49 protein-coding genes and 1 pseudogene (2 of these 50 cut by a window edge) are annotated in these 57,671 nt (G+C 56.6%); 31 read left to right on the top strand and 19 right to left on the bottom strand.

The features are described 5' to 3' along the window. Positions 1-1,741, top strand: the 3' portion of a protein-coding gene (locus tag H9I52_RS07580) for a hypothetical protein (RefSeq protein ID WP_187453371.1). It extends 428 nt beyond the left edge of the window; 1,741 of the gene's 2,169 nt are visible here — the last part of the coding sequence; its start codon lies beyond the left edge, outside the window; its stop codon occupies positions 1,739-1,741. Positions 1,742-1,804: 63 nt separating this feature from the next. Here H9I52_RS07580 and H9I52_RS07575 read toward each other — a convergent pair whose 3' ends face one another. Continuing rightward, a complete protein-coding gene (locus H9I52_RS07575; RefSeq protein WP_187453370.1) occupies positions 1,805-4,555 on the bottom strand; it encodes a PAS domain S-box protein in 2,751 nt (916 codons plus the stop codon). Positions 4,556-4,650: 95 nt separating this feature from the next. Beyond that, positions 4,651-7,713: a CheR family methyltransferase gene (locus H9I52_RS07570; protein WP_187453369.1), complete on the bottom strand. Its 3,063-nt coding sequence runs from the start codon at positions 7,711-7,713 to the stop codon at positions 4,651-4,653. 399 nt (positions 7,714-8,112) lie between these two features. On the opposite strand from H9I52_RS07570, the gene H9I52_RS07565 reads away from it, so the two are divergent. The 17 genes and pseudogenes from H9I52_RS07565 (at position 8,113) to H9I52_RS07485 (ending at position 27,680) form a co-directional block, all read left to right on the top strand. After that, positions 8,113-9,147: a chemotaxis protein CheB gene (locus H9I52_RS07565; protein ID WP_139516729.1), complete on the top strand. Its 1,035-nt coding sequence runs from the start codon at positions 8,113-8,115 to the stop codon at positions 9,145-9,147. A gap of 335 nt (positions 9,148-9,482) precedes the next feature. After that, positions 9,483-9,815 carry a hypothetical protein gene (locus H9I52_RS07560; RefSeq protein ID WP_187453368.1) on the top strand — a complete coding sequence of 111 codons (333 nt, stop codon included), beginning with the start codon at positions 9,483-9,485 and terminating at the stop codon, positions 9,813-9,815. A gap of 567 nt (positions 9,816-10,382) precedes the next feature. Continuing rightward, positions 10,383-10,601, top strand: a complete 219-nt coding sequence (locus H9I52_RS07555) for a hypothetical protein (protein WP_139516726.1) — start codon at positions 10,383-10,385, stop codon at positions 10,599-10,601. Positions 10,602-10,810: 209 nt separating this feature from the next. Continuing rightward, positions 10,811-12,457 (top strand): MFS transporter, encoded by a 1,647-nt coding sequence (locus H9I52_RS07550; protein WP_187453367.1) that lies wholly within the window; start codon positions 10,811-10,813, stop codon positions 12,455-12,457. Between the two features lie 164 nt (positions 12,458-12,621). Next, positions 12,622-15,951: an efflux RND transporter permease subunit gene (locus tag H9I52_RS07545; RefSeq protein ID WP_187453366.1), complete on the top strand. Its 3,330-nt coding sequence runs from the start codon at positions 12,622-12,624 to the stop codon at positions 15,949-15,951. 92 nt (positions 15,952-16,043) lie between these two features. Beyond that, positions 16,044-17,258 (top strand): efflux RND transporter periplasmic adaptor subunit, encoded by a 1,215-nt coding sequence (locus H9I52_RS07540; protein ID WP_187453365.1) that lies wholly within the window; start codon positions 16,044-16,046, stop codon positions 17,256-17,258. 84 nt (positions 17,259-17,342) lie between these two features. Then, on the top strand, positions 17,343-18,809 hold the full coding sequence (locus tag H9I52_RS07535; RefSeq protein ID WP_187453364.1) for an efflux transporter outer membrane subunit: 1,467 nt from the start codon (positions 17,343-17,345) through the stop codon (positions 18,807-18,809). A gap of 250 nt (positions 18,810-19,059) precedes the next feature. Further along, positions 19,060-20,853 carry an ABC transporter ATP-binding protein gene (locus tag H9I52_RS07530; protein ID WP_187453363.1) on the top strand — a complete coding sequence of 598 codons (1,794 nt, stop codon included), beginning with the start codon at positions 19,060-19,062 and terminating at the stop codon, positions 20,851-20,853. Between the two features lie 87 nt (positions 20,854-20,940). Then, positions 20,941-21,237, top strand: a complete 297-nt coding sequence (locus tag H9I52_RS07525; RefSeq protein WP_139516720.1) for a hypothetical protein — start codon at positions 20,941-20,943, stop codon at positions 21,235-21,237. 355 nt (positions 21,238-21,592) lie between these two features. Next, complete coding sequence (locus H9I52_RS07520) at positions 21,593-21,892, top strand: antibiotic biosynthesis monooxygenase family protein (protein WP_262385987.1); 300 nt, start codon at positions 21,593-21,595, stop codon at positions 21,890-21,892. A gap of 57 nt (positions 21,893-21,949) precedes the next feature. Further along, complete coding sequence (locus tag H9I52_RS07515) at positions 21,950-22,324, top strand: two-component system response regulator (protein ID WP_187453362.1); 375 nt, start codon at positions 21,950-21,952, stop codon at positions 22,322-22,324. A gap of 337 nt (positions 22,325-22,661) precedes the next feature. Next, a pseudogene (locus H9I52_RS23300) lies at positions 22,662-22,838 on the top strand (M13-type metalloendopeptidase); the annotation flags it as partial. 280 nt (positions 22,839-23,118) lie between these two features. Further along, the gene (locus tag H9I52_RS07505) at positions 23,119-23,991 is read left to right on the top strand and encodes a membrane-binding protein (protein WP_187453361.1); all 873 of its coding nucleotides are present in this window, start codon (positions 23,119-23,121) and stop codon (positions 23,989-23,991) included. Positions 23,992-24,134: 143 nt separating this feature from the next. Continuing rightward, entirely contained in the window at positions 24,135-25,037 is a 903-nt protein-coding gene (locus tag H9I52_RS07500; protein WP_187453360.1) for a PhzF family phenazine biosynthesis protein, read from the top strand. Positions 25,038-25,145: 108 nt separating this feature from the next. Then, positions 25,146-25,976: a DNA-formamidopyrimidine glycosylase gene (gene mutM / locus H9I52_RS07495; RefSeq protein WP_187453967.1), complete on the top strand. Its 831-nt coding sequence runs from the start codon at positions 25,146-25,148 to the stop codon at positions 25,974-25,976. A gap of 296 nt (positions 25,977-26,272) precedes the next feature. After that, positions 26,273-26,761: a hypothetical protein gene (locus H9I52_RS07490; RefSeq protein ID WP_187453359.1), complete on the top strand. Its 489-nt coding sequence runs from the start codon at positions 26,273-26,275 to the stop codon at positions 26,759-26,761. A gap of 415 nt (positions 26,762-27,176) precedes the next feature. After that, positions 27,177-27,680 carry a DUF5004 domain-containing protein gene (locus tag H9I52_RS07485; RefSeq protein WP_187453358.1) on the top strand — a complete coding sequence of 168 codons (504 nt, stop codon included), beginning with the start codon at positions 27,177-27,179 and terminating at the stop codon, positions 27,678-27,680. Between the two features lie 84 nt (positions 27,681-27,764). Here H9I52_RS07485 and H9I52_RS07480 read toward each other — a convergent pair whose 3' ends face one another. Next, positions 27,765-28,799 (bottom strand): SDR family NAD(P)-dependent oxidoreductase, encoded by a 1,035-nt coding sequence (locus H9I52_RS07480; RefSeq protein WP_187453357.1) that lies wholly within the window; start codon positions 28,797-28,799, stop codon positions 27,765-27,767. A gap of 219 nt (positions 28,800-29,018) precedes the next feature. On the opposite strand from H9I52_RS07480, the gene H9I52_RS07475 reads away from it, so the two are divergent. After that, positions 29,019-29,504 (top strand): hypothetical protein, encoded by a 486-nt coding sequence (locus H9I52_RS07475; protein ID WP_187453356.1) that lies wholly within the window; start codon positions 29,019-29,021, stop codon positions 29,502-29,504. A 66-nt stretch (positions 29,505-29,570) separates the two neighbouring features. Here the strand turns inward: H9I52_RS07475 and H9I52_RS07470 are convergent, their stop codons facing one another. After that, positions 29,571-30,338 carry a sulfite exporter TauE/SafE family protein gene (locus tag H9I52_RS07470; RefSeq protein WP_187453355.1) on the bottom strand — a complete coding sequence of 256 codons (768 nt, stop codon included), beginning with the start codon at positions 30,336-30,338 and terminating at the stop codon, positions 29,571-29,573. 142 nt (positions 30,339-30,480) lie between these two features. Here H9I52_RS07470 and H9I52_RS07465 point away from each other — a divergent pair, with 142 nt between their 5' ends. Beyond that, positions 30,481-32,094: an MDR family MFS transporter gene (locus tag H9I52_RS07465; RefSeq protein WP_262385986.1), complete on the top strand. Its 1,614-nt coding sequence runs from the start codon at positions 30,481-30,483 to the stop codon at positions 32,092-32,094. Between the two features lie 2 nt (positions 32,095-32,096). On the opposite strand, the gene H9I52_RS07460 is transcribed toward H9I52_RS07465, so the two are convergent. Beyond that, entirely contained in the window at positions 32,097-32,741 is a 645-nt protein-coding gene (locus H9I52_RS07460; protein ID WP_187453354.1) for a POTRA domain-containing protein, read from the bottom strand. Positions 32,742-32,984: 243 nt separating this feature from the next. On the opposite strand from H9I52_RS07460, the gene H9I52_RS07455 reads away from it, so the two are divergent. From H9I52_RS07455 to H9I52_RS07430, 6 genes are all read left to right on the top strand, one after another. Further along, positions 32,985-34,034, top strand: coding sequence for an LLM class flavin-dependent oxidoreductase (locus H9I52_RS07455; RefSeq protein WP_187453353.1), 1,050 nt, complete (start codon positions 32,985-32,987; stop codon positions 34,032-34,034). Between the two features lie 200 nt (positions 34,035-34,234). Continuing rightward, the gene (locus H9I52_RS07450) at positions 34,235-36,769 is read left to right on the top strand and encodes a TonB-dependent siderophore receptor (protein ID WP_222940430.1); all 2,535 of its coding nucleotides are present in this window, start codon (positions 34,235-34,237) and stop codon (positions 36,767-36,769) included. 76 nt (positions 36,770-36,845) lie between these two features. After that, the gene (locus H9I52_RS07445; protein WP_187453352.1) at positions 36,846-38,057 is read left to right on the top strand and encodes a PepSY-associated TM helix domain-containing protein; all 1,212 of its coding nucleotides are present in this window, start codon (positions 36,846-36,848) and stop codon (positions 38,055-38,057) included. A gap of 108 nt (positions 38,058-38,165) precedes the next feature. Further along, on the top strand, positions 38,166-38,618 hold the full coding sequence (locus H9I52_RS07440) for an ankyrin repeat domain-containing protein (RefSeq protein WP_187453351.1): 453 nt from the start codon (positions 38,166-38,168) through the stop codon (positions 38,616-38,618). A gap of 206 nt (positions 38,619-38,824) precedes the next feature. After that, positions 38,825-41,122, top strand: coding sequence for a molybdopterin oxidoreductase family protein (locus H9I52_RS07435; RefSeq protein WP_187453350.1), 2,298 nt, complete (start codon positions 38,825-38,827; stop codon positions 41,120-41,122). Between the two features lie 15 nt (positions 41,123-41,137). Then, a complete protein-coding gene (locus tag H9I52_RS07430; protein WP_187453349.1) occupies positions 41,138-41,596 on the top strand; it encodes a molybdopterin oxidoreductase in 459 nt (152 codons plus the stop codon). Between the two features lie 23 nt (positions 41,597-41,619). Here the strand turns inward: H9I52_RS07430 and H9I52_RS07425 are convergent, their stop codons facing one another. The 4 genes from H9I52_RS07425 to H9I52_RS07410 form a co-directional block, all read right to left on the bottom strand. Next, entirely contained in the window at positions 41,620-42,651 is a 1,032-nt protein-coding gene (locus tag H9I52_RS07425; protein WP_187453348.1) for a tellurite resistance/C4-dicarboxylate transporter family protein, read from the bottom strand. Positions 42,652-42,792: 141 nt separating this feature from the next. Then, positions 42,793-43,362 (bottom strand): hypothetical protein, encoded by a 570-nt coding sequence (locus H9I52_RS07420; RefSeq protein WP_187453347.1) that lies wholly within the window; start codon positions 43,360-43,362, stop codon positions 42,793-42,795. Positions 43,363-43,566: 204 nt separating this feature from the next. Then, positions 43,567-44,274 (bottom strand): dienelactone hydrolase family protein, encoded by a 708-nt coding sequence (locus tag H9I52_RS07415; RefSeq protein WP_187453346.1) that lies wholly within the window; start codon positions 44,272-44,274, stop codon positions 43,567-43,569. A 111-nt stretch (positions 44,275-44,385) separates the two neighbouring features. After that, the gene (locus H9I52_RS07410) at positions 44,386-45,246 is read right to left on the bottom strand and encodes an SDR family oxidoreductase (RefSeq protein ID WP_187453345.1); all 861 of its coding nucleotides are present in this window, start codon (positions 45,244-45,246) and stop codon (positions 44,386-44,388) included. A 99-nt stretch (positions 45,247-45,345) separates the two neighbouring features. On the opposite strand from H9I52_RS07410, the gene H9I52_RS07405 reads away from it, so the two are divergent. Next, positions 45,346-45,774 carry a winged helix-turn-helix transcriptional regulator gene (locus H9I52_RS07405; RefSeq protein WP_187453344.1) on the top strand — a complete coding sequence of 143 codons (429 nt, stop codon included), beginning with the start codon at positions 45,346-45,348 and terminating at the stop codon, positions 45,772-45,774. 73 nt (positions 45,775-45,847) lie between these two features. Here the strand turns inward: H9I52_RS07405 and H9I52_RS07400 are convergent, their stop codons facing one another. The 3 genes from H9I52_RS07400 to ygiD form a co-directional block, all read right to left on the bottom strand. Next, positions 45,848-46,591, bottom strand: coding sequence for a S1/P1 nuclease (locus tag H9I52_RS07400; RefSeq protein WP_187453343.1), 744 nt, complete (start codon positions 46,589-46,591; stop codon positions 45,848-45,850). Between the two features lie 118 nt (positions 46,592-46,709). Next, the gene (locus H9I52_RS07395) at positions 46,710-47,771 is read right to left on the bottom strand and encodes an acetamidase/formamidase family protein (protein ID WP_187453342.1); all 1,062 of its coding nucleotides are present in this window, start codon (positions 47,769-47,771) and stop codon (positions 46,710-46,712) included. Positions 47,772-47,909: 138 nt separating this feature from the next. Beyond that, positions 47,910-48,740, bottom strand: coding sequence for a 4,5-DOPA dioxygenase extradiol (gene ygiD / locus H9I52_RS07390; protein WP_187453341.1), 831 nt, complete (start codon positions 48,738-48,740; stop codon positions 47,910-47,912). A gap of 265 nt (positions 48,741-49,005) precedes the next feature. Between ygiD and H9I52_RS07385 the strand changes: the two genes are divergently transcribed. Further along, complete coding sequence (locus H9I52_RS07385; protein WP_187453340.1) at positions 49,006-49,266, top strand: hypothetical protein; 261 nt, start codon at positions 49,006-49,008, stop codon at positions 49,264-49,266. 39 nt (positions 49,267-49,305) lie between these two features. Here H9I52_RS07385 and H9I52_RS07380 read toward each other — a convergent pair whose 3' ends face one another. The 4 genes from H9I52_RS07380 to dnaB form a co-directional block, all read right to left on the bottom strand. Further along, complete coding sequence (locus tag H9I52_RS07380; protein ID WP_187453339.1) at positions 49,306-49,887, bottom strand: Crp/Fnr family transcriptional regulator; 582 nt, start codon at positions 49,885-49,887, stop codon at positions 49,306-49,308. Positions 49,888-49,934: 47 nt separating this feature from the next. Next, positions 49,935-50,294 carry a winged helix-turn-helix domain-containing protein gene (locus H9I52_RS07375; RefSeq protein ID WP_187453338.1) on the bottom strand — a complete coding sequence of 120 codons (360 nt, stop codon included), beginning with the start codon at positions 50,292-50,294 and terminating at the stop codon, positions 49,935-49,937. Positions 50,295-50,330: 36 nt separating this feature from the next. Then, the gene (locus H9I52_RS07370; protein WP_187453337.1) at positions 50,331-50,675 is read right to left on the bottom strand and encodes an NTF2 fold immunity protein; all 345 of its coding nucleotides are present in this window, start codon (positions 50,673-50,675) and stop codon (positions 50,331-50,333) included. A 114-nt stretch (positions 50,676-50,789) separates the two neighbouring features. After that, the gene (gene dnaB, locus H9I52_RS07365; protein WP_230471153.1) at positions 50,790-52,400 is read right to left on the bottom strand and encodes a replicative DNA helicase; all 1,611 of its coding nucleotides are present in this window, start codon (positions 52,398-52,400) and stop codon (positions 50,790-50,792) included. Between the two features lie 202 nt (positions 52,401-52,602). Between dnaB and murC the strand changes: the two genes are divergently transcribed. After that, positions 52,603-53,988: a UDP-N-acetylmuramate--L-alanine ligase gene (gene murC / locus H9I52_RS07360; RefSeq protein WP_187453336.1), complete on the top strand. Its 1,386-nt coding sequence runs from the start codon at positions 52,603-52,605 to the stop codon at positions 53,986-53,988. A gap of 52 nt (positions 53,989-54,040) precedes the next feature. Here murC and H9I52_RS23000 read toward each other — a convergent pair whose 3' ends face one another. From H9I52_RS23000 to H9I52_RS07350, 3 genes are read right to left on the bottom strand one after another with little or no spacing between them, the layout of a single operon-like run. Beyond that, positions 54,041-54,172: a hypothetical protein gene (locus H9I52_RS23000; RefSeq protein ID WP_262385985.1), complete on the bottom strand. Its 132-nt coding sequence runs from the start codon at positions 54,170-54,172 to the stop codon at positions 54,041-54,043. Beyond that, on the bottom strand, positions 54,169-54,738 hold the full coding sequence (locus H9I52_RS07355) for a hypothetical protein (RefSeq protein ID WP_187453335.1): 570 nt from the start codon (positions 54,736-54,738) through the stop codon (positions 54,169-54,171). Before H9I52_RS07355 ends, H9I52_RS23000 begins: the two co-directional genes overlap by 4 nt. A gap of 24 nt (positions 54,739-54,762) precedes the next feature. After that, positions 54,763-55,557, bottom strand: a complete 795-nt coding sequence (locus H9I52_RS07350) for a M48 family metallopeptidase (protein ID WP_187453334.1) — start codon at positions 55,555-55,557, stop codon at positions 54,763-54,765. 323 nt (positions 55,558-55,880) lie between these two features. Here H9I52_RS07350 and H9I52_RS07345 point away from each other — a divergent pair, with 323 nt between their 5' ends. Together H9I52_RS07345 and H9I52_RS07340 are read left to right on the top strand one after the other, a co-directional pair. Then, positions 55,881-56,495, top strand: coding sequence for a fumarylacetoacetate hydrolase family protein (locus tag H9I52_RS07345; RefSeq protein ID WP_187453333.1), 615 nt, complete (start codon positions 55,881-55,883; stop codon positions 56,493-56,495). A gap of 61 nt (positions 56,496-56,556) precedes the next feature. Further along, positions 56,557-57,671: the 5' portion of a M23 family metallopeptidase gene (locus H9I52_RS07340; RefSeq protein WP_187453332.1), read on the top strand. It continues 847 nt past the right edge of the window; the window shows 1,115 of its 1,962 coding nt (coding positions 1-1,115); the start codon lies at positions 56,557-56,559; the stop codon falls past the right edge of the window.

Genomic DNA, 57,671 nt, shown 5'->3' with positions numbered 1-57,671 from the left:
GCGTACGCAAGCCGTTAATTTGCTGCCGGTTACGCGCACTACCATCACCTTTAAGCCCACCGATACGGAGCTGTATGTGGGCGAAGAAAAGGTATTCGAAATCAGCAGCAACAACCCCAAAAACGTGCGCGTGTCCAGCGACTGGACCAAGGGCCAGGACATCGACTACCGCCTCACGCAGGAAAACGGCGTGCTGCATCTGCATGTGCTGCCCAACGCCCTCGGCAACCGCGTGCTCACGCTGCGCCCCCAAACCGAGCGCCCCTTCCTGATTGAAAACGGCCGCCGGGTGAGCTACGCGCTGGCGCCGGTGCGGCAGGAGTTTACGGTGAAAGCTAGCCGGTTGCGCTTTTTGAGCGTCGACAAAAAAGAGGTGACCCTCGACGATGCCGCCCGGCGCCGTGGCGTGGAAATCATCCTGGACAACGGCCGCACCTTCGACCTGAAGCACACGTACCGCGTTGAAGATCAAGAAGAAGCGGGTGGCGCCCTGATGGCCGAGCTGTTTACGCGCCAGTACCTCACCAACGACCGCGTGCTGTGCTGGCTGCGCGTATACAACACTCACCGCCAAACCGAGGGCTACCTTTACATCAAGGAAAACGACCTGCCCAAATACATCACCAATTTCAATATTTCGCCCAAAACAACGGTTTCGGCCGTGAGCGTGCGGCACCGCGGCGGCGACTGGAGCACCAACCTGGCCGTGAACCCCGGCGAAACCGTGGACGTGCGCCTCGAAGGCGAATCGTTGCAGCGGGCCCGCTTTCATTTCGAAGATCTGGCGGTGGTGCCCTCCGACTCGTCGGTGCGCTCGGATGCGGCGGTGGTGTACCGCGTCCAGATTCCGGTGACCATCGACAAGAAGCGCATTACCATTTTCAACGCGGGCCAGCCGACGGGTTACAACCTGAGCGTGAAGGAGTTCCAGCGCCCCCACCCGCTCGATTTTGTGGCCGTCAACTTTGGCGAAGGTGCCCGCACCATCAACCGCCTCAACGGGCCAGTGCTCTACAACCGGGTTATTAGCGACGTCGTGTTCAGCTTCAACAGCAACGGTATTGACACCGAAAACCAGCTCTACGGCAAGCAATACCTGACCTTCGACATCCGCACCCAAAACAGCAAGGGCGAGCTGATTGAGATGCGCACCGTCGACAACATTGTGGTGTGCCCCGGCGACAATTCGGTGCGTGCGGCTTTCTACCAAGACAAGCAGTGCCAAGTCGGCAACATCAGTCTCAATAACTTACTCAACTCGCGCAAAACCTACGATCTGGACGACTGGAGCACGATTATCATCACCGTGAAGCATAACCAGGGCCAGTACCAGGAGCCTGGCTTCACCCAAAAGCTGGAGCTGGTACTGCGGCGGCGCGTCAAGTTCGACATCGACGTCAGCTTTCCCGGCGGCTTGCTCACCAAGTATAAGGGCGAGCCGAGCTACACCTCGTTCGGGGGTATTTCGCTGGCCATGCTGGGGCAGCTCAGCTTTTATCACCCCGAAAAAATCAACCGCCTGCGGCCCTACAAAGTCGGAGCAGGCTTCGTGGCTCTCAACGCCTTCGACCTGAGCAAAACCGGCGGCAACCGCGACCTGGGCATTGTGGTGCTGGGCTCCATCTACCCTACCCGCCGCGACGCTAAGCTTACTTTTCCGCTTTACCTGGGCGGCGGGTATTTGCTCTCCACGGGCCGGCCTTTCTTCCTCTTGGGGCCAGGCATTGGGGTAAGATTGTAATTATCTAATAATCAAGTAGTTACGCAAAACAGCCAGATCAGTAGGTCTGGCTGTTTTGCGTAACTACTTCGCTTTTTTCCCGTCTTCCTTGTCCTTCTTCAGCGTAATTTCGATGCTGACGATGGTGCCACGGCCGGGGCGCGAATCGATGGTGAGCGTGCCGCCGAGCAGGTCGACGCGGTTGCGGATGCCGGCCAGCCCGATGCCACGCATGGGCACGTCTTCTCGCACCTCAAAACCCACGCCGTCGTCTTCGACGGAAATGAGCACTTGGTGGTCTTCGTGTACCACGTGCACAAACACTTCCTTGGCCTGGGCGTGCTTCATGATGTTATTGAGCAGCTCCTGCACCATGCGGTAAATGGCCGTTTCGATCAGTTTGGGGCGCTTTTTACTCAGGCCCACCAAGTGCAGGTGCACGTCGAGGCTGGTTTTCGGGATGCGCTTTACCAACTCCTGGAGCCCGCTTTTCAGACCGAAATCTTCCAGCACGCCCGGCGTCAGCTCGAAGGAAATGTTGCGCGTGGCCGTGATGGCTTCTTCCAGAAGCGCCAGGGCCGCTGTGTGCTTCTGGATGTTGGAGGAATGGTTTTCAATGTGGAGCTTGGTGGCGTACAACAATTGCCCCACGCCGTTGTGCAACGCCTCTGAAATACGCTTACGCTCAGCCTCTTGCGTGCTCATGATAGCCGACAGCACTTCCTGCTGCTGGCGCAGCTTGAGGCGCGTGTTCTCCTCTTCCATGCGGTTGCGCTCGGTCACGTCGCGGATGGTGATGAGCGTACCGGTTACCGCGTCGTCCTGTCCTTTCAAAGGCGTCAGGTAGGCATCGAAGAAGCCCGGCCGGGATAGGAAGCGATACCCCAACAACTGCACTTCTTCGCCGGCCATTACGCGCTGCATAATCGCGCGACCTTCGTCGGTGTTGAACTGCGGGTAGATGTCGTACACGCTTTGCCCCAACGCCTGCGCCTCCGGGATATTGGCAAAGGAGGTGGCCACGCGGTTCCAGGCGGTGATGCAGGCGTTGCAGTCAAGCGCCACCAGGGCGTCGATGCTGTTGTCGAGCAGGCTGCGCGAAAACTCTTTTTCTTCGCGCAAGTGATGGCGGGAGATTTCCGAATCGGTGATGTCGATGGAAAACAGCACGCCCCACCCCTTTTGCTCGTCGAAGAAGCCGAAGTTCTGGTAGAAAGCATTGTACCCGTTGAGGTCGTAGTGGCCGATGAAGGTGACCGGCTCGCCGCCCAGCAAGGCTCGGATGGGCTCGGTAAGCATCGGGAAGGCCTCGTAAATGTTGGCTCCCCGGGCTTCGTTGTCGTGGCTGCCCATGCGCTGCAACCCGGCGCCCGACATTTCCAGTATCTCGCCCTCCGGCGACAGGCGCAGCAGCACCACCGGCAGGTTTTGCAGAATGCGCCCCAGCAAGCGGTGTTGGTAGCGCAGGTCTTCCTCGGCCTCACGCTGACTGGTTTCGTCGCGCATCAGGCCCGTAAACCGGACGGGCTTGTGGGCTTCGTCGTAAAAAACCTTCCCCCGCGCCGACACGAAGTGTACCGATCCGTCGGGCCACAGCACGCGGTGGTCTAGCTCGAAAGGCGTGCGCTGCTTGATGGAGCGTTGAAAGGCGTGGGTAACGGTTGGTAAATCGTCGGGGTGAATGGCCTGTTGCAACACGTTGAACGGCACTGGCCCCGGCCCCAACGCTAACCCAAAGCTTGCCTGGGCGCGCTCGTCCCACCGCAACTCGTCGGAGCTGAACTCCCACGACCATACCCCGGCATTGGAAGCCTCCAAGGCGAGGCGCAGGTCTTCTTCGCTTGCCTCGCGCAGCTGGCGCTCGCGTTTTTGCGCCGTTACGTTGCGCCACACCATGTGAATGAGGATTTCTTCGTCGGCGTCCTGAATCAGCGTAATCACCGACTCCACCCAGATTTCCTCCCCCAAACTGCGGTGCATCAGGACTTCGCAGCGCTCCGAACCGACTTCTTTAGCCCGCTGGATGCTTTCCTGAAATAACACCTTGGTTTTCATGCCGTTAGGTTGCACTACCGGACAATGCGCCCAGGCCGGCTGCCCGATGATGTGGCTTTTGTCGGAGGCGCCTAGCAGATGCAGGGCTGCGTCGTTGCAGTCGATGTAGCGCTCGTTGCGCAGCAGCAGCACCGCGTCGTTACTCTGCTCGAAAAGGCGGCGAAACCGCGCTTCGCTGGCCCGCAGGTCTTCGGTAGCTTTGCGACGGGCCGTGATGTCAATAACTGCCACCCGGCAGTGCTGCGAAGGCTGATCGGGGTCGAGGCTGGGGGTGGCCAGGGCTTCGAGCTGGGCGAAAAAGCTCTTGCCGTCTTCGCGCAGCATTTCCACTTCGCAGGTCTGGCGGTGGTCGGCCGTGAGCGCTTTGGCCAGGAACAGATTGAACAGCAACCGATGAGCGGGCGCCACAAACAACGCAAACCGGCGCCCTTGCAGGCGTTGGCGCACGGTGCCCAACTGTTGGCTGGCGCAGATGTTGAGCTGCTGAATCAGGCCGTGGGCGTCGAGGGTGAAATAACCTACGGGCGCAAAGTCGTAGAGATCAACGTATTGCATGCGCAGGGCTTCGGTTTCGGCCTGGGCCCGCAGCAACTCTTCGTACTGCATTTCCAGCTCAATCTGGTGCACCTGCAACTCCTGCACGAGGCGCTGCACGTCCATCGACGAGTGCTCGACGTCCACAACCTGCGTCACGAGGTGCCGGCGCCGGTCGGCACGGGCGCGGAGCTGCTCCAGCGCGTCGTGCAACGAGGTAGACGATTCAAAATGGGACTCGCTCATGCCACTGGGCTCTAGAATCAAAAGGGAAGGCAGGCCAAGCCTGCCCGCATAGTCAGCACAACGACCACGCCCGCAGCAATGCGCTGCGCGCGCGATTACTCCGGCCTCGACGCGGCCGGCTTTGGAGCCTGCTCTTCTACGCCGATCAGCAGGCGGTTGGTTTTCTGGCCGTCGCTGGTGATGCGGCGCCCGTGAATGCGCAGCGAACGCGTGCTTTGGCCGTTCGGAGTCAGTTCAAGCAAAGCATCGTCAAACGATTGGTTTTCGGCCTGTAGCAGCTGCACCAGCTTACGGTGCAGCGCCGGCTGGTTCCAGATGCCGTCGCTGAGCTCCGAGAGCGGCTGGCCTTTTATTTTGTCCAGCTCCACGGCAAAGGTTTCGGTGAACGCATGGCTGGCGGTGAGGATGCGCAGCTGGGCATCGAGCACCAGCATGGGCTCGCGCACCGACTCAACGATGCTTTCGGCCATGGCGGTGCTGACGGTAAGTTGCTCTTCCAGGTTCTTTAGCTCCGTGATTTCGGTGAACGTGATCACGGCCCCGCTGATGTAGTTGTCGAGGGTGCGGTACGGCAGAATGCGCATCACAAACCACTCGCCGCGCGTGGTCTGGATGTTGGCCTCCACGGGCACCAAGCGGTCGATCACCAGGCGCACGTCCTCCATCAGCTGTTCGTGGCGCAGAGTGCTGGCGAAGTGCGTAATCGGGCGCCCCACGTCGGTAGGCAGCAGATTGATGATGCGACTCATCGAGGGAGTGAACCGCTTGATAATCAGATCATTATCCAGAAATACCGTCGCAATCTCGGTGGCATCCAGCAGGTTTTTCATGTCGTTGGCGGCCTGCGAAAGCTCTTCGGTTTTGCTTAGGTACTGCATGTTCAGGGTCATGAGCTCCTCGTTGAGGCTCTGCATTTCCTCCTTGTTGGTCATGGCCTCCTCGTTGGTGCTTTGCAGCTCCTCGTTGGCGCTTTGCAGCTCTTCGTTGGTACTTTTGAGCTCTTCCAGGCTCGACTCCATCTCTTCGACGGTCGTCTGGAGGCGGTGCTTGGTGTATTGCAGCTCTTTTTCGAGGGCCGCAATAACGGCGTCGCGGCTGAGCTCCGACGACAGCCCGGCTTTGCCTAGGCGCACTTTAGTAGGCGTGGGCATGTCTTCGAAAGCCACCAGCAGCATGCCGGCCAGTTGCTCAGGCTCGTCGAGGTACTTGGCCGTGAGGCGCAGCAGCTGAACGCCGCCTTCGGTCTTGACTTTCACGTTTTCAACCACCGCGTCGCTCCGGTCAGTGAGGGCGTTGTGCACCACGGCGCTCAGCTGGTAAGTAAGGTCTTCGCGGGCCATGTCGAAGAGGTTCATGCTGCCCATGCCGGGCGCCGGATCGAGGTATTTGCCGGTCCGGCCGTTGATGTACAGCACGTCGCCTTTGGCGTTGATGACCACTGCTGGCGGCGTAAACTCACGCAGCAGCACGCGCTGCACCAGCGAAGCAAATGGGCCTTCTTTACGGGCAGCAGGGTTCATATTGTGGGCAGAGTGAACGGGTACTTCCTGAAGGCGACCCAGGGCAAACGGAAAATTGATAAGGCGAGCCATGGACGAGCTGCCTTCGATGCGGCGCGAGAGCTTCCACTTAACGTCCAGGGGCTGAAACAAATCCTGGTAGCCGGTCAGGTTTTCCGAAGGCCCCAGAAACAGCACGGCTCCCGGGTTGAGGGCGTAATGAAAAATCGGAATCAGGTTGCGCTGCAACTCCGCCGACAGGTAGATCAGCAGGTTGCGGCACACCAGCAGGTCGAGCTTAGTGAACGGGGCGTCTTTGTTGAGGTTGTGCACGGCAAAAATGACCACGTCGCGCACTTCCTTCCGGATTTGGTAGCCCGCATCGACCTTCACAAAAAACCGCTGCAAGCGCTCCTGATTGACGTCGGCCACGATGTTTTCGCCGTACACGCCGGCCCGCGCAAACTCGATGCCTTCGGGGTTGATGTCGGTAGCGAAGATCTGGATTTTCAGGTACTTCAGCGGATCGACGCTGTCGAGGCATTCCATCAGCGTCATGGCCACGGAATAAGCTTCCTCGCCCGTCGAGCAGCCGGGCGTCCAGACGCGGATGGTGCTGTCGATGGGCTTTTCCTGGATTACCGGCCACAGCCGCTTCTTGAGTGCCTCGTACGCTTCTTGGTCGCGGAAAAACTTCGTGACGCCAATCAGCAGCTCCTTAAACAGCAGATCCACCTCTTCGGGGTTTTCCTGTAGGTAGCGCACGTAATGCGTAAACTCCTTGATTTGGTGAGAGTTCATGCGCCGCTCGATGCGCCGGAACACGGTATTGCGCTTGTAAAACGAGAAGTCGTGCCCGGTGCGGCTCCGAATCAGGATAAAGATTTTCTGGAGGGCGTGGGCGGGCTTGGAGGCCGACTCGGCCACTTCACGGCGCGGCCGGTTCATCACCGGTATTTTGAGGTATTCGATCAGCTTGGCGGGCAGCTGCTCGGCGGGCAGCACATAATCGACAAACTCGGTGGCAATGGCCGAGCGCGGCATCGAGTCGTACTCGGCCGTTTCGGGGGCTTGCACCATCACCATCCCGAAGTTTTCCATCACCATTTTCAGCCCGATGGTGCCGTCGGTGCCCAGGCCCGAGAAGATGATGCACACGGCCCGCTCGCGGGCATCTTTGGCCAGGTTTTGCAGGAAAAAATCGATGGGCAGGCGGCGGCCCCGCGGCTGCGTGGGCGTAAACAGCAACAGCGTGCCGTGCAGCATGCTCATGTCGCGGTCGGGCGGAATCACGTACACATGGTTGGGCTGCACTTTGAGGCCGTCTTCGGCCTGCAACACAGGCATGGGCGTGAAGTACTGAATGACCTGCGTGAGCTCGCCCTGCTGGTCGGGGCTCTGGTGCGTGACCACCACGAAGGCCATGTCGGGATCGGCAGGCATGTTGCGAAAAAACCGCTCTAACCCTTCGATCGAGCCCGCCGAGCCACCCAGACACACCACCGGAAACTTATCCGACGGGTCTTCCTGCCGCTGGGCTTCGCGCAGCTGTATCGGCGACACCATCGCATCAACGGGCATCGCGTCTCCGTCCGTCAGAAGAATGGGCTCCTCCGGCTCAGGAAGCTGATCGGGAGACATATGATCGAGTGGGCTCATGGGGTGGGGTAAAAGGCCTTATGCATGCCGCTGCGCAGGACTATCGAAAAGCAAAACAAGAGGCCGCAAGTATTAATTCGGCACCTATTAAAGCAAACGTCTCATTATCAAGAATATACAGTTATATTCAGACCAGATCGACAGGCGGCCGCATTTCCATAGCAGTACGGCCGGCACTGGTAAAGCTCCTAAGGATTTTTGAGCGAATGGGCATTCGCGCGTTTCACCTCGGTTTTTCTATTAAAAATACCTTTAAATAACGGGCTTTGGGCAACAAATATGCGATTAATACGGAGCCCCATTCGTAGCCCCGACGGTGCTGCTTGCCGTAGATATTCTCAGGCACGAACGCTGGTCGGCTTGCTTGCGGGCCAGGGTTCGCATTCTTCCTCTCTGATCGTGGACAACCGCCAACACCTTATCGTCATCGGTGCGTCGGCGGGCGGCATGCCTGCTTTGTGTTGCCTCGTCGAGCAGCTGCCCGCCGACTTGCCCGCCGCGGTGCTGGTCGTGCAGCATTTTGCGCCCGACTCATCGGGCGAGCACTTGGTGCAACGCCTGGCACGGCATACCAAGCTGCGCTGCATTCTGCCCCACGACGGCGAGCCCATCGAAGCGGGTTGCTTGTATCTGGCCCCACCCGACCGGCACCTGCTCGTGAAAGAACAGCATCTGCTTGTTACGAAAGGGCCGCGCGAAAATCATTTCCGCCCCTCGGCCGACGCGCTATTTCGTTCAGCATCAGTATATTATAACACGTCCGTTATTGGCATCGTTCTGACTGGCATGTTGCACGACGGCACAGCCGGGCTGGAGTTTATCAAGCGTTCCGGCGGGCGGGCCGTGGTGCAGGACCCTATGGAGGCCGAGTTTCCGAGCATGCCGGAAAGTGCGCTGCACAACGTGCCCATCGATTATGTGGTGCCGTTGTCGGAGATGGGACATTTGCTGCAGCGCTTGGTTCAGATGCCAATACTCAACGGCAGGACCATTCCGGAAGACATTAAACTAGAGGCCGCCATTGCGGAAAGAGTTGTGGGCACTACACAGGACGTAAGTAAAATCGGCAAACTGATGCCCATGACCTGCCCCGACTGTGGAGGCACTTTGTGGGAGATTAAGCAAGGCAAAGTGCTGCGCTACCGCTGTCACACTGGCCACGCTTTCACCGCCGACTCGCTCTACAAGCTCACGCAGGAAAGCCTGGAAGAGAGCTTGTGGGTGGCGCTGCGCATGATGGAAGAGCGCAAAAACCTGCTCATCAGCATGGCCAGCCGCGGCGAAGGCCCGTACGCCGTGCAGCAGGAAGAGCGCATCGAGGAAATCAAAGTGCACATCAACCGCCTGCGCGAGTTTTTGCTCAGTAGCACGCCTCCACCCCGCACCAGCCACGAGCACGGCAGCCAAGTGGCAGCTGCCCCGGACAATCAGTAGCTACGGTTTCGGAGGACGTAACCCGCGCGAGTAGTGGCCCAAACGCCGATTCGGCGAATGCCCACGGCCTCAACCAGCTCAGCCCGGCGGAGTCTGTGTGGCAAGAAATATCATATACACTTTGATTCTGTTCAGCGGCGGAAGTACGGAGGCAAAAGCATATTAGCCCATCCTTTTACACAGCTAACTCCTTGACTAACTTTGGGTTTCTGTGTAACTTAAGCATCCGACCCTCCTGATTATTTTGGCTGATTGTGCGGCATCAGAGCGGGCGGTATTACCGGTGTTTCGGTACGTGCTTACGGCTTTTACGCTGCTCAACTTTCATCGGCTGTATGAACACTTCCGCCTTCGATTCGACGCAGCAACCCTCCTCCGAACTGCGCTTTACGCTATTCAACCCGGACGGCGCGGACATCCCGCAGATGGCGCGCGAGCTGACCCGGCGCCCCGAATTGGCGCGGCCGCATTTGCTCGTTGACTGCTCCCGGCTGCAGTGCGTGCGCCAATACGGGGTGAGCCATTTTGTGTCGCAACTGTTGCTGCTGCATCAGGCCGGGGCTTATATCGTGCTCCGCAACGTCGATCCAGTACTGATGCGCTGCTTGGAGCTGCTCAAGGTCAGCCACTTGTTTCATGCCTCGCTTGGTGCGCCCACTGAAGCGTAAAAGGATTATTTTCTTACAAGTATTTGACAGTCAATTATTTATATAAAATCAATTATTTTATACCTCTCTGTACCGGTGTCAAATGCGGAGGCCTTTTACGTATTCTTCAAAGTAAAATTCCGTAGTATTCACGGTGCACTAGCTTTTCTTAATGGCGATCTTTGTAGTGAGACGGCTTCTCAAGTAGCAGAAACGCAGCAGGAGCATTTCTGTCTGCACCCTGGGGAAGCTGACTACGCTATAATTGCAATAGCCTATTCTCCTGCATTTACTTATCGGAGCCGGGCCTGTAGGGTTGCGGCGTGATTGGTTGCCCCGGCCCCGCGTGTCTCGCGCGGGGCCGGGGTTTTTTATGCTGGTACGGTCGCTGGTCGCTGCCTCTGCCAAGGCTCTTTTGGCGTACCCCGATCTTCTCCTGCATGAGCAGGTCAGAATCCGGCAGCGGGCATCCGTAAAAATGCGTAAATATCTGTATTACAGAACATTTACTTAATTTTTACACCACTATTTAGGCGGCATTTTCGTTAAAGGCACAGGTTTAATTTTCCACCCTCAACCCTTACAACAATGCCAAACAGAAGCGCACGTGGCGGCACTTCGGAGCAGCATTCCGAAGCCGGCAAAAAGGGAGCAGAAGCTCGCAACAGCACCAGCAAAACTGGGGGCATGCCCAACTCTGGCAACATGGCCAACACTGGCAAAATGCCCAACACCGGTAAACAAAGCGGTGGTGCCTCTTCTCCTGATCAGCACACCGTAGCTGGCAAAAAAGGCAGCAAAAAATAGTCGGAGGGCGGCCTGCCCAGTGGCAGGCTACCCTCGGAACAGCTTGCCTTTCGACCTTTCTTTTATCCGCAGCGCAACATCCCCGGGCCGGCTGGCGCGGGGATGTTTTTGTTTGGGCAGCGCGGTACGGCAGCATTTTTTGCCGGAGCTACGTAAGCTAGTCCCGAACGCGCCACCCTATGCAAGACGCGTCCGTACGTTGTTCGAGTATGCCTGCTTCTACTACCGTTTCGCCAGCGCCTCTTGTTTCGCCCTGGGCACCTCTGAAGGAGGGATTTTTCCGGATGCTCTGGATTGCTTCCTTCGTCTCCAACATCGGCACCTGGATGCAGAACGTGGGCGCCGTGTGGCTGATGACCCACCTGACCAACTCTACGGTGCTGGTAGCCCTGATGCAAACGGCTTCGGCCCTGCCCATTTTTCTGCTCAGCCTGCCCGCCGGCGCCCTCGCCGACCTCGTAGACCGGCGCAAGTTTCTGCTCATCACCCAAACCTGGATGGGCGTAGTCGCGCTTGTGCTGGCCGCCGTAACGCTGCTGGGTCATATTTCGCCCTGGGGCCTGCTCTTCCTGACTTTCACCCTGGACATCGGCGGAGCGCTCAACAACCCCGTATGGCGCTCGGTAACGCCGGAGCTGGTGCCGCGCTCGCAATTGCCGGCTGCCATCACGCTCAACAGCATCAGCTTCAACTTGGCGCGGGCCGTGGGACCGGCGTTGGGTGGGTTGGTGGTGGCCTATTTTTCGGCGGGCTTTGCGTTTCTGCTCAACGGGTTGTCGTTTCTGGCCACTATCTACATGGTATATAGCTGGAAACGCGAGGCCCAGCCACCGACTACGGCACTGGCCGGCGAACGCATTTTGGCGGCCATGCGCGGGGGCGTGCGCTACGCCCGCTTCTCGCCGCCGGTGCAGAACATTCTGGTGCGGGCGTTCTTCTTCACGTTTGGGGCCAGCATCGTGTTTGCGCTGCTTTCGCCAGTGGTTGCTAAGCTGCTGCACCAAACCGGCGCGGTGTATTCTATTCTGCTCTCGTGCATGGGCGGCGGGGCCGTGCTTACGGCGTTGCTGCTGCCGCGCCTCAACCGTGCGTTCAGCATTGATAAGCGGGTGTCGCTGGCAGCCGTGCTGTTTGCGGTGGTGGTGCTGGGCATGGGCTTTTCCAGTAACCTGCCCTTGCTCTACGTACTACTCACCGCGTGCGGAGGCGCTTGGATGATGAGCCAAAACAGCTTCAACGTGGCCATTCAGACGGTGGTCCCCAACTGGATACAGGCGCGGGCCTTGGGCATTTACATCCTGGTGTTTCAGGGCGGCATGGCGCTGGGCAGCTTCACCTGGGGCGCGCTCGCCGACGAGTTTGGCCTGCCCGTTGCCCTGGCCGGGGCCGCCGCCTGGATGCTGCTGAGCATTCTGCTGGTCTTTCGGTTTTCGCTGCGCAACGGCGAAAACCTCGACTTCACCATTGCCAGCCATTGGGCCGAGCCTACCATTGTGATGGAGCCCACGCCCAACGACGGCCCCGTGCTGATCACCATCGCGTATCGCATTGCGCAAGCCGACGTCCCGACTTTCGCCGCGACCATGGAACAGCTTGGCCGCATTCGCCGGCGTGAAGGGGCCATCCGGGTGGGCCTCTACGCCGATCTGGCTGACCCCGAACGCATTATGGAATACTTCGTGGTGGAGTCGTGGGCCGAGCATGAGCGGCAGCATACGCAAGGCGTCGGCCCCGACGAAGCGGCCCTTGCTATGGCGGCCCGCCGGCTGCACCGTGGCCCGGAACCACCGGCGGTATCGCATTTTATCAATTTAAAACGTGCAGATCTGCCGCCCGCGGCCGTTATTAGCGGCTGAGTTTCATCCTGAGTTCATTTGACAGTTCTTACCTTGCGAGGTCTGCCCGACACAAGTTCGGAGCGCGCTTCCCCGAAGTAGGTTCTACCCTTTGCTGCTTCCCGGCAGTTGGCCCGCGTTGGCGGCTTATCGTTTTGTAAGCCGCCTTACTTATCCTTCCCGCTATGTGGATCGTACGTTTGGCGCTGGCGCGCCCTTATACTTTCGTGGTCATGTCGCTGCTGATTCTGGTGGGCGGCATCATGACCATTCGCCGCATGGCGGTCGATATTTTTCCGGAGATCAACATTCCCGTGGTAGGCGTGGTCTGGACGTACGCCGGCATGAGCCCCGAGGAAATGAACCAGCGCGTGGTAACCGTAAACGAGCGCTCCTACTCGACCACCGTCGCCAACATCGAACACATCGAATCACAGTCACTTAAGGGCTTAGGCCTGATAAAAGTTTTCTTTCAGCCGGGCTCCAATGTGGAAGCCGGCGTAGCCCAGATCACTGCCCAGACCCAGACCCTGCTGCGGGTGCTGCCGCCCGGCATTACCCCGCCGCTCATCATCCGGTATTCGGCCTCCAACGTGCCCATTGCCCAAACCAGCCTCAGTTCCGACAACCTGGGCGAATCGGATTTGTACGACGCGGGCAATGCTTTCATCCGGCCGGGGCTGGCAGTAGTGCAGGGGGCCTCGGTGCTGCTGCCCAACGGCGGCAAGCCCAAGCAAATCATGGTCGACCTGAACCCCGCCGCGCTGGCGGGCAAAGGCCTGTCGGGCAACGATGTGGTAGCCGCCCTCACCGCCCAGAACGTCATCATTCCAGCGGGCTCGGCTAAGCTCGGCGAGCGCGAATACGACGTCAAGCTTAACAGCAGCCCCGAAGCCATTGCCACGCTCAACGACTTGCCCATCAAGCAGGTAGGCGGCTCCATGGTGTATGTGCGCGACGTGGCCTACGTGCACGAAGGCTTTGCAGTGCAGCAAAATATTGTGCGCCAAAACGGACGCCGCACGGCCATCATTCCCCTCCTGAAAAGCGGCGCGGCCAGCACCCTCGACGTAATCGAAGGCATCAAGAAGACGTTGCCCAAGATCCAAGCTATCGTGCCTAATGGCTTGAATATCAAATTGTTATTCGACCAGTCGTTTTTCGTGCGCGCTTCCATCAAAGGCGTAGTGCTCGAAGCCTGCATCGCGGCCATGCTCACCGGCCTGATGATTTTGCTGTTCTTGGGGTCGTGGCGCTCGACGCTCATCATTGCCACTTCCATTCCGCTCTCGATTCTGGTCAGCATCATTGTGCTGCACCTCTTGAGCCAAACGCTCAACATCATGACCCTGAGCGGCTTATCGCTGGCTGTGGGTATTCTGGTGGACGACGCCACGGTGGAGATCGAGAATATTCACCGCAACATGGGCATGAAGAAGGGCCTGAAGCGCTCGATTCTGGACGGCGCCCAGCAGATTGCCACGCCGGCCTTGGTGGCCACGCTCTCGATTTGCATTGTGTTTGTACCGGTCTTTTTCCTGGCGGGTGCGGCGTCATCCATCTTCGCGCCGCTGGCCATGTCGGTGATTTTTGCCATGCTGGCCTCCTACCTGCTCTCCCGGACGCTGGTACCAACGCTGGTTATGTATTTGCTGCGCAAGGAGTTACCAATCTACCACAAAGAAGGCACGCTGCACCTGCCCACCGAGGAAGTGCGCGACGGCCACCCTGTAAGCCCCGAAGAGGCGCGCCTGGAGCAGCTACTGCGCGAAAATTACGAGAAGCGCCACCCCAGCGCCGACCCCAACGAAGTCGCCGAAGACCCCATCACTGACGCCGAACGCAAGGCCGCCGAAGGCATCGAAAATAGCTGGGTGTGGCGCCTGCACAAAGGCTTTGACCACGGCTTTGAGCGCCTCCGCAACACCTACCGCAGCGCCTTGGATTGGTCGCTGAACCACCGTAAAATGGTGGTGGCATCTTTTGCGGTGCTGTTTCTGGGGTCGGGCTGCCTATATCCGTTCATTGGGCAAAACTTCTTCCCGAAAGTGGACGCCGGCTTGCTGCGGCTGCACGTGCGGGTGCCCACCGGCACGCGCATCGAGGAAACCGAGCGCCGCTTTGCGCAGGTAGAAAAAGTGATTCGGGAGGTGATTCCAGCCGATGAGCTGGACTTGGTGATGGACAACATCGGCCTGCCCGTTATTTCCATCAACCTGCTGCTCAGCGACAATCCCACCGTGGGCTCCGGCGACGGCGAGATTCTGGTGTCGATGCACGAAGACCACGGCCCAACCGCTGCCTACATCACCGAAATTCGGCGGCGCCTCAAGCAGCAGCAACCCGACCTGATCGTGTTTTTTCAGGCGGCAGATATTGTGAATCAAACGCTCAACTTTGGCCTGCCCGCCCCGATTGACGTGCAAGTGGTCGGCAAGAACAGAATCGCCAACCAGAAGATTGCGGCAAAGCTAAAGGAGCGGATTGCCAATATTCCGGGCGTAGTGGATGCCTTTGTATATCAAGCATTTGACCAGCCCCAGCTGCGCATCGACATCGACCGGGTACGGGCCCAGCAGGCCGGCCTTTCGCAACGCGACATTGCCAATAACGTGCTGGTCAACCTCAGTTCCAGCACCCAAACGTCGCCCAACCAGTGGCTAAACCAGCAAACGGGCGTGAGCTACGCAGTGGCCGTGCAGACGCCTCAACGCGACCTCTCGACGATGGACGAGCTGCAAAACATCGGCGTGACCAGCGCCACCCAAAATGCTACCCAACTGCTGAGCAACTTCGCCGTAGTCCGCCGCACCCAGACCTCGGCCGTAGCCAGCAACTACAACATTCAGCGGGTGCTGGACGTGTACGCCAGCGTTGAAAACCGCGACTTGGGCAGCGTCAGCACCGACATTCAGAAGATCATTTCGGAGGTTGAAAAAGACTTACCCAAAGGCACCACAATCACTGTACGCGGCCAGATCGAGAGCATGCACACCTCCTTTGTGGGCCTCGGGTTTGGCTTGTTGGGCGCCATTGTGCTGGTGTACTTGCTGATGGTCGTCAACTTCCAGTCGTGGCTCGATCCGTTCATCATCATCATGGCATTGCCGGGCGCTATGTCGGGCATTCTGTGGATGCTGTTTGTGTCGCAGACGACCTTCAGCGTACCCTCTTTGATGGGCGCCATCATGTGCATTGGAGTGGCCACGGCCAACAGTATTCTGCTCGTGACGTTTGCCAACGAGCGCCGCGAAGAAGAACCCGATCTCAACCCGCGTGATGCGGCGCTGGACGCGGGCTATACGCGTCTGCGCCCCGTACTCATGACAGCGTTGGCAATGATTATCGGCCTGACTCCCATGGCGTTAGGTTTGGGCGAAGGCGGCGAGCAGAATGCTCCGCTGGGCCGGGCCGTAATTGGCGGCTTGCTGCTGGCCACCGTCACGACGCTGTTCTTTGTGCCCATCATGTTTTCGTATTTGAAGAAGAAAGAACCCGCTGCCGTTGCGGCGTAGAAAATTCAATCATATATAAGTATTTGATTATCAATCACTTATATAATTACTACACGGTGCGATTTCCCCGGAAATCCTAACCTGAAACTCTGATGACTGACGACTCAACGGCTCCGCGGAGCAACCGCCGTTTTTGGATAACCATCCTGGTAATAGCCGTCGTGTTTGGCGGACTGTTCTTGCTGGGTTTGCTACCGCGTCTGCGCCGTGAAAAAGCGCTGAACGCGGAAAGCAAAACGGCCGCCACGGCCGCGCCCGTCCTGACGGTGCAACCCGCCCGCCCGGCCCCCGATTCTACCCGGATTGAGCTGCCCGCCGACACCAAATCGAACCGGGAAACCTTCGTGTTTGCCCGTACCGATGGCTTCGTAAAGGCATGGTACGCCGACATCGGAACCCGGGTGCGCCGCGGCCAGCTTTTGGCCCTCATCGCCACCCCCGAGCTGGACCAGCAGATCTCCGAATCGCGGGCCAACCTGGGCTTGGCGCGCACCAGCTACAACCGCCTGCGGAGCGTGGAGCTGCCGGGCGCCATTTCCAAACAGGAGCTTGACGAAGGCCAGGCGCAATTTGCCGCCCGCCAAGCCGCCGTCAATCGGCTGACGGCGTTGCAGGAGTTTCGCCGCGTGGTAGCGCCGTTTAGCGGCATCGTGACCCAGCGCAACGTAGAAGTAGGCTCGCTGGTATCGACCACCAACGCCGAAGGCGCCCAGCTCTTCAAAATTGAGCAGACGGATACGCTGCGGGCTTTTGTGAATGTGCCCCAAAACTACGTTCCCAGCATCCGGCCCGGCCTGACTACGGATGTGCTGGTGCCCGAATTTCCCGACCGCAAGTTTGCTGGCCGTGTTTCGCGGAGCGCCGGCGCCCTGAATACCTCGACGCGCACGCTGCTCACGGAAGTGAAAGTGGCCAACCGCGATCAGAAGCTCTTGCCCGGCATGTTTGCGCAGGTGCGTTTCAACCTTGTGCGCACCACGCCCAGTGTCATTATTTCGGCCAATGCGCTGGTGCCGGGCGGCACCACACCGCAGGTAGTAGTTGTGCAAAACAACAAAGTACACTACCAGCCTATCACCCCGGGCCGCGACTTTGGTGCCCAACTCGAAGTTATCCAGGGCCTTAAGGGCGGCGAACTATTGGTAATTAACCCTGCCGAAACTTTGCAGGAAGGCCAGGAAGTAAAAACCAGGCTGGCCGAGGTCAAGAAGCCCGAAAGCCCGGCTACCCCAGCAGCCGCGCCGCGCTTCAACGACCCGGACCGCCCGCGCGTTTCGTCGCCCCTTGATGGAAGAGCCAACCCGTAGAAGTTGGCACAAATTATTTTATAAACTATTGATAATTAATCATTTATATAAATCATCTTTTTGCTTTAGCTCTTCCTACTTCGCATGAAGTTGTATACACTTGTCCTTGGTTTGCGGCACGGTTTGCTGTATTTTTTTACTGCGTTGCTACTGGCGGGTTGCGCAACGACTTCGCACTACCAAGCGCCGGATGTACCCACCCCGACGCAGTGGCGCAACGCTCCTTCTACGCAGGCAGCTAGCCATACTCCGCCCTCCGCAACCGCATCTGTATTGCCCCAAGCCCCGGCCGTGCCCGCCTGGTGGACGCTTTACAACGACCCCGACCTCACGGCCCTCGAACAACAGGCTTTGGGAGCCAATTTCAGCGTACAGGCCGCCGTATCGCGGGTGGAAGAAGCGCGCGCCAACGTATTGGTAGTCAATTCCTACCGTTCACCGGAGGTAACGCTTAACCCCTCGGTATTTCGCAGCCGCCTATCGGCGTTGCGCCCCTTAGCCATTCCGAATGTGGCAGCGGTGGGCGTGAAGCAACAGCAGTTTTACGTTCCCCTGAATGTGAGCTACGAAGTCGATGTGTGGGGTCGTTTACGGCGCAACGTGCAGGCCGCCGAAGCCGACCAGCAGGCCAGCGAAGCCGAGCTGCGTACCGTGCAGCTCACCCTTACTACCGACGCGGCCAACTACTATTTCAGCATCCGCAGCCTCGACGCCGATTTAGGCGTGCTCGACAGCACGCGTCAGGCCCGAATTCAGAATTTGCAGCTCGTGCAGGCCCGTTTCAAAGCTGGCGTCGACAACGAAATCGGCGTGCGCCGCGCCGAAACCGAGCTAGCCAACGTCGAAGCCGGCATCATTGAGTTGAAGCGGCAGCGTGCGGGGCTCGAAGCCGCGCTGGCTACTGTGTGCGGTCAGCCGGCCAGTACCTTTACGGTGGCGCCGCGCCCTACCCTGCTGGCGGCGCCAGTTGTTCCGGCTTCGCTGCCGGCCAATCTGCTCACGCGCCGTCCCGATTTGCAACAGGCCGAGCGCCAGCTGTCCGCCGCCAATACCCGCATCGACGTGGCCCGCCTAAATCGCCTGCCCGCTGTGGAGCTCACCGGCTACGTTGGCCCGCAGAGCTCGCAACTCACTGAAATCATGCGCCTTAACCAAAGCTACACGTATTACGTGGGCGGCGGCATTGCCATCCCAATCTTCAACGGCGGCCGCAATCGTGCCAATCAGCAAGTGGCTGAAGCGCGCTACAACACGGCGGCGGCCCAGTACAAGCAATCGGCGCTGGTGGCTTTTCAGGAAGTCGAAACGGCCCTAGCCGATGTGCAGCAAAGCGCCGCCCAGCTCCAGGCCCAGCAGCGGGCGTTGCGTTCGGCCCGCCTCGCCGGCCTGCTCACCCGGGAGCGCTACAACCGCGGCCTTACCAACTACTTCGAAGTAGTTGACGCCGACCGCATTACCCTTGATGCGGCTCGCTTGGTCGTCCAGACGCAAGGCGATCAGCTACGCTACAGCGTGCAGCTCATCAAGGCGTTGGGCGGAAGTTGGGAGTAAGAAAACCATTCTGGCAGCCCCAGTACATTCTACCATAACGCCGTTTGGTGTCCGGAGCGCAGTATTGGATGCTAGACGGCGTTATGTCATTCAGGCCGTGAAAGCAACAAACACTGGTTTCGCAATTATCAGTTAATCAGTTACTTATACTTGCCGCGAATTCTGTATCTTCTCGAGTCGCATAAAGAAACAGCGCTGCCAAAACTTATCGCCGTCCGTGGCGCTTTGCTAGTAGATTCTTTTGCTCCCTATGAAACTCCTCTACGCTTACTTACGCAACTATTGGGGCCTACTGGTGCTGGCTCTGGTACTGGCGGCCATCAACCAGATCTTTTCCTTGCTCGACCCCTGGGTCTTCCGCAAAATCATTGACCAGTACGTCGTTAAGCCGACGGGCGGGCTGCACTACCAAGGCTTTGGGCCGTTTATTCGGGGGGCGGGGCCGCTGATTTTGCTGGCTATGGGCGTGGCCATGGTGTCACGGATTGCCAAAAACTTTCAGGATTACTACGTCAACGTCATCACCCAGCGCCTAGGCGCTCAGCTCTATTCCGATGGGTTGCGGCACTCGCTAGAGTTGCCTTACCAAGTGTTTGAGGATCAGCGTTCGGGCGAAACGTTGGGCAAGTTGCAGAAGGTCCGGGCCGACGTCGAGAAGCTGATCCAATCCTTTGTGAATGTGTTGTTTACGTCCATCGTAGGCATCGTATTCGTGATGTGGTACGCGGCCTCGGTGTACTGGCCCATTGCACCAGCCTACTTCCTCACCATTCCGCTGCTGGGCTTCATCAGCTCGGTGCTGAGCAAGCGCATCAAGACTATTCAGAAAACCATCGTGGCCGAAACGACCGCGCTGGCCGGCGCCACCACCGAAAGCCTGCGCAACATTGAGCTGGTAAAAAGCCTGGGCCTGGCCCAACAGGAAACCGAGCGGCTCAACGCCACTACCGGCAAAATCCTGAAGCTGGAACTGAAAAAGGTCCGCTACATCCGGTCGTTGTCGTTTGTGCAGGGCACGTTTGTCAACCTGTTGCGCAACGCCATCATGCTGATGATGCTGTTTCTGGTGGTGCAGGGCCGCATTACGGTAGGCGAATTCTTCTCGCTGTTCATCTACTCATTTGCCATCTTCGGGCCGTTGCAGGAACTGGGCAACATCATCAACGTGTACCGCGAAACGGAAGCTTCGCTGGCCAACTTCCAGCAGATTCTGGACACGCCGAAGGAAGTAAAACCCGCGCATCCCAAAAAGATTAACCAGATTCAAACGCTTGCTTTTGAGGACGTTCGCTTCAAGCACCTCACGGCCAGTAGTGCCGCCTTGGATGGCATTTCGTTTGAAACGCAACTGGGCGAAACCATCGCCTTTGTGGGGCCATCGGGATCGGGCAAAACGACGCTGGTGAAGCTGCTGGTAGGCTTGTATCCGCCGGCGGCGGGCCGCATTCTCTACAACGGCATCCCCGGCTACGAGCTGGACCTAGACGAGCTGCGCGAAGAGATTGGTTTTGTCACGCAGGATACGCAGCTTTTTGCCGGCACCATTCGCGAGAACCTGCGCTTTGTGGCGCCCAACGCCACCGACGAAGAGTGCCTCCGTGCACTCCACGAAGCGGCAGCCGATTCGCTGCTGGCCCGCGCCCCGCAAGGCCTCGATTCGGTGATTGGCGAAGGCGGCGTGAAAGTATCGGGTGGTGAAAAACAGCGCCTTAGCATCGCACGCGCCCTGTTGCGCCGCCCTACTTTGCTCGTGTTCGACGAAGCCACGTCCGCCCTCGACTCGCTTACGGAAGAAGAGATTAGCAAGACGGTGCGGGAGCTGTCGGGCTCGCGGCAGCACATCACCATCCTAATTGCGCACCGCCTCAGCACCATCCTGCACGCCGATCGCATCTATGTGCTTGAGCGTGGGCATGTTGCCGAATACGGCCGCCACGAAGAGTTGCTGGCCCAGAAAGGTCTGTACTATGCCATGTGGCGGCAGCAAATCGGCGAGCGCCCTACGCCCGCCGTTGCGTCGGCGAAGCAGTTGGCGAAAGCGTAATCTGCTCGCGCAATTTTGAAGCGGTAGCAACTATCAGTTTAGCAAGCATTTGCGTGCGTTCTGTACGCAAGTGTGCTACATTAGAGCATGGAACAGCCTCAGAATATGGCCGATGTGCTCGCCGAAAACGCAGACCTGCGGGCCCAGCTAACCAAGCGCAACGCCCAACTCTACGACGCCCTGTGCGCTTTGGCCAGCATGTGGAACCAGTATTGTCCGCCTCCGCGCACACACCAGTCGATGTCGGCTGGTGAGGAAGCGGAAGAAGTATTGACGGAATGGCGCTTGCTGCTGCCCGATAAGTCAGCGCTTTACCTCGACGAACTATCCAGCGGTCCCGAAGAATTACCCGAGCAGGTAAGGTCTTTATTATCAGATATTTGACCAAACTGATGCCTTTTGCTAAACCTGTGCTATCTCGCGAGTTTCAGCCTTCGCTGCCTGCCACTTACAATAGCGTAGAGTGTTCGTTCAGAAGAGCATACGCGGCACTGTAGGCCGCATCTGATTACAACTGAGCACCCGGTTTGCCTGGAAAAGCGCCGCCTCGGTGGGGCATAGTCAGGCACTCGGAAAGCTCAAGATACCTGTATGATTTTTTGATTATAATTCCCTACTTACGAGGTGCATCTTCCTGCTTCAAGCAGGCGTCGGCAACACACGCTGGCTTGGCATCCGTCGGGGAGAATGTAGGTGTGCGTTCTGCCCTCTTTGCCCGTTCTTCTACCTCGTAACGACCATGTTGTACGCTCGTATTTTTCAGGTTGACCTCCAGCCCGGCACCACCCCGCAGGCAGTCGAACTCTTTCGCAACGCCATCGCGCCGGTCCTGAAGGTGCAACCAGGCTACGTTACCAGCCGTTTCCTGACCAATACTGCCGCCAATCGGTGCCTGGCCGTGATGTACTGGGACAACGAAGAGCACCGAAAGGAGGCCGAAACCAACGGAGAGGTGCAGGAAGTTTTTGATCATTTGGCGCCCTATTTTGCAGGCCAGCCCAGCATTGACTATTATGAGGTAGCCGTGCAGACCTTTTAAGCAATGGCATGGGCGGCACAAGCGGAGATGATGTACCCTAGTTAACGTGTTTCATTCATGACGATCCTGGTGGTAGACGACGAAATGGACATCAAGCTGCTGTTTGAGCAGCGGTTTCGCCGCGAACTTCGCAGTGGGGAACTGAATTTGGCCTTTTGCTATTCGGGCGAGCAGGCCTTGACTTATCTGGCCGAGCATCCCTCCCAGACCCAGCTGGTGCTCTCGGACATCAACATGCCGGGCATGAGTGGCTTGGAGCTGTTGCGGCACATCCGGGAGCAATACCAGACGCCGCCACCCGCCGTGATGATGCTCACGGCTTACAGCGACGAGCAGACCCGCCAGCAAGCCCTGACGCTGGGGGCCGATGATCTGCTGTCCAAACCCGTCGATTTTCCAGCGCTGAAGGCCAAGCTAAAAAACGTCGCATAGCCTAACACAAATAGTTGATAATTAAGTATTTGTGTTAATAATATTTTCTCTTTTGCAGGCGTACTGGCTTCCGGGTAGTGGCAGAACCTGTCGGACGCGCTGGGAACTGCTGGTGCTCCCTCAATTTCAGGCACTTATCTTCTGCTACAACCCAAATGTGGCATCCACTGCTTTCCTGCATACTGCTGATCCTCAATCGGTAAGCCACGATACAGCACTGCGTATTTCTGGTATCGCTGCAACATCGGCGACTTGTGCGGCGTGACGGTAGCCTATCCAGCGTTCAAAAAACGGCACAGGGCAAGGGCAACCAACTGGTTGACGCCTCACGCCCGACCAGCGTTTCTTCCTATCCTACGCTTTCATTTGGCGCACCAAAGCCCGGAATGAAAGCGTAAGGACGCAGGTACTCACCGACCCCCATTCCCCCAGCCGGTTCCGGGTCGACGGGCCGCTGTCAAACCTGGATGCGTTCTACACCGCTTTCAACATCGAAGAAGGCGATGCCATGTAGCGGCCCGCAAAGGAGCGGTTGGTCATTTGGCAGGCTACAGTACAACACCCCTGACGCTAGAGCCCCAACCCGTAAGCTTACGGATTGGGGCTCTTTTATTCCTAGTTCTCCTCCAAAAAACGGCTTACCTCCTCGGGCAGCTTACGCCGAACTTTTTTCACGATTTCAAACGAAAATAGCTTCGGTTAACGTTATGCTTACAGACCAGTGATCAGTTGTATTCCGCCGTTAGATTGGCAGCAAAGTTGCCTGGTAATGCTATAGCCAAAAGGATTTTCCCATGACCCAAAATCGCATCTTCCGCCGCTTTGCAGGTTTGTTGCTTGCCGGGTGGCTTCTGCTTACGGGCAATGCTTTTGCCCAATCTTCCGCTACTGGCACTCGCGACGTGCTGCGCGAAATCACGGACGTAGTGGGGCTCAAGCCGCGCTTCGAGTTGCGAGCAACTACCGAAGTCCAAAATGCCGCAGCCGTGGTGTACGGTGGAAAACGTTATTTACTATATAACCCCGAGTTCGTATCGGCCGTCAATAAGGCTGGCCGCACCGACTGGGCCGGCATCAGCATTTTGGCGCACGAAATGGGACACCACCTCAACGGGCACACGTTGCGCGCCGGGGGTTCGCAACCCGCCGACGAGTTGGAAGCCGACGAGTTTTCGGGCTTTGTACTGCGCAAAATGGGCGCCAGCCTCGCCGAAGCCCAAACGGCCATGGCCGTAATCTCCGACGACGAAGGCTCGGAAACGCACCCCGGCCGGGCACCCCGCCTGAAATCTATCAGCGATGGTTGGAAACGTGCTAACGATCAGATAGTTGCCAGCACGCATTCGACGGCCCCCTCGGCCGCACCCGTTGCGTTGGCAAGCCGTCCGGCCCAACCGGTAGCGGGTTCGCCGGTGAAAGTGCTTGGCAAAATCACCTTCCGCAGCAACCCCGACGCGCAGTACTACCTGATTAATGGCTTGAAAGTGGTGCGCCTCGACGAAGATTCGAGCACGGTTGAAGTAGTCGGACGCCTCACCCGCTCGACAAGCGCATCGTTTCCTTACATCTTGGTCGACGAACAGGATAACCGCCTGTACGTCAGTGCGCGCGGTGGCGTATTCAACAACCGCGGCCAACAGGTAGCCCTTCTTTCCGACCCGTCATAACTAATTAATAATCAACCATTTATAAAAGACAGTCTCTACTTGAGGCTGTCTTTTTTGTTTGTTGCCTTTAACGGCGCTTTTTGCTCCCACTGGTATCCAGAAGCGCTATTGGCTGCGCCCGCCTATTTCCCGACCTTAGCTCCATGACGACTTCTCTGCCCTTTCTTCTGGTTGATGCCTTCACTACTACGCCTCTGGGCGGCAATCCGTGCGCGGTAGTGCTTGATGCTGATGAGCTTAGCATCGAAACGATGCAGCGCCTGGCCCGCGAATTTAACCAGTCGGAAACGGCATTTGTGCGGCGCTCGTCCGTGGCGGAGTTCGGCGTTCGCTACTTCACGCCGGCCGAGGAGATTCCGCTGGCCGGCCATCCTACTATTGCCACCATCACAGCCCTGCTACACACTGGGCGTCTGACACTTACAGGAGCCACAACCACGTTACAGCTAGAGTTGCTGGAAGGCCCCATTCGCATTGATGTAGAAGCGCCCGCCACCAGCCACGAGCCGCCGCAGGTGCTCATGACCCAGCGCCGTCCCGTGTTCGGAAGCCTCCATGACCCTGCCGTAGTGATGCCGCTCTTTGGGCTCACCGCCGATGACTTAGCCCCCGGCGCTCCCATCCAGACGGTTAGTACAGGCACGCCACAGCTCATGATGCTGGTGCGCGACCACGATGCCCTGCGGCGGGCTTCGCTTCCCGACCCGGCCGGCCTAGACCGCTACCGGGCCGCCAGCGACTTCTTCAGCCCACATCTCTTTTGCCTAGGCGGCGCTACTGCTGCCGGCGATACGTTTGCCCGTCATTTCTGCACCCCACCCGATGTGGCCGAAGACCCCGTCACAGGCTCTGCGACCGGCGGCATGGCCGCTTACCTGTGGCATTATGGTCACCTTCAAAAACCCGAATTTATCGCCGAACAGGGCCATTGGCTGGGCCGCCCCGGTACGGTTACGGTGAGCATCAAAGGTCCGCGCGAAGCCATCGAATCGATCCAGATTGGGGGCACGGGCGTAGTCGTGGTAGAAGGCTTGCTGCGGGTGTGAAAAACACGGCAGTGCAACTCCTCGGAGCACTTTGTTGTTGACCCAAAGAGGCCGCAGTCAGGCGCTGACTGTGGCTTTTTTGTGCCCCAATTTACTCGTTTCCTGCCCGTGCCTGAGTTACCCGAAGTTGAAACCTACCGTCGCTTTCTCGACGAAGTTATTCTGCACCAACCCATTACCGCTGTTGAAGTATTCGACCGACATGTGCTGGCCGTCGAGGAAGACACGCTGCGACGCCGTGTGGTAGGGCAAATTGTAGTGGCCACGCGCCGACTAGGCAAGAATTGTTTCCTAGAATTTGCCGACGGTTCGGCGCTTGTATTGCACTTTGGCATGACGGGCGACGTAGGAGCCTACCGCCACGATTACGATGCACCGCGTTTCACACGGGTAGCTTTTCACTTGGCCGATGGACTGCGGGTTGCCTTTATCGACCCGCGCAAGTTCGGTCGTATTCGCCTGACGGATAGCCTTGAGCAGTACCAGAAAGACAAGAAGCTGGGGCCTGATGCACTGAAAATAAGCCTCGAAGAGCTCTCACAGGTATTGCGTAAAAAGAAGACTTTGATCAAACCGTTGCTGCTCGACCAAAGCATCACGGCAGGTCTTGGCAATTGGATTGTAGATGAAGTGTTGTATCAAGCTAAGATTCATCCGGAGCGCCGCGCCAACACGCTCACGGATGCCGAGTTTAGCTCGTTACATGCTGCTATTCAATCAGTTCTGAAAACTGCTATAACCCAAGAGGCCACCTATCGGCAGTTTCCGGCAAACTTTCTGATTCATGCCCGCGAATGGGACGAATCGGCTACGCCAGGCACCGACCAACATCGTTTTTGCCCGCGGCATCAGAAAGAGGAAATTGCAAAAAAATATGTTGGCGGTCGAGCTACTTACTACTGCCAGATTTGCCAGCCTGAACCAAGTGAATCGATATAATTATATACTAATATTTAAAATATTTCGCTTGATAGGGGCGCGCTACGTTTTCAAAAGGAATTATGTTACAGAATGCAATTTATTTTATTGATTCTTAAAATATAAAGATTTCAACGCCAAGATTATGTTATAGAATTTTTCATAGCCTCTTTGTTTTTGCTATTATCTTTGTGCCAGTAACCTACTCCGAATCAAGCACTTCGGAGAGGAATTATTCTTGGATATAAACTGGTTGCCTATGCCGCATGGCTACTACGCAGTATTTGCGTGAATTTCTTTCACCATTTTATTCTTTCATGAAAAAACTGTCTCTCTTCCTGAGTTTGGCTGCTCTCGCATCCTTAGCCGCCTGTGAGAAAGAAACTGTTGAGCTAAAGGAGCCTTCTGCTCCTGCTGCCAATGCGCAAGCTTCAGGCGATGCCTTGACCGGTAGCAACTGGCACCTCACCGCTCTTACAGGAACTTGGAATTCCGGCACGGGCCCCGTTACGACGGATGTCCTGTTTACCGTAAAGCCTTACACCCGCGACAACCAGATTCAGTATAACGCTGATGGTACGTACGTAGAGAACGAAGGCGCCACGAAAGGCAACCCCGCTGATCCGCAGCAGATTTCGGGTACTTGGAAGCTCAGCACCACCCGCGATTCGCTGACCGTTACGCTTCCTGGCGTAGTTCGTCGGTACGCAGTAACCGAACTCTCGCCCACCGCGCTTCGGCTGACCGAAACCAACGGCGTTGATAAGGCCAAAGCAACCATCTTCACCTCCGTGTTTACGCACTAGTCTCACCACACCTACCACAACCAAAACGCGCCCCGCTATAGCAGCGGGGCGCGTTTGTTTTTTATCCCTAGTGCATCACGCGTTTCAATTTTTGGTTTTGACAGGTAACGTTTAACAAGTGATCATGCCAAACTATGGTCAACTAATTCTACTTTAAGCCCCAAGGTCGGCTTTTGCCAGATATATAACATTTCAAATATTTTAGCTTTTGGACAAAAATATAACTATCCAAACAAAGTGTTTAAATAATAGTATTTTTCTAAGAGTTTAGACTTTTTATGCTACATTTGCAGCAGTAGAATGCTTCGAAGGCGGGAATTCGGAGGGACAGAGTTGTTGGACATAATTAAGTTTGCCTATGCAATAGGTTTACTGCGCAGTGTTGCGTGAACTTCCTTCACCATTTTATTCTTTCATGAAGAAATTGCCCCTTTTCCTGAGCTTGGCGGCTCTCTTTTCGTTGGCCGCTTGTGAGAAAGAAACTGTTGAGCTAAAAGATCCCGGACAGCAATCCGCTACGGCGAATGCTGTGCAAACCAAATCGAACACCTTGGCCTCAGGCAGCTGGCGCCTTACGGCCATGACGGCCGCCTCAGCCGCAGAAGCTGGTAAAGGCGTCGTTACTACCGACCTATTTTTCTTGGTAAAACCTTGGTTGCGCGACAACCAAATCCAATACAATGCCGACGGCTCTTACCTGTTGGACGAAGGCACGCTGAAAGCTACTCCCGCTGATCCGCAGCAGCTTCCGGGCACTTGGAAGCTCAACGCAACCGGCGATTCGCTGACCGTTACGTTGAAGGGCTCTGTCCGCCGCTTTGGTGTGGCCGAGCTGACGCCTACCGTGCTTCGCCTGACCCAGACGAACGCTGCCGCAGAAGGCCAAGCCTCAACCATCACTTCGGTGTTTATGCGTTAATACTCGCACACTTCTGCAACAACACGCGCCCGGCTATTTAGTCGGGCGCGTTTATTTTACAAATACCTGATTATCAGATATTTGCTATCGATCGCTGGTTAGCTCGTTGTTGCGGCGTTCGGCGCGGCGATTGGGAATGGTCACCCAGGATTTTGTCAGATCAGATTCGCTTTCGTAGCCGTGGCGGCGTTCGTAGCCATACTCGTCGGGCTCGGGCAACACGCGGTTTACCCAGCCCAACACGTCGGCGGTAGTGCCCGGAAACAAGCCGTGAAAACCCGCCAGCAATTTGGCCGGCAAGCTCAGAATGACTTCGGCTTCGCCCCGCCGGCAGGCATTCCAGATTTGGCGGGTGGCGCTTTCGGCATTCATCGAAAGCACGGGCAGCGAGTCGGCGATGGTAAACCACGCGTACTCTTTTTTATGCTGCCCTTTCACGATGGCGTGGCGGGCACTGCCCGTGCGCATCAGGCCCGGACAAACGGTGGTTACCAAAATGCCCTGCTGGATCAGCTCCGACCGGAAGGCTTCCGACAGGCCCACCAACGCAAATTTGCTGGCGCTGTAAGCGGCCAAATGCGGCACGGCTACCTTGCCGCCTACTGAGGCAATGTTGATGATGCGCCCTTCGCCCCGCTTCCGCATCGAGGGCAACACGGCGTGCATGGTGTGCAGCGGCGCCCAGAAGTGCGTATCCATAGACTCCTGGTAATCACGCAGATCCACGTTGTCGATGGGGCCGGCTGTGATAATGCCCGCGTTGTTGACCAGCACATCGATGGGGCCAAGCTTTGCCTGCACTTCGGCTACGAGCGTGCGTACTTCCTCGGCGTTGGTCATGTCGCGTTGCAGGGTCATCACTTCGGCGCCGCCGGCGCTGAGTTCCTCCCGAGCCCGCTCCAGTTCTTCGGCATCGCGGGCACAGATGGCCACCTTGGCACCTTCCGACACCGCTTGCCGGGCCAGTAGCAGTCCCAGCCCGCGTGAGCCGCCGGTAATCAGAATTACTTTGCCTTCCAAGTCATAAGAGCCACGGCGGTTGCTCCAAACGGTAGCCGCCGCAACAAGAGCACCTACGCCGGCGGCAACGAGCCAGTTTTTTCGGGATTTTCGCTTCATACTAGTTGTAAGGAAGTTAAGCCGAAAGGTTACACTTCGGGCCCCGCATAATTTTTGGCTTTTCGCTGAATGAAACAGGCGCATCCGAACGTTACTAGCAGCAGCTTCTCCAAATTGGCATCATATTTACAAGCTGCTAAGGGCAGCTTTGGGCGCGCAAGGCTATTTTCCTCAGGTCTTGCACCCGATTTGCACCTAGTTGACTTCTGGTATTTAGAAATGAAAACGACCATCCTCGCTACCGCTCTGTTACTTAGCTCCTCTGTCGTGGGCCTGGCCCAGACCGCTTCCACCAAGCCCAAACCGAAGCCTACGGCCGCTGCCACCCCAAAAGTGGGTAGCCCGTCCGCGGCTCAGCCGGTTCCTGCTCCGCCGGCAGCCAAAGTCGATGAGCGTGCCAACGCCCTCACCGACAATATGCGGCAGGCGCTGGCGCTCACGCCTCAGCAAACCGAAAAAGTGCGCAACATCAACCTCAATAGCGTGCGCGGTGTCGAGACGGCCCGCCTGCAATACCGTACCGATGTGCGTAAAATGGCCTCGGTAGTTGACGACATCGGCCAGTCCAGACTGGCAGCCTTGAAGGAAGTACTGACGCCTCAGCAATTCGACCGCTACCAACGCAAGCGCGAAGAGAAAATGGGCGTTCCGTCGACGTCAGGTGCGCAGGGCAACCCGGTACCGGGCCTGCCAGGCGGCGAATAAAAACAACCATCTGATTACCAATACGATATAGCACATACCCGCATTACCGTATTGGTAGTCAGATAATTATGTTTGTTGAAAGGTATCGTAGCCCAGTTTTACGATAATTCCGCAGACTACCACCAAAAACAGTACCCGCATGAATCCCGTCCCGCGCCGGAGCGCCATGCGGGCTCCCAACATGGAGCCCAGGATGTTGCAGACGGCCATGGGCAGCGCCACACGGTATAAAATCTGGTCGGTGAAGGCGAAGTAAGCAAGGCTGGCCACGTTGGTGGCCACGTTCACGAGTTTGGCCGAGGCAGACGAGGTGATGAAATCGTAGCCAAACAGGCCCACAAAGGCAAACAGCAGGAAGCTGCCCGTGCCCGGTCCAAAAAACCCGTCGTAGAACCCGAGCAGAGCGCCTATGAGAATGCCGTAGAGCGGCTCTTTATTTTCAGGTAACCGCGGGGCGTGAATGGCACCAAAATCTTTGCGCCAAAAAGTATAAATCGCAATCACGACCAGCAGCCCCAGCACCAACGGCCGCAGCAGTGCCGCAGGCAACAGGCTCACGACCCGCGATCCGGCAAAAGAAAACATCCCCGCCGTAACGGCCGCTGCGCCCACGGCCCGCCAGCGCATCGGCACTTTGCCGGCGTAACGCTGCAATGCTGCGGAAGTGCCCGCCAACGACGAAACTTTGCCCGTACCCAGAATAGTTGGCACGGGTACCCCCTTGAGCAACAATAACATAGCTGGCAGCTGTATCAGGCCTCCGCCCCCTACTACAGCATCTATAAAACCAGCCAAAAAGGCAAACAAGCACAGGAGGGTAAGCGTCAGGGTCATGCCGGCAAAATTGAGCCGGTGAAGATACGGGGCCAACCGCTGCGAATTGCTGCGCGTTAAGAATCTTCGGGTTCGTTACTTACGCTATCTTAGTTGTTATCACCGCCGACCTACCTTCACTCCCCTCCTGTTGTTGCAACCCATGCGCGGCTCGCTGACCCATCGTCATAAAATGCTCACGTTTGCCGGTATTCTGCTGGCGATGTTTCTGGGCTCTCTTGACCAAACCATCGTCTCGACGGCCCTGCCCCGCATCGTGGCCGACCTGCACGGCCTGGATCGCTTTACGTGGGTAGCCACGGCGTATCTGGTGGCCAGCACGACGTTGGTGCCCATTTACGGAAAGCTGGCCGATACCTACTCGCGGCGCACCATCGAGGTAACAGCGGTGTGCATCTTTCTGACGGGCTCGATGCTGTGCGGACTAGCCGGCGAGTTTGGCACGCTCCCCATCTTGGGCGACGGCATGAGCCAACTGATCATCTTTCGCGGTATTCAGGGCGTGGGCGGCGCGGGCTTGTTTGCGCTGGCTTTTATCATCATCGCCGACTTATTCCCGCCTTCGGAACGTGGTAAATATCAAGGGTTTACGGGAGCCGTTTTTGGCACTTCCTCCGTATTGGGGCCATTCATGGGCGGCCTGCTCACCGACCACGGCACCAACCTGATTCCGGGGGTGGCGGGCTGGCGGCTAGTTTTTTACGTCAACCTGCCGCTGGGCGCGCTGGCCCTGTGGTTCATCCTGACCCAGATGCCGGCCTTGCGCCCGCGAGGCGGCCGCAAGCACCTAGATTATCCCTCGGCTTTGCTCCTGATCGGGGGCTTGGTGCCGCTCATGATCGCGCTGCAACTCAACAAAGCGGTGTATGGGTGGTTGTCGCCGGTTACGCTCACTTTTCTGGCGGTGTCGCTCGTGGCCCTGTCGCTGTTTGTGGTTCGCTCGCTGGGGTGCGAAAACCCGGTCCTGCACTTCGGACTGTTCAAAAACCGCGTCTTTCGCTCGGCCAACGTGGCTTTGTTTCTGCTGGGCGGCGCTTTTCTGGGCATCGTCATTTTCGAGCCCCTGTTTATGGTCAACGTGGTGGGCGTGTCGGCCACCCGGGCGGGCGTGAGCCTGATTCCGCTGTCGTTGGGCGTCGTGCTGGGTTCCATGATAGCCGGCCAGATGGTATCGCGCTTCGGGCACTACAAATACTGGATGCTGGGTGGGGGCTTGGTTGTGATGGCGAGCCTGAGTTTTCTGGCCACCATGCCCCTCGACGTTTCCTACCACCAGGTATTGCTGTATCTGGGGCTATGCGGCATTGGGTTGGGGCCGATCATGCCGCTGTACACGCTGGCCATTCAAAACTCCATCGAGCCGCAGTTTCTGGGTCAGGCAACCTCCGCCAGTCAATTTTTTCGCCAGATTGGCGGCGCCATTTCGGCCGCGGTGCTGGGCACCGTGCTCACGGCCAGCTTGGCGCAGGTGTTGCCCCCATCGGAGATCTCAAGTCCCACAGCCAGCCCAACCGCTCATAGTGAAGTGCGGAGCGCCATCAGCGAAGGCCCGACCGTGCCGCCTTCCTCGACCACCAACTCGCCGGAAGTGCGGGCCGCCTTTTCGCATGCGATTTCCCGTATCTACTTCTGTACCATCTTCTTAGTGGCCGCTGGCTGGATTGCTACGCTGTTCGTGCCAGAATTGCCGCTGCGCAAAAGCCACATGGTTCGGCACCCTGCTTTGGTAGAATTAAAGCCGGGAACCCGCTCCTAACCCTAAAGTTTGTTCTTTTCTACAAGCACAAATTCCAGGTCAACTTGGTCTGTCGGCTTATCGGCTCGCATAATTGGTTTGGGGTTTATACCGACCCTCGTACGCTCGAATGGGCCCATCTGAGCAATATTCCGTTGAGCCTGCATCAATTTGGACCGGCTAAATAGCTCGCCGGAGTGCGTTGGAATGATCTTTAATATTTCTTCCGTCGACACTTTGTGGTTGCCTCTCACGGTGATGTTGCCTATTTCGGCTTGCCGCCCTTCCGAAATTACAAACGTCAAGTCAACACTGCCGTCTGGACGATGCAGAACTTGCGGATTCAGCGAGAAGAACAGGTACCCTTGGTCCATATAAAGCGAAGTAATATCGCCTTTGGGATCGTATTGCAGGCGCTTGTGTAAGGCCACAGAATCGTATGCATCGCCGGTTTTCACACCTAACACTTGGTTGAGGCGCTCGGTTGAGATCGCTTTATTGCCTTGCCACGTAATGCGGCCAATTTTGCTTTGAGCCGCTCTCCGGCCCGAAGTAAGCACGTTTAGTTTGGCTTTGAGCGACTTTACGGGTGTTGGGCTCATGGCGGCCGTGGCCAGCCAGGTAAATACAACAACGGGCACAACAAGGAGGAAACGAAGGTTCTGCATGAGATTCAAAGTAGTTGAAACGACTCTTTTAGAATTTTGCCTGCTTGGAAAAGCATAACCAAAGCCTCACGGCAGATATTGCGGCCCTAGCACAATCAGGAGCCACGCGAACACAATAGGGTTGCATCCGGAGATTATCGCTTCGTCCGCTTCATATTCACACATTCTTTTGTTGTTGGCATTTACTTCGGGTCGAACCGTGGCTCATGCCTGCGGTTATACACTAGATTTAATACTTAAGCTATGCCTTCCCCGTCTTCACTCCGCCTCAGCGTGCTCGATCAGTCGCCTATCCGCCAGGGTGGCACAGCACAGCAGGCAATCCAGGAAACGATTCAGCTGGCTCGTTTTACGGAACAGCTTGGCTATACGCGGTTCTGGGTTTCGGAGCATCACAATACTTCCTCCTTAGCCGGCTCAACTCCGGAAGTGTTGCTGGCCCGCTTAGGCGTTGAAACCCAGCACATTCGCTTGGGTTCCGGGGGCGTAATGCTGCCCCACTACAGCGCCCTGAAGGTGGCCGAAAACTTCCGGATGCTGGAAACGCTGTACCCCGGCCGCATCGACTTGGGCATTGGCCGCGCGCCCGGCGCCGACCGCCTCACGGCCACGGCGCTCAACCCGGGCAATACCTTCAACGAGCACGATTTCGTGGAGCAACTCCTGGATCTGAGCCGCTTCCTTACCGACACCGCCGAGCCCGATACCATTCAGGAAAAGATAAAAGCCGCCCCGCAAGCGCCCACCGTGCCCGAGTTGTGGATGTTGAGTTCCAGCGGCCAAAGTGGCCTGTTTGCGGCGTACCTGGGCATGGCGTTTTCCTTTGCGCACTTCATCAACCCGATCGGTGGCCCCAACATGATGCGCCTGTACAAAGAGCGCTTCAAACCCTCGGCCCTACTTTCGGCCCCGCAGGCCAACGTAGCCATTTTCGTGCTTTGCGCCGATACGGAAGACAAAGCGCGTCAGCTTGAAGACACGATGGCCATGCAGATGTTACGCCTCGAACGCGGCGAACGCATCAACATTCCGCCCTACGCTGCGCTTACCAACTTCGGGCTTTCCCCGGCCGAGCACGACCGCCTCATTTACCACCGGCAACGCATGGTGAGCGGCACGCCGGAGCAAGTGAAGGCTAAACTAACGCAGCTGGCCGCCCAATACGGCGTGGACGAAGTAGTAGCCGTCACCATCACCTACGACTTTGCCGACCGGCTACGCTCTTATGAGCTCCTGGCTCAGGCCTTTGAACTGAGACCAACAACTGCGCAACTGGCTGTTAGTCAGCATTAAGACAAACTATTGTGTTGCATTGGAAAGAGCCAGGCTTAAAAGGCCTGGCTCTTTTTTTATGCCTTTACCAGACCCTCTTTTATCACAAAGTTCTCATTATCAAATATTTATTCAAAATCCTGTGATTAAGCTCAATATTATTTGTATTAAATCTAAATAAGCCCTTAAGTTTGCATTGTTTTTAATCAGTCTAAATAACGATGCGCTCTCTTGTACTGCTCCCGGCCTTGCTTATGGTATTGATGCTAACCTCCGCATTTGGGCCAGGTGAGTTGCAGAAGGGAACCGTAACAGGGCAGATTGTAACGGCCGAAGGGCAGCCCGCCGAACAAGTTGGGGTGATGGTAAAAGGCTCGACAATCGGTACCAATACCGACGCCGCGGGCCATTTCACCCTGCAAGTACCTGCTGGCAAAAGCACCTTGGTAATCAGCTACTTGGGCGTAGCTCCACAGGAATTTACCGTTGAGATCCAGTCGCGCCAGACCCTGACGCTGCCCACCGTAACGCTGCCACAGAGTGCGCAGCAGTTGGCCGAAGTGAAAGTGACCGCCACGCGCACCATCAACCAAAAGCCTACGCTGATCGGCAAAATGCCCGTTCGCCCCCTGGATTTGCCCCAGAGCGTGGTTTCCATCAGCCAAGAGACACTGGAGCAGCAGCAGGTTCTGCACCTAAGCGACGCAATCACCAATGTCAGTGGCATTTACGTGACCAGCACCACCGGCGGCACGCAGGAAGAATTAGGCAGCCGTGGCTTTGCGTACGGCAGCAACAACACCTTCAAAAACGGCGTGCGCTTCAACAACGGCATCATGCCCGAAGCCAGCTCGCTCGAAAGCCTGGAAGTACTGAAAGGCAGCGCGGCTATTTTGTACGGCAACGTGGCCGCGGGCGGCGTGCTCAACCTCGTGACCAAAAAACCGCGCTTCGAGCAGGGCGGGTCGGTGGCGTTGCGCGCCGGGAGCTTTGGGTTTGTAAAGCCCATGTTCGACGTATACGGAGCAGTGGGCCAGAGCGAAAAAGTAGCGTATCGCCTCAACGGCACTTACGAGCGCAGCGACAGCTACCGCAATCAGGTAAAATCGAATCGGGTGTACGTCAATCCGTCGCTGCTCCTTAAGCTGACCGACAAAACCAATTTGGTGCTGGAAGGCGACTACCTGCGCGACAACCGCACGCCCGACTTCGGCGTCGGGGCCATTGATTACCAGATCCTGGAGGCGCGCAGCCGCTTTCTGAACGCACCCGGCGCCCAGAACGCCACTCAGCAGACCAGCACTACGGCCACCCTGACCAGTCACCTAAACGATGCCTGGCAAATACGCGCCGTTGCCGGTTTTCAGCGTTATGAAAACGAGTTGCGCAGCGCTTCGCGGCCCACAAGCATCAACAACGGCACCATGCCAGCGGTCGGGAAAGTGGGCACTCCGGGCTACGTTCCGGCCCACGCCAAATCCAGCCTCTACGGCGACTGGGGCCGTAACCTGCAACGCACCAAAACAGCCGAGAATTATTACTTGGCTCAACTTGACCTGACGGGCTCATTTCGGACCGGCTTTTTGAACCACACTTTGCTGCTGGGTGCCGATGCTGATCAATACCAAACGAACACGCTGGCTTATGTAGCTCAGGCATACGACTCTATCAACGTCTTGGACCGCAGCAAAGTACTGGGCCAACCCGCTGGCCGCGTGAGCAGCTACGAAGCCTTGTTGCGCAACACCCGCACACTCGGCAACACCCGCCGCGCAGGCTTCTACGTGCAGGACTTGCTGAGCATCAGCGAGAAAATCAAGCTGTTGGCCGGGGTGCGTTGGAGCTACCAGGAAACGCCCAGCGACGTGTACACCTATGCCGCTCCCAATGCTTCGGGTGTAGTCGTGGCGACCGTGAAGGAAAACCGCCGCTACGACAACGCCTTTTCGCCGCGCTTGGGCCTTGTGTATCAACCTATTAAGACTACCGCCCTTTTTGCCTCGTACTCTAACTCGTTCTCGCCCAATACCGGCATCGACGCGACTGGCGCCAACCTCGCTCCTTCTCTGATCGACCAATTTGAAGTCGGCGTCAAAAATGACTTGTTTAAAGGAGCACTGTCGGCCAACGTGACGGCTTACCGCATCGTGAACAGCAACCAGGCCCAGACCATTCAGCAGTTTATCAGCGGCACCGACACGCCGAACCCAGCCTGGAACAGAAATTACCCTACGGCGCAGGAGTTGGCCGGCGAAGTAACCAGCAAAGGCGTGGAAGTGGACATCGTGAGCAAGCCCTATCAAGGCTGGTCTTTCATTGCCGGCTACAGCTTCAACCACACCGCGTACACGAAGAGCAACATCTACGAAAACGGCAGCCGCCTGCGCTACAACCCGGCTCATACGGCCAACCTAAGCCTGTTCTATAACTTCGGTAACACCTTCAGCGACAATACCCTCCTGAAAGGCCTGACCGCTGGCGTAACCGGCTACTACGTCGGCGATAAGCTGGCCGGCCGCAACACGCGCCTCGTGGATGCCAGTACCGGCAAGTCCTTCAACGATGCGTTCAAGCTCATCGCCATTCCCGATTACGTGCTGTTCGATGCCTCGGTGGGCTATTCGTACGAGCGGCTGTCGCTGCGCGTGAAGCTGGCCAACATCCTCGACGAACTCAGCTACAACCTCCACGATGACAACAGCGTGAACCCCATCGCCCCGCGTAACTTCTCGGCTACGCTTTCTTACAAGCTGTAATACAACTATATGATTATCAATTACTTACAACTCAAGGGTTTTGATCCGTTGAGTCGATAAAAAAGCTGCGCTTGCCATGATGAAGACGTTTTTTCGCAACATTCACCTCTACCTCAGTTTGGCTTCGGGGCTGGTCATTGCCTTGGTTTGCTTCACGGGCGGCGTGCTGGTGTTTGAAAAAGAGCTGGAGCAGGCCTGGCACCCAGAGCGCTATTTTGTATCGGTCAGCAGCCAACCGCGCTTGCCTTTAGCGCAGTTGGTGCAAGCCGTAAAAGCGGAAACTCCACAAGCAAAAGTGACCGGCGTGAAGGTGTACGCCGATCCGTTGCGGACTGTGGAAGTGAGCTTGGCGGGGAGCGCGCCGATGGGCGAGCGCAAACCGGAAGGCCAGCGCCCCCAACAGCCAGAAAAAGGCGGCAAACCCGGCGCGAAGGGCGAACAACGCGGCGGCGAAGGCGGGCGCGGACCACAATACTTTATAAATCCTTACACAGGTGCCGTGGTGGGCAAGCTCAACTACCGCGACTCGTTCTTTTTCACAATGATGGCGTTGCACCGCGGCATGGTGGGCGGCGCAGCGGGCAAGCTGATTGTGGGCATGAGTACGCTGTTTTTCCTGTTTATCATCGGCACAGGCGTTGTGCTGTGGTGGCCGGCTACGCGCAAGGTGGTGAAGCAGCGCCTGACCATCAAGTGGGGTGCCAGCTGGAAACGGCTCAACCACGACCTGCACCTCGTGCTGGGTTTTTACAGCGCGTTGTTTCTGTTTGTGTTTGCCTTCACCGGCCTAGCGTGGTCCTTCGAATGGTTTAACAAAGGCATTTATACTGTCACGGGCTCGGAGATGAAAAACCCGGAGCCTCCCAAATCGCAGGCGGCAACCGGCGGCAAAGCCATCGGGTTGGATGCCGCCTACGCAGCGGCCCGTTCGCAAGCCGGCGACGCGGCGTTTTTCGCCATTCAACTGCCCAAAGATTCGGCCGAGAGCATCCGGGTAAACATGCTCCGCCCTAACGCGGCCCACGAAACTGCCGGCGATGAACTTTACCTCGATCAGTACACGGGGCAGGTGCTGGGCAAACTGGATTTCGAAGACCGCAACCTCGGCCAGCGCGTGCGCCGGACATTTCGCCCGATACACGTAGGATCCATTTTTGGTACGCCTTCCAAAATCATTGCCCTGATTGTCTGTTTCTTAGGCACCACATTTCCGGTAACGGGCGTAATCATGTGGCTAAACCGACTCAAAAAAGGTAAAAAGAAGCGCAATGCCGTCCTGACAGCGTAATAGTCCTGATCTTATCAAATTATTAATTTTTCTTGAAAGCGCCTGGTGGAAGCATCTGGTGCTTTTTATACTTTTACAGAATTATACAAGTATGATCACGCGTACCCAATGAAAAAAATTCTCCTCCTGACGGTTTTCCTGTTGAGCTGCGCAGCTTTGGCCATGGCTCAGACGCCTAGCAAGGAGCTCTTCACCGCCGTCATGAAAAACAACGCTGCCCAAGTCGAAACGCTGCTCAAAGCCGGTGCCGACCCCAACGCAGCGATCGAAGTAGTACCCGGCTTCAAAACCAGCTACCTCATTACAGCGGCCACCAACAACAACTTGGAAGTGGTGAAAACCCTGATCGCGCACAAAGCGCAGGTCAATGCCAAAGACGCTTTTCAGGTAACCGCGCTCATGACGGCAGCCGGCAAAGGCAATAAATCCATTGTAGAGCTGCTGCTCGCCAACGGCGCCGATGTAAAGGCCAAAGACGACGATGGCAAAGATGCTTTGGCTACCGCCAAAGAAAGTGGCAATGCCGAAGTGATCGCGCTGATTCAGCAGAAGCTGAAATAACTTCCCGCACACTTTTTATCACAAGGCCAAGCTTAACAGCTTGGCCTTGTTTGTTTATAATAAGCTTACAATCAGAGCGTTAAAAAATAATTATATTATAATAACTTGACATTCAATTAGTTAACCTCGGCTATATCTTCCTGCCTGCACTCACGTAAAGCGGCTTGTGATCCACATTAAAATGGGATTAAAATCAAGCCTGCCACATGGAAGAAACCCGCGACAGTATTGCTGACATTTGGGGCCAGCGCACCGGCTATGAGGGCCAGTGGCCCGTGCGAGTAGATGAGCATATTGAGGAAACGCCCGACCGGTGGGTACAATCTGCATGCGTGCTGTGCTCCAATGGCTGCGGAATAGATATTGGGGTAAAAGACGGGCGTATCGTGGGCGTGCGCGGCCGGGCCGCCGACCGCATCAACCACGGGCGGCTGGGGCCTAAAGGCCTGCACGCCTGGGTTGCCAACCACAGCAAGGACCGCCTGACCAAACCGCTCATTCGACGTAACGGGCAGCTGGAAGAAGCTACCTGGGACGAAGCCATGGGGTTGATCGTGCAGAAATCCAAGGAGTTGGTGGAGCAACACACCAGCAGCTCCATTGGCTTTTATACCTCGGGGCAGCTGTTTCTGGAAGAATACTATGCGCTGGGAGTGCTGGGGAAAGCGGGTTTGGGCACGCCCCACATGGACGGCAATACGCGCCTGTGTACCGCGACCGCGGCCGCCGCTCTGAAAGCCTCGTTTGGATCCGACGGGCAGCCCGGCTCCTACACCGACCTGGACACGACGGAAGCCATTTTGCACGTCGGCCATAACACAGCTTCCCAGCAAACCGTGCTGTGGATGCGCATTCTGGATCGGCTGGCTGGCCCCAACCCGCCGAAGTTGGTCGTGATTGATCCGCGCCGAACCTACACCGCCGAGAAGGCCACCGTGCATTTGGCACCCCGCGTGGGCACCAACATCCCGGTGATGAATGGGCTACTGCATCTCATTATTCAGGCGGGCCACATCAACCAGGAATACATTGATACTCACACCGTTGGCTTCGAGGAGCTGAAAAAGATCGTCGAACTGTGGACGCCTGATCGGGTGGAGCGCCTTAGCGGCGTGCCCGCCGATAAGCTGCGCGAAGCGGCTCGCATACTAGGTACTTGCAATACCTTGGTATCCAGTGCCTTACAAGGTGTATATCAGTCGATGCAGGCCACGGCAGCAGCCGTTCAGATCAACAACCTGCACTTGCTGCGCGGCCTGATCGGGCGCGATGGGTGCGGTATCTACCAGATGAACGGCCAGCCTACGGCCCAGAACACCCGCGAATGCGGCGCCGACGGCGATTTGCCGGCGTTTCGCAACTGGGGCAACCAAAAGCATGTTCAGGAGTTGGCCGACTTGTGGAACGTGGACATCGACAAGATTCCGCACTGGTCGCCGCCTACGCACGCTATGCAAATCTGGCGTTATTGCGAAACGGGCTCTATCAAAATGCTCTGGATCAGCGGCACCAACCCACTTGTTTCGATGCCGGATCTGGATCGCATCCGCAAAATTCTGAAGAAGAAAGATCTGTTCGTGATCGTGCAGGACGCCTTCTCGACCGAAACCACCCAATATGCCGATGTTGTGCTACCCGCCGCTATTTGGGGCGAAAAAACGGGTTGCTTTACCAACGTCGACCGCACCGTTCACCTCTCCCACAAAGCCATTGATCCGCCCGGTGAAGCACGCTCTGACTTCGATATTTTCGTGGATTACTCCCGCCGCATGGATTTCCGCGATAAAGAAGGCAAGCCGCTATTGAGTAGCACTTGGCAGTCGCCGGAAGATGCCTTCAACGCCTGGCGCGAATGCACCCGCGGCCGTCCGTGCGACTATACCGGCCTGAGTTACGCCAAGCTCACCGGCGGCTCGGGCATTCAGTGGCCCTGCAACGACCAATACCCCGACGGAGCCAAACACCTCTACACCGACGCCGTCTTCTGCACCGATGTCGACTATTGCGAAGACTACGGCTACGACCTGGAAACGGGCGCTGCCCGCACCCAGGATGACTACAAATTGATCGATCCGAAGGGCAAAGCTTTTCTCAAAGGCGTTGATTATCAGCCCCCGCACGAAGAACCAGATAAGGACTACCCATTGTGGCTCACGACGGGCCGGCTGGTATATCACTTTCACACGCGCACCAAAACGGGCCGCGCCAAGGCCTTGCAGGATGCCGCGCCCGATGCCTACGTGCAGCTATCGGCGCAGGACGCTGCCCGCTACGGCATCGCCGAAGGCGATATGGTGGAGGTGCAATCGCGCCGCGGCAAGGTGCGCGAGCCCGCCCGCATCGGCGACATCGAGCCGGGGCTGGTCTTTCTCCCGTTTCACTACGGCTACTGGGACAAAGACGATCGGCCGCGGGCGGCCAACGAGCTGACACTTACCGAGTGGGACCCCGTCAGCAAACAGCCGCATTTCAAGTACGCCGCCGTCCGAATTAAAAAAGCGTAATTCAGCCTCATTATCATGCACTTAGCTAATTACTTAGGCTTGATTGACACCAGCGAGAAGCTGCTGGCCGACTCGCTGGAGAAAGTGGCCCGTCACCACCAAGACGAGTCCGACGTCGAGCAGACCTGCCTGCTGCTGTCGGCGTGGTCGCGGCAGCACCACGGGCGCCTGCAACCGTTTATCGCAAAGTATTCGGAGGACAAAAGCCCCGAGCCCGACCGTTTGCACAACGCCCTGTTCGATGGAGTCCGCAACGGCAGTTTGGGCCTGCTGCGCGATTTGCACGATCTGTGGCTGCTCGCCAACGAAGTCGATTTGTGCTGGATCTTGATTTCACAAGCCGCTCTGGGTCTGCGCGATAAGGAATTGGAAGCGCTGTGTACGCACTGCAAGAAGGAAACCAGACGGCAGCTCGATTGGCTCATGACCCGCATGAAACAAGCCGCGCCCCAAACCTTAATCGTAGCCGATTAAGACCTTTTAACAGTTTCTTTCGATCATGCTGGTTGTGGCGTTATGGCGGCCGTTGCAAAGTGGTAGAGCATGCCGCCAAACGCCAGCACCCAAGCCAGCAACGCAACGTAAATAAAGCCCGCCGAAATGCTTTGTAGCTGATGCACGGGCAGGACTTCGGCCAGGCGCAGCGTAGCGGCGGTGTACATACCCAGCGGAAATACCATGCTCCAGTAAGGCGGGCTGTAGGCAAATGCCGGCCGCGTCCGCAGATGATTCCACAGGCGCAGGCCCGCCACCAGCGGAATCCACCAGCTGCTGACAACCCAGAATAATACGCTCCAGCCCTTTACGAACGGCACTATGTCGCTCAGGACGTGGGCTTTATCAAGGGCCGATACCAAGGTAGTTCCGGCCAGCACGGTAATCGCGCTGGCCCCCACGCTAATCCAGTAGGCGGCGCCTACCTCCTCTTCGCCCAACCGCACAAAAGTAAGCCGGTAGATCAGCAGCGTGATGAGCACAACATACAGCAGGCTGCCGAGCAAAAAAGCCCCAACAGTACCAACAAATCCTACTTCCAGCGGGACGGGCCAGCCGGAAACGAGCTTTGCGCCCAGCACCGCCAGCGACTCAGTAGCTACCACCAGCAACAACCAGCTGCCCGTGAGTCCTTTCTCCAAATCCGGCTTTTCCTCCCCGATGCTTACGCCCAGCAGAAACGAATACGACAATACCAGCCAGCTTGCTAACGCCAACACCCACAGCGCATTACCTACAGCCTGGTTGTGTCGCAACTGCACAAACTGGCTTCCGACCAGACACGTAGCCGGTACCAAAGCCAGAAAATTGGCACCCTTTGCATGCGAAGTAAGCTCCGCCCACAGCCCTTTGAAATCCAGGAAGGCGCGCAGCACCAACAGAAGCAGAAACAGCGGATAAATCAGCAGGTTGAGGTAGAAGAACGCTTCGGCTATGCCTTCCATTTCTAGCTCTTTCGCCGCCAGCGAGATGATCCCGGTGGACATGACCATTGCAAAATAGGCGGGCGGAAACTGCCGAATTGCCTTCTTCATAGCGCCAGGGTAGGAAGTAAAAACGTGTTGCGTATACTTCTCCCGCGCTTAGTATGTTAAAGCCGAGCTACGGTCTTACTGGCTGCCCAATTTAAGGTTCTCCAAGTTGCTATATTTCATAACGCATTGATATTCAATATATTAAGCCTGTATCATCAAATCAATCTCAATCCGATGCGTTAGAATATCGCCATTTTCGGCCTTTAGCACCAGAAAGTTAGGCCCTTGACCAAGCTTTTCCGGCGATATACGCAGCACTGTTTCGCCAGCCGAAGCAACGCCGTGCAGCAGCGTTTCGGCTCTCGGCGCCGCGTCGTAATAGTAAAGCGTCAGCTCCACGGCACTGGCTTCACTAAGGGCGAAACGCACTTCAAGCGAACCATCAAAAGTGGCCATAAGCTGCTGTGCCACAGTAAGCTCACGACCAGCGGCAAAACTTTTCAATTGCTCCAAAGCCACCGGCCCCACCAAATCAAGCACGACAATTTGGGGGTTTTGGCGCCGAAAGGTTTCTTTCATTCGGGCGCGTTCCTCAGGCCCAAACCACCCGCCTAGCCCGATAACATCGAAGTCGCGGGCGTCAAAATCGTCGTGTACAGTAGCCAGACTGGTAGAACCCAGCGCGTAAAAGCCTGCTTCGCGCACCTGGGGAAGCAGTTGTTGCATAAACTCCCGGCGCTTGCCGAGCAAAAGCAGCGTTAGTTGTTTCATCGTTTCAAGGATTAATGTGCGGCGGAAACGCAAACGGAGCGCAAGCAACGCCCTCCTACTCTGCTGACGAATGAGCCACAGAAATGCTTTGCTGTGAGCGCTTTAATCCTGTTTTCTGCCCAAAACGCTTAACATAAAAAACGCCCGGCGTCGGCGCCGGGCGTTTTTATTATTCAGCAAAGGCAAAACCTCCTTGGCCAGATCTTAGCGCAGCTTTTCGTTGAAGAAAGCCAACGTAAGCGCCCAGGCTTCTTTCGCCGCGTCGGGGTTGTAGCTGGGGCGCGCATCGCAGTGAAAACCGTGATCGGCGTAAGAGATGACAGTGTTGATGTAAGGCTTTCCGGCAGTGTCCAGAGCTTGTATAACGCTGGCTATCTGCTCTTTCGAAATGTGCTTGTCGAGGCCGCCCCAGAAAAACAGATGCGGCGCATGCAGATCTTGGGCCCGATCGGTGAGTGTGTGCGTGCCGCCCCCGTAGTACGATACAGCGGCAGCCAACGGCAAAACTGCATTGGCCAAAAACGACACCCGGCCACCCAGGCAGAACCCAATGCTGCCAATTTTGTCGGCTACTACGTTGTCCTGTGCCTGTAGCCAACCCAGCGACGCCTGCAAATCGGCCGTTAGCCCTTCCGGCGTAATGCCCTGAAAATGAGGCGCAGCGCTGGCAAAATCGGAATACGGAATTTCCAGGCCCGGTGCGGCGGTGCGGTGAAACAGCTCGGGCGCAATTACCACAAAACCTTCCTGCGCCAGCCGGTCGGCAACGCTGCGAATGTGGGCGTTTACGCCAAAGGCTTCTTGCAGCAGAATAATGCCGGGATACGTGCCGGGCGTGCTCGGAAAAGCCGTGTAGGCATTTAGTTGGGTGTTGTCGGAGGCCTGAAGCGATACGGCGTTGGGATAGCTCATTCGAGTAGGTACGGGTTGGTTGTTGGGGCTAAGCAACTGACTTCTCGGCCAAATGTTCACGCCTCCACAACAGTTTACGCTCAACGGAGCCTACTTGAGCGTGCAGGTTCTTTACTTGCCGTACACGCTCGCCAGGAATGTTTTCACGTCCGTGGATTTACGGCCGAGCAACTTCTCAAACGCATCGCTTGGGTGGTTAAACTCATTTGCCCGCATCGCTTCCGACAAGCCTACCATCATCGTCACGACGGGTTCGGGCACTTGGTGCTGGCGCATACCTGCAGCCATGTCGGCGCTCGAAATCGAAACATACTCAACGGGTTTGCCAACAACTTCGCTGAGCGTTGCCGCAATTTCTTGCATAGAATAAGCGGGCGCTGGAGCAATGTCGTACGTCTGGTTTTCGTGGCCGTTGGATGTCAGCACGTTAGCCAGCGCCTCCGCTATTTCGTTCCGCAGAGCGTAGGTCACTTTGCCGTCGCCGGCCGCCGAATATATTTTGCCGCTAGGCACTGCATCCTGCCCCAAAAACATCGGTACAAAGTCCAGGTACAGCGTGTTGCGGAAAAGCGTGTACGTCAAACCCGAACCGCGCAGATACTCTTCGGTGGCCACATGGCTGGGCGAGGCCGTGAAATGCGAATCCTTTGAAGGATTAAGCACACTGGTATAAATAACGTGCTTCACGCCTGCCTGTTTGGCCGCATCGATCACGTTCTTGTGCTGCTGCGTACGCTTTTCGAGATCATCGCCGGAAATAAGCAGCACCTTTTCAACGCCTTGAAAAGCTGCTACCAAAGAGGCAACATCATCGTAATCGCCTACTCGCACCTGCACACCTCGCTCGCTGAGATCGGTGGCTTTTTGGGGATCGCGCGCCAGCGCAACAATTTGGTTTGCAGCTACTTTTGGCAGCAGGGCTTCGATGGTGGCGCGGCCCAGATGACCGGTAGCGCCTGTAATTGCTAGCATGGGTTTGGGTGTTAAGAAGTCAATAGTTACTTTTAGTAACTCAAAAGTAAAGGCGCGCTTTGCGCTACACAAGAAGGCATTTTCTACTTCCTAAGGTACATGGAGATAACTATTGCTGATAATCAGGCATTTACGCTTGGAGCGGCAGCTCAAAAAATTCTGACCGTACCCGAAAACGGCATCGGCCTCTGTCCCGTGCGCGATATTCTAGACCGCATTGGCGACAAATGGTCGATGCTTTCCATTCTGCACCTTGGCTCGGTCGAGAGCCTGCGTTTCAATGAGTTGCGTAAACGCATCGATGGCATTTCGCAGCGCATGCTCACCGTTACGCTCCGTTCGCTGGAAAGCGATGGACTGGTGGCTCGCAAAGTGTACGCCGAGGTGCCGCCCCGCGTAGAATACCGCCTTACCAACCTGGGGATAAGCTTGCTAGAGGCGATGATTGAATTTGGCAACTGGGCCAACGAACACGCCCCGCAAATCGCACAGGCGCGGGCCGCTTTTGCCGCCAAAGAGCAGACGTAACACATAAAACGACAAAGCCGCTAGCTGAGCTAGCGGCTTTGTCGTTACAACTATTTAATAGTCAATGTATTACCTAGCTGAAAATATTATTCAGCACACCGGCTAACCGGATGCCCGCCTGCTCGATTCGCTGTTCAACAGTGGGCAGATGAGCCGCGTTGTAGCGGTAGTCGAAGGTAGGGTTTTGCTCGGTTTCTTGGTAGAGTCGCTGGCTGATCTGGTAAGACTCAAACAACCAGGTCGAGATGTCATCCTTTTGCCACTGCCGAATCTGGGCGCTGCTGGCGTGGTCGAGTGCCGCAGCCAGTTCTGAATAGGTAAACCCCTCGTACTCAACCAGTCCGCTGTCCCACAGGCTGTGCAGGTTGGTGTCTTTGCCTTGGTATTTGACGGATATCTTGTTGCCGCCCTGGTCTTCGGCGCGGCTTACGTGCATGGGCTGGTGAATGTCGCCCACAAGGTGAATAACGAATTTCAGCGCAATGACCTTTTCCGCCTGTGATTTGGCCGGATCTTTCAGATCCTTAATATTCTGATTAAGGGCCATATACGCATTGGGCTCCGCCATCTTATTTACTAGGCTGATGTATTGATCGGAAGGCAGCCCGAGCGGGGTGTTGATAAAATGCCAAGGGGCCGTGTAGGAGTATTCGTTGGAATATCGTGCTTCGTCGGCCCAGGTCGCCACCATCGGAATACGCTCGCTCCCAAGCAGTTGCGCGATCCGACGCTTCGCATTTTTATTCAGGTGGTTTTCAGCAATTTTCCCGACGGCCCGGTGCCCTACTACGCCCCATGCCAGGAGGCTGAACGGCAAAAGACTTAGGCAGAGGAGGGCGAAACACTTCTTCAACATGTAAAACGGAGAACAGGTGGCGATAGCCACGGTAAAAGATCTGGCAAAGGTAGGACGAACGCCAGGTTTGCCCGTCGCCTTACTTTTTGCCGAAAATACTCTTGCGGATCATCATGTGGGCACCGCGCGTGCCATCAACTACCTGCGTCGCTTCCAGATCGGCGGCGACACTCGACAGCATGTAGGCGTCGTCGCGGCTTAGGCCTTTTTCCTCTACCAGAAAATCAACCATTTCGCGCACCGCAATTTTGCTGGCTTTCGTGAAGTCTTCGTCCATGCCCATGGTGATGTAGGCGGTCGGCGTTTCGGCGCGGGGCCAGGTCAGGTGCATGTCTTTGCGCACGATAAATTCCAGCGTGCCCTGAAGGGAAGTCTCTAAGGCGGTGATGTCTACCTCGCCGTTGCCCTGACCGGCATGGCCGTCGCCGACCTCAAACAAAGCTCCCGGCACGTGCACCGGAATATAAAGCGTAGTGCCGGCAACCAACTCTTTGTTGTCGAGGTTGCCGGCGTGAATACCGGGAGGCGCGCTGTTGATGCGGCCCGCGGCCGGCGGTGGGGCCACGCCCATGCTCCCGAAAAACGGGTGCAGCGGAATGTCGATGCCGGGCGCAAAATGGGCCACCATGTGCTTCTCGTCGAGCGGAATGATCTTCATTTTGGCGTAGCCAAAATCCTCGGGGATGAAGCCGCTGGTAGGCCCGAAACCGTTGTAAGCATACGGAATGCCCAGCTTCACCTTCTTGATTCTTACCTCAAGCACATCACCCGGTTCGGCACCTTCGATGTAAATGGGGCCCGTAAGAATGTGACCGCCAGGCCCTTTGTTGGTGACATCCTTGTAGATGTCTCGCAACGACTGCTCTACTTGGTTAGGCGCCACGCCAGCGCCTTCCAGCCGCGTCGGACTCGACGTGATCAGCGTTTGCACGTCCACGGCATCGCCCGATTTGATGCGCAGCACAGGCTTAGCACTGGCATCGTAAAAGCCCCAAGCTACCGTTTGGGGTGTTGGTTTGAGCTGGTAAGTAGTTGGTTTTCCGGGCTTTGATTTAGAAGCAAGCTCTTGTGCCTGCACCGATAAGGCGGAAGCTCCCAGAGCAAACAGTAAAAAGCTGTTTTTGAAGCAGTTATGGCTCATAATCCTTTCGAACGCACGTGAGCCGGCAATCTACAGACGATTAGTGGGAAGTCCTTTGTCGCAGGCAGGATAAATAGTGCACAAAAAAGCGCCTAGCTTCTGCCAGGCGCTTTTTGCAAGTATTTTACTATCAATTAGTTACCCAGCAATAAACGTACGCATGCTCAGGCCGCCGTAGTATACTTCTTCGTAGGCTTGCGTGATGTTTTCGTTTTTGTCAGCCAAGCCCAAGGTATAAAGCACTGGCAGATAATGATCTACGGTCGGCACGGAGAGGGCACCCATGGTGCCGGCTTTGTGAAAATCAATCAGGCTTTGGAAGTCACGCTGGTTGATTTTGGTTTTCACCCACTCGTCAAATTCCACGGCCCAGTCGTAGGGCGTCGCGTCCTGGGCCATCAGTTTGGGCATACTTTGGCGCAGGTTGTGCACGATGTTGCCGCTGCCGATGATGAGCACGCCGCGCTCGCGCAAAAATTGCAGGCGCTGGGCCAGATCGAAGTGGTATTGCGGGCTGCGGCCGTAGTCGAGGCTCAATTCAAACACCGGAATGTCGGCCTCCGGAAACATGTGCTTCAGGATGGTCCAGGCGCCGTGGTCGAGGCCCCATTCTTCGGTGTCCTGCACTTCGGGCACCATCTTCATGATTTCCCGAGCGTATTCGGGCGAGCCCGGCGCGGGGTATTGCTCGCGGAACAGCGCCTCCGGAAAGCCGCCGAAATCGTGAATAGTTTCCGGTTTTGGGCTGGCGGTAACATACGTGCCTTTGGTCAGGAAGTGTGCCGAAACCACCAGGATAGCCGTAGGCGTCTGCCGCTGCCGGATGTCGGTGCCGATGCGGTTTAGCTTCTGGGTGAACGGGTTATCTTCCAACGCATTCATGGGCGAGCCGTGCCCTACGAACAGGACCGGCATTTTCTCACTCTTCTTGAAAGAGGATGCCGCAGTAGTTAATTCATTCAGTTTCATAGTCGAAGCAAGCGGTAACAAAGCCAATGCTTTCAAAAAATGGCTACGGTTCATGAGCGCTTTTTGTGACTCTATTTCTCCACACAGCTACAACACAAATTTACCGCTCCGCCAAACCCAGCGCCTTGATGTAGGATAAGAAATGCGTATCTTCTACCTCACGGGGTCACTGGCTAAGGGCCCTTCCGCAGACGCCCTATGCAGACCCGAGTGGCGTTTTGCCGTACACTTTCCAAAGTCCCACTTCTACCCTACCCCAATAGTTATGGATCAGTCTAACTCCTCTCCTTCCGACCTGACCCAGCTTGTCCGTTATGTATTGGAAATCAACAGCTTGCACGACGACGCGGCTATCGTGCGGGTTCGGGAAGTGCTTACCGGCCTGGGCCTATTGGTAGACCGTGTGGAAGGCAACCAAGTAGAAGTTGCCGCCGGCCACAGCGCCAAACCCGTTACCGACGACATCGATAAAGCGCTACGAAAAGCAGGCTTTGAGCTCGTAAACTTCACACCAACAGTAGGGTAAAACCTTAGAGCCAAATATTCATAAGTACCTTTAAATCAATTACTTATGAATACTTAGTTCTTTACGAATCCGGCTCAGAGATTCTGGCGTTACGCCCAGATACGCGGCGATCATGCGTTGCGGCAGGCGCAGGGCCAGCGTTGGATAGGTATGGATAAATTCCAGATAGCGCTCTTCGGCCGTGGCGCTGAGCGTGCTGATGAGCCGCTTTTGCATAGAGCGCACGCTGTTTTGCAGCAGCGTATAGAAAAGCGACTGAAATTCCGGGCCGATGGCCTGCAATTTCTGAAAGAACGCTGAGCCAAATAGAAACACCTCCGAGTCCTCTACCGCGTCGATGTAAAACATGGCGGGCTCGTTGTGCGTGATGCTGTTTTGATCGGCAATCCACCAATTTTCGGGCGCAAACTGCAAAATGTGCTCCTTTTCCTTCTTGTCGATAACGTAGCTCCGCAGGCAACCTTTTGCCACAAACGCGCCATAGCGGCCTACTTCGCCCTGCCGCACGACCAACTCGCCTTTACGCACCGATTTGGGCGTTAGTAAGGCTGTGATTTCCGCAAACTGCGCCTCCGTGAGCGACAGTTTCTGTTGAAAATACGTTTCGAGCTGCTCGTACATGCTATTGCGCTTCTATTATAACCCTCAGACAATCTGTATTTTACCTACTAGCCATTGAGGCGTTGGGTTTCCGCTTCCATAAACTGCCGAAACCGCTCCTGCATCGCCTGAAACGCTTGAATAGCCTGCTTCCCTTCTTCGGTTACTAGCGCGCCGCCACCGCTTTTGCCACCAGTCTGCGTGATTACCAGCGGTTTGTTGGCTTGCGTGTTCATGGAACTCACCAAATCCCAGGCCCGCTTATACGACATGTTCATAGCTTGGGCGGCTTTGGAAATGGAGCCCGTCGCTTCAATCTTTTCCAGCAGTTCGAGCCGTCCGATTCCCATAAAGCGTTCTTCGCTGCTCTCGACCCATAAGCGGCCGTTCATACGGAAGGTTAGGTCGGAGCGCAGCAGGTTTTTCATGGCTGCAATCTTAATGAAAAGGAATATTGACGTTAGCTATTTACCGTGTGTAAGCTGAATCACTTTGCCGTTTCTAGCATCTATAATGATCAGAAACACTCCGCCGTCACTCTCTTTGGGCAGAGTACCGCGAAGTACCCAGTACTTATCAAAAAGACACATTTCATAGGGGCGTTGTGTTACAATATTCTTTTGTCCATAAACGCTGAATAAAATTGGTTCTGCTATGTGTATTGCTAATGTGCTGTCCTTTATAAGCAGCTTTCCAGCTAATGCAATCTCTAGAGTTGGATTATTTAAAGCAGCCTGTACATACTCTTGCGCAGCTTGTTTACCTATTTTGCTGTGTTTGTTTTGGGAATAGCCGGCTATGTTTAACATCAAGCAACAGCTTACAATTAGTCCTCTCTTGAATGCGATCATGCCTGTAAGCAATTAAAAAAGCGTCAAGTATTTCTACCTGACGCTTTTTATTAATTATATAAAATCATCTTTTTAAAAGGGCGGATCGTCGTTGCCGAAGTTGCTTTTCGGGAAGGGCATCGGGCTGGGCGAATCGTTGATTTTGCTGCCCAACCGGATGGTACCCGGCGTGAAGCCCGTCTCGTCGTCGAAGGTGCTGGCGGGGAAGGCGCTAGGGTTAAAGCCGTCGTCGCCGGGGAAACCGCCGCCGTCGAGGTCGGCAAATTTGGTAAAGCGACCGATAAACTTCAACTGCACCGTTTCCAGCGAGCCGTTCCGGTGCTTGGCAATGATTACTTCGCCGGTACCTTGGGTCGGGTTACCCATTTCGTCCTCCGTAATCTTGTAGTATTCAGGGCGATACAAGAACACTACCATGTCGGCGTCCTGCTCGATAGAGCCCGATTCGCGAAGGTCACTAAGCTGCGGCTTCTTGTCGCCGCCGCGGGTTTCCACCGAGCGCGAGAGCTGCGACAAGGCCAGCACGGGCACGTTCAGCTCTTTGGCAATGCCTTTGAGAGCCCGCGAAATCGAGGCAATTTCCTGTTCGCGGTTGCCGGCACCTTTACCGCCATCGGTGTTGCCCGTCATCAATTGCAGATAGTCAATAATGATCATCTGGATGTCGTGGTGGGCCTTCAGGCGGCGGCACTTGGTGCGTAGCTCCCGAATGCTGAGCGCGGGCGTGTCGTCGATAAAGATGGGCGCGGCCGACAGCGACGATATTTTGTGGTTGAGCTGCGCCCACTCGTAATCGGCGAGGTTGCCCTTCTTGATTTTCTCCGAATCCAGCTCCGCTTCCGCCGAAATCAGACGGTTGACCAACTGAATGGACGACATTTCCAACGAGAAAATGGCAACCGGCTTCTTGAAGTCAACGGCGGCATTGCGCATGGCCGAAACCACGAACGCCGTTTTACCCATACCGGGGCGAGCCGCAATGATCACTAAGTCAGAAGGTTGCCAACCGCTGGTTACGCGGTCCAAAGCCGAGAAGCCGGAAGGCACACCGGTAAGGCCGTCCTTTTGGTTTTTCTTTTCTTCAAGTTCCTTGATGGCTTTGCCCATCAACGAGCGCATGTCGTCGAAGTTCTTGCGAATGTTCGATTCGGAAACTTCAAACAGCGACTGCTCCGTACTGTCGAGCAGATTGAATACGTCGGTGGTATCCTCGAACGCGTCGCGCTGAATGTCGCTGGCAATGCGGATTAGCTCGCGCTTGATGGCATTTTCGGTGATGATACGGGCGTGGTACTCGATGTTGGCCGCCGAGTTCACCTTGAAGGTCAGGTTGGCGACGTAGTGGGGCCCACCCGCCGACTCCAACTCACCCATTTCCCGAAGTTCCTGCGTAACCGTCAGAATATCAATTGGTTCTGATTTATCAAACAGGTTCAGGATCGCCTTGAAAATGCGTTGGTGACCGTCTTTGTAGAAGCTCGGGGGCTTGAGGATGTCGATAACGGTGGTGAGGGCGTCTTTCTCAAGCATGAGCGCACCCAGCACAGCGGCTTCCAACTCCAGCGCCTGTGGCGGCAGCTTGCCCGCCTGGCCACCAACCGAAACAGACGGGGTACGGCTGTTCCAGGCGGCTTTGGCTCGCGAGGCAGAAAGTTTTAGGCGGTCATCCATCCGGTCATTCATCGTGTACTTAGCAAATCTAACGCAAAAGGGGCACAAAGCTACTGGCTTAACAGGACAATTGCGGAGTGTGAAAACCCTTTCTTTTCGGTATCTTGTTTTCAACACGCGATTCGTCCGGCTGGTTTGGCTGCCGGTGCAACGCTGGTCGTTTAGTACCTTTGCCGCCCGGCTTTTGCCCTACCGACCAGTTTATCGCTCCTGAATGGCCTCCACGCCCGTTTCCCTCCAACGCCTCCACCTGATCGCCGTCGGGGGGAGTATAATGCACAACCTGGCTTTGGCCCTGCACCGCCGCGGCGCCGAAGTAACGGGTTCCGACGACGAGATATTTGAGCCCGCCCGCGGCCGCCTCGCCGCCGCTGGCCTGCTACCGGCCCAGGAAGGCTGGGACCCCAGCAACGTAACCGCCGACCTCGATGCCGTAATTGTAGGCATGCACGCCCGCGCCGATAATCCGGAGTTGCTGCGGGCGCAGGAGCTGGGCCTGCGGGTGTACTCGTTTCCCGAATTCATCTACGAAGCATCGAAGGATAAGCAGCGCATCGTGATTGGGGGCTCGCACGGCAAAACCAGCATTACCTCGCTGATTCTGCATGTGTTGCGCCATCACAAGCGCGAATTTGACTACGCCGTAGGGGCGCAGCTGGAAGGCTTCGACCTGATGGTGAAGCTCACCGAAGACGCGCCCATCATCATCATCGAAGGCGACGAATACCTGTCGTCGCCCATCGACCGGCGGCCTAAGTTTCACTTGTACCAGCACCACATCGGCGTCATTTCGGGCATCAGCTGGGACCACATCAACGTCTTCCCGACCGAAGACGACTACCGCGAGCAGTTCAAGATTTTCGCGGATATGACACCCAAGGCCGGTGCCCTCATCTACGACCAAGACGACGAGCAGGTGCAACTCGTAACCGTGCCCACCAACCCCGACGTGGAGTACATTGGCTACGGACCGCACGAGCACATCATCCGCAACGGCAAGACGTTCCTGCTGACGAAAAAGGACGAGGAAGTGCCCGTGCAGGTATTTGGCGAGCACAACCTGCGCAACATCTCGGCGGCCAAGGAAGTCTGCAAGCAGTTGGGTATTAAGGGGAGAGACTTTTACGAAGCCATTACCACGTTCAAAGGTGCGGCCCGCCGCCTGGAGCTAGTGCGCGCTGGCGACAACTCCTTGGTATACAAGGACTTCGCGCATGCACCTTCTAAGCTAAAAGCTACGGCCACGGCCTTCAAACAGCAGTACCCACAGCGCAAGCTGGTGGCTTGCCTGGAGTTGCATACGTTCAGCAGCCTCAACCCGGCCTTTTTGCCCCAGTATGCACACACGTTCGACGCGCCCGACGTGGCCGTGGTGTATTTCAACCCGCACGTACTGGAGCACAAGCGGCTGCCGCCGCTGGCACCCGAGCAGGTAGCTGCCGCTTTCGAACGTCCTGATTTGCAAGTATTTACTGACAGTAAGGCTTTGGCTGCTTTTTTGCAAGAGCAAAACTGGCACAACGCCAACCTGCTGATGATGTCGTCGGGCACATTCGACGGGTTGGATCTGGCCCAGCTGGCTGCCGAAGTAACGAAATGAGTATAGAAGGGGCTTGCAACGCGCCCCTATACTGCCAAAAAAAGCCCGCTATTCAGCGGGCTTTTTTTGGTTTCTCATCTTCGGCAGGCGGTGCAGGCGGCGGTGGCGTTTTGCGCCGGCGGTCCGTAGTTACGAGCAGCGCCAAGGCCGTAAGCGAGAGGCGCAAAAGCCATTTGCGGTTCATCGACGCTGAAACAAGTTGTTGTTGTCAACTACGCGCAGGTCGCAGCTGCTGCCGCCGGTGTTTTCTTCGCAGGTAGTGCCCACAATCTGGTTTTTCTCGAAGTTGAAAAAGCAGAACGTGCAGCCCACGCCCGTGATGATGTACCGGGCAGCATTGGAGGCCAAGTACAGGCTGTTGTCGGTGGAAGTTTGCAGCGGAATGGCCATGGCGCGGAACATGCCGTCGCGCAGGCCCATGCCAACCAAGTAATAGACTGGTGCCTCTTTGCCCTCCTGCACTTTGCGAATTACCGTTTTGTCGATGACTGTGCCGTCGTTGAACTGCCGGATGAAGGCCAGCGACAGCTGTTCGCGCGGCACGATAAACTTCACTTTGCCGTCGCTGTCGTTGGCCTGCGCAATCTGCTTGCTGGTGGCTTCGAGCTGGTGGCGCGACGTGGCATTGGGGTCATCAGGCGCGTTAACCTCCGGGAAGCTCCGCTTGGTAGTTTCGCAGGCCGTGAGGGTTGCCAACCAGAGGAAGGCCAACAACCCCACGCGCGCAAAAGGACGAATAGATCGTATCATTGGAATGAGAAGAGGCCCGCGCCGTTAGCGGGGCTTGTAGTACTTACGAGCTTCGGGCAATTCGCGCTGAATGTCCGCGATGCGGGTGCCGTTGGAGGGGTGAGTAGATAGAAACTCGGGTGGCGAGGCTTGGTTTTCCCGCGAATCCATGCGCTGCCAGAACGACACGGCCCCGTCGGGGTTGTAGCCAGCCATCGCCATAAAGATGAGGCCCAAGTGGTCGGCTTCGCTTTCCTGGTTGCGACCGTATTTCAGCAAACCCAACTGCGAACCAGCCCCTACTACTTGCAGAAACAGGTTTTGCGAGGTCGAAGGCGTTTGCCCAACGGCTACCGAAGCCACAGACGTCAAGCCTTGAGCGGCCATTTGCTGGCTCATGCGCTCGGTGCTGTGCTTGGCCACGGCGTGCGCGATTTCGTGGCCCAGTACCACGGCCAGCCCTTGTTCATCCTGCGTGATGGGCAGAATGCCGGTGTACACGGCTACTTTGCCGCCCGGCATACACCAGGCGTTCTCCTGCTTGTCTTCAATCAGGTTGAATTCCCACTGATAGCCAGCGAGTTGGTCTTGCGCATTTTGCTGGCGGAAATACGTTTCCACCGCCTGCTGAATGCGCTGCCCCACCCTCCGGACCATGGCCGTCTGGGAAGAATTAGTAGACAACTTACTGGTTTTGAGCACTTCGGCGTATTGTTGCTCAGCCATCGTAATCATTTCAGAATCAGATACTAAGCTCAATTGCCGCCGGCCTGTAATCGGAACGGTGGTGCAGCCCGAGGCCGCTAACAGGCAGCCGGCAAGGACAAGTTTTTTTAACATGGTCGAGGTGGATTTAGGAGAATGAGGTCGAACTGCCCAATGCACAGGCATTTTTAAGGCCAAACGGTTCTGTTTCGGACAGCGATTGCTATACGTCAGGCACCGGGTAAAATGTTTGGAGCGCTACCGGCCAACCGAGGCAAGGTTAGCGGCGTACACGGCGCTTTGCGGTTGGTGGCCGCGAATTAAGCCTTATTTTTGGGACTTGGGGCTCTACAACCCAAGCGCGTAGGTACTTTAATGGCAGGTTTTACCGTTGAACTTCCGACGCCTTTTTCGGCCATTGCACCCCAAATCCCAAGCTTCCAAGTCTTTAGCTCTCCATGAAAATACTTTGCATCGGCCGCAACTACGCCGAACACATTGCCGAACTCAAAAACGAAGTTCCCGACGAGCCCGTCATCTTTACCAAGCCCGATACGGCGCTGCTGCAACGTGGCATGCCATTCTTTTACCCCGATTTTTCCAAAGACATTCACCACGAAATTGAGCTGGTGCTGCGCGTGAGCAAAAACGGCAAAAACATCGAGGAGAAGTTTGCGCACACCTACTTCGACGCCATCGGATTGGGCATCGACTTTACTGCCCGCGACCTGCAAAGCAAAGCCAAAAGCAAGGGCTTGCCCTGGGACTTGGCCAAAGGCTTCGACGGCTCGGCGCCGCTTTCCAACACCTTTAAGCCGGTTTCAGAATTCGCTGATTTACAGAATATTAACTTCCGCCTGGAAGTAAATGGCGAAGTGCGCCAGCGGGGCAACTCGGGCATGATGCTGCACAATTTCGCGGCTCAGATCAGCTACATTTCGCGGTTTATCACCCTGAAAATGGGCGATCTGATTTTCACGGGCACGCCCAGCGGCGTAGGCCCGGTGCAAATCGGCGATCAATTGACGGGTTACATCGAGGACGAGAAGCTGTTGGATGTTGCTGTTAAATAAGGTACTAGACAGCGTTCGGCGGTTTTCGTTTTCCGGTGGCAAAGCAGCGTGGCGGCCCGCAATGGCAGCCCTGTTGCTCACGACCACCGGTTTGCGCCCAGCCCCCTACCGCGGCGAAGTACACGCACCCGCCAAGCCCGGCGCAGCCCAAGCCGAACTGAAAGGCCCGCGACCGCATCCGATCGTGGAGCAGGGCTTTTTTATGTTCCCCATTAAGCCCGGCAAGCCCAATTACCTGGCTGGCGCCATGGGCGAACTGCGCCCGAACCACTTCCACGGCGGCCTCGACATCAAGACCGATGGCCGCGTGGACTTGCCCGTGCACGCGGCTGCCGATGGCTACATTTCGCGCCTGAAGCAGTCGTCGTTTGGCTACGGCAACGTACTCTACATCACCCACCCCAACGGCCTGACGACCGTGTATGGCCACCTCAACCGCTTTATGGGACCCGTGGCGGAGGAACTGCGCAAGCGCCAATACGAAAAGGAAACCTACGAGCTGGAGCTGTTTTTCGACAAAGATCAGTTTCCGGTGAAGCGCGGCGACGTGGTGGCCCTCTCGGGCAATACGGGCGGCTCAGGCGGCCCGCACCTGCACTGGGAAGTTCGCGATGCCGATGACCACCAGCTGAATCCGTTGCAGTGGGGCGGTTTTACCGAAATTCAGGATCATGTGCCGCCTACTTTGCAAGCCTTTGCTGTAGAGCCACTTACGATTGAAGCCCGCGTTCAGAACCGATTTGACAAGGCGGTATTCGTGCCCAAAGTGCAGCCGGCGCCCGGCACCGCTTTCGCTTGGCCCGATACCATTTCGGCGTACGGCACGGTGGGCCTGCTGCTCCAGGGCTTCGACCGCTTCGATGTGGTCTGGAACAAGTATGGGTTTCAGCGGGTGGAAGTGCGCGTAAACGGCGAGCCCCTGTACACGCACGTCGTGGATGATGTACCATTTCCGGATGGGTCGCGCATGATCAACCAGCACACCGATTACGAGTGGCGCTTCACCAACGGCCGGCTGCTGGAAAAGCTGTTTGTCGACGATGGCAACACGCTGTCGATGTACACGACGGGGCCCAACCGGGGCAAGCTGCGCGTTGAAGACGGCCAGGTTTACAACGTGGAAGTGCACATGCTGGACTCCTACGGCAACTCAACACCCCTGAGCTTTGTGCTGCG

The organism is Hymenobacter sp. BT491, assembly GCF_014349165.1.
GTDB lineage: Bacteria > Bacteroidota > Bacteroidia > Cytophagales > Hymenobacteraceae > Hymenobacter > Hymenobacter jejuensis.
This window is presented reverse-complemented; position numbering and strand designations above follow the sequence as displayed.

Bases quoted from the DNA above. Each gene is read 5' to 3' on its own strand.
- H9I52_RS07575 (WP_187453370.1), bottom strand. From the start codon at position 4,555: ATGAGCGAGTCCCATTTTGAATCGTCTACCTCGTTGCACGACGCGCTG.
- H9I52_RS07570 (WP_187453369.1), bottom strand. From the start codon at position 7,713: ATGAGCCCACTCGATCATATGTCTCCCGATCAGCTTCCTGAGCCGGAG.
- H9I52_RS07560 (WP_187453368.1), top strand. From the start codon at position 9,483: ATGAACACTTCCGCCTTCGATTCGACGCAGCAACCCTCCTCCGAACTG.
- H9I52_RS07555 (WP_139516726.1), top strand. From the start codon at position 10,383: ATGCCAAACAGAAGCGCACGTGGCGGCACTTCGGAGCAGCATTCCGAA.
- H9I52_RS07550 (WP_187453367.1), top strand. From the start codon at position 10,811: ATGCCTGCTTCTACTACCGTTTCGCCAGCGCCTCTTGTTTCGCCCTGG.
- H9I52_RS07545 (WP_187453366.1), top strand. From the start codon at position 12,622: ATGTGGATCGTACGTTTGGCGCTGGCGCGCCCTTATACTTTCGTGGTC.
- H9I52_RS07540 (WP_187453365.1), top strand. From the start codon at position 16,044: ATGACTGACGACTCAACGGCTCCGCGGAGCAACCGCCGTTTTTGGATA.
- H9I52_RS07535 (WP_187453364.1), top strand. From the start codon at position 17,343: ATGAAGTTGTATACACTTGTCCTTGGTTTGCGGCACGGTTTGCTGTAT.
- H9I52_RS07530 (WP_187453363.1), top strand. From the start codon at position 19,060: ATGAAACTCCTCTACGCTTACTTACGCAACTATTGGGGCCTACTGGTG.
- H9I52_RS07525 (WP_139516720.1), top strand. From the start codon at position 20,941: ATGGAACAGCCTCAGAATATGGCCGATGTGCTCGCCGAAAACGCAGAC.
- H9I52_RS07520 (WP_262385987.1), top strand. From the start codon at position 21,593: ATGTTGTACGCTCGTATTTTTCAGGTTGACCTCCAGCCCGGCACCACC.
- H9I52_RS07515 (WP_187453362.1), top strand. From the start codon at position 21,950: ATGACGATCCTGGTGGTAGACGACGAAATGGACATCAAGCTGCTGTTT.
- H9I52_RS07505 (WP_187453361.1), top strand. From the start codon at position 23,119: ATGACCCAAAATCGCATCTTCCGCCGCTTTGCAGGTTTGTTGCTTGCC.
- H9I52_RS07500 (WP_187453360.1), top strand. From the start codon at position 24,135: ATGACGACTTCTCTGCCCTTTCTTCTGGTTGATGCCTTCACTACTACG.
- H9I52_RS07490 (WP_187453359.1), top strand. From the start codon at position 26,273: ATGAAAAAACTGTCTCTCTTCCTGAGTTTGGCTGCTCTCGCATCCTTA.
- H9I52_RS07485 (WP_187453358.1), top strand. From the start codon at position 27,177: ATGAAGAAATTGCCCCTTTTCCTGAGCTTGGCGGCTCTCTTTTCGTTG.
- H9I52_RS07480 (WP_187453357.1), bottom strand. From the start codon at position 28,799: ATGAAGCGAAAATCCCGAAAAAACTGGCTCGTTGCCGCCGGCGTAGGT.
- H9I52_RS07475 (WP_187453356.1), top strand. From the start codon at position 29,019: ATGAAAACGACCATCCTCGCTACCGCTCTGTTACTTAGCTCCTCTGTC.
- H9I52_RS07470 (WP_187453355.1), bottom strand. From the start codon at position 30,338: ATGACCCTGACGCTTACCCTCCTGTGCTTGTTTGCCTTTTTGGCTGGT.
- H9I52_RS07465 (WP_262385986.1), top strand. From the start codon at position 30,481: ATGCGCGGCTCGCTGACCCATCGTCATAAAATGCTCACGTTTGCCGGT.
- H9I52_RS07460 (WP_187453354.1), bottom strand. From the start codon at position 32,741: ATGCAGAACCTTCGTTTCCTCCTTGTTGTGCCCGTTGTTGTATTTACC.
- H9I52_RS07455 (WP_187453353.1), top strand. From the start codon at position 32,985: ATGCCTTCCCCGTCTTCACTCCGCCTCAGCGTGCTCGATCAGTCGCCT.
- H9I52_RS07450 (WP_222940430.1), top strand. From the start codon at position 34,235: ATGCGCTCTCTTGTACTGCTCCCGGCCTTGCTTATGGTATTGATGCTA.
- H9I52_RS07445 (WP_187453352.1), top strand. From the start codon at position 36,846: ATGATGAAGACGTTTTTTCGCAACATTCACCTCTACCTCAGTTTGGCT.
- H9I52_RS07440 (WP_187453351.1), top strand. From the start codon at position 38,166: ATGAAAAAAATTCTCCTCCTGACGGTTTTCCTGTTGAGCTGCGCAGCT.
- H9I52_RS07435 (WP_187453350.1), top strand. From the start codon at position 38,825: ATGGAAGAAACCCGCGACAGTATTGCTGACATTTGGGGCCAGCGCACC.
- H9I52_RS07430 (WP_187453349.1), top strand. From the start codon at position 41,138: ATGCACTTAGCTAATTACTTAGGCTTGATTGACACCAGCGAGAAGCTG.
- H9I52_RS07425 (WP_187453348.1), bottom strand. From the start codon at position 42,651: ATGAAGAAGGCAATTCGGCAGTTTCCGCCCGCCTATTTTGCAATGGTC.
- H9I52_RS07420 (WP_187453347.1), bottom strand. From the start codon at position 43,362: ATGAAACAACTAACGCTGCTTTTGCTCGGCAAGCGCCGGGAGTTTATG.
- H9I52_RS07415 (WP_187453346.1), bottom strand. From the start codon at position 44,274: ATGAGCTATCCCAACGCCGTATCGCTTCAGGCCTCCGACAACACCCAA.
- H9I52_RS07410 (WP_187453345.1), bottom strand. From the start codon at position 45,246: ATGCTAGCAATTACAGGCGCTACCGGTCATCTGGGCCGCGCCACCATC.
- H9I52_RS07405 (WP_187453344.1), top strand. From the start codon at position 45,346: ATGGAGATAACTATTGCTGATAATCAGGCATTTACGCTTGGAGCGGCA.
- H9I52_RS07395 (WP_187453342.1), bottom strand. From the start codon at position 47,771: ATGAGCCATAACTGCTTCAAAAACAGCTTTTTACTGTTTGCTCTGGGA.
- ygiD (WP_187453341.1), bottom strand. From the start codon at position 48,740: ATGAAACTGAATGAATTAACTACTGCGGCATCCTCTTTCAAGAAGAGT.
- H9I52_RS07385 (WP_187453340.1), top strand. From the start codon at position 49,006: ATGGATCAGTCTAACTCCTCTCCTTCCGACCTGACCCAGCTTGTCCGT.
- H9I52_RS07380 (WP_187453339.1), bottom strand. From the start codon at position 49,887: ATGTACGAGCAGCTCGAAACGTATTTTCAACAGAAACTGTCGCTCACG.
- H9I52_RS07375 (WP_187453338.1), bottom strand. From the start codon at position 50,294: ATGAAAAACCTGCTGCGCTCCGACCTAACCTTCCGTATGAACGGCCGC.
- H9I52_RS07370 (WP_187453337.1), bottom strand. From the start codon at position 50,675: ATGTTAAACATAGCCGGCTATTCCCAAAACAAACACAGCAAAATAGGT.
- dnaB (WP_230471153.1), bottom strand. From the start codon at position 52,400: ATGAATGACCGGATGGATGACCGCCTAAAACTTTCTGCCTCGCGAGCC.
- murC (WP_187453336.1), top strand. From the start codon at position 52,603: ATGGCCTCCACGCCCGTTTCCCTCCAACGCCTCCACCTGATCGCCGTC.
- H9I52_RS23000 (WP_262385985.1), bottom strand. From the start codon at position 54,172: ATGAACCGCAAATGGCTTTTGCGCCTCTCGCTTACGGCCTTGGCGCTG.
- H9I52_RS07355 (WP_187453335.1), bottom strand. From the start codon at position 54,738: ATGATACGATCTATTCGTCCTTTTGCGCGCGTGGGGTTGTTGGCCTTC.
- H9I52_RS07350 (WP_187453334.1), bottom strand. From the start codon at position 55,557: ATGTTAAAAAAACTTGTCCTTGCCGGCTGCCTGTTAGCGGCCTCGGGC.
- H9I52_RS07345 (WP_187453333.1), top strand. From the start codon at position 55,881: ATGAAAATACTTTGCATCGGCCGCAACTACGCCGAACACATTGCCGAA.